Source organism: Halomonas sp. MES3-P3E (assembly GCF_002836035.1).
Lineage (GTDB): Bacteria > Pseudomonadota > Gammaproteobacteria > Pseudomonadales > Halomonadaceae > Vreelandella > Vreelandella arctica.
Window position 1 is genome coordinate 1 of the sequence record NZ_PJBT01000008.1, and the last position, 49215, is coordinate 49215.

Consider the following 49215-nt stretch of genomic DNA (forward strand, 5'->3'; position numbering starts at 1 on the left):
TATAAGTTCTCCTCGCCAGCTTAGTGTCCTTAGCCCAAAACGGCAGTAGGCCAAATATTCCAACCAGTGCCTCTAACGGGGGAGCTGCCTCGTCATGGGGGTCGCTCGATTGTGGCGGACGGAGAAACGGGCCGGAATACCCTGGCCAGAGTTCGCTTTGCATCTCTTGTTCTGGCGTAACTTTAAAGTCATGCAACAGCTGATCGGCGTCAGGCGCCTCATATCGACTACACATGTCTCCTCCCTCCGAGTCAATCGCATTGAGCTGTGTTGCTAGGGATAACTGGTGTATCCAGCGCAAGCAAGCGTCACCTCAAGTATGGCCGAATCGGAAGCTCGTCAACAGATCATTGAGCTGGTGGTGAACCATTTCCTCGCCTACATACGGCTCATTTAGCAAGTGTTAACCGAGTATTGGCTGGTCAAGGATGCGCTGGTGGACAAGGCTAATTCTGGTGGCACCCTACTCAAAGTCTTCGCGGACGCCTAGGCCAAGGCAAAATCAGCTACTCTCTGCTTGAGTTGGTGCTGATGTCATGAGCGCCAGCTGTTAGCAGGCTTGGGTATGAACGCAAGTTCATCTAGCTTGGCAGCTAGCAGATGAATCATATTGAAGTTGCTCAATTCGCCAACGAATTCTGCAATCGCGTCCAGGGGCCTTGGAAGCAGTTCCAGTGTCATTAATGCAGGATCATCTGAGAGAACCTGGTAGTAACGAGCAGTATTCAGCAACTGATCTGCACGCTGAAGAGCGACAACTGGCTGATATCCGAACTCCCTGAGGCAGCGCTCAATGGCTTGGATTGAGATCCAATAGCGGCTATGGATGTTCTCACGGGTATAGACGACGCCTAGCAAGGCCACGAGTTTCCACTCACGAGACGGCACCCCGAACATCCAGTCATATTCTGTGCGTGTTTCAACCGCGGTAGGAATGGCTTCCAGGTCCATTTTGTGAATATCTCGTTCGAGGTTGTGCCGGGCCATCGGTAAGCAGAACCGTGTTGATGCAGCCACCTTGCCAGACCTGGCATGAATACGCTGACAGGACGCGAAAAGTTCCATGGCGAGATGGCGCATCTCATGAAGATCGAGTTGCTGACGCTCTTGCTCCCAAGTTTTCTGTTGCCGATGCCGCTCGGCTTTAGCTTCGAGTTGACGTGCAACCTCGGCTTCGCGTCGTCGGATTTCGGCCTGCTCGGTCGCTTTTTCTTTCGCCCGGCGCTGCTCCTCCTCCCGTTGGCGTTTTAATTCAGCGTGTTTCTGTTCCTGAGCTTTAAAATAAGCTTCCATCCGGGCATGTTGTTCACGTTGACGCTGCTCCTCTTGTTCCCTTGCGATATTCGCCTGTGCTATTCGTTTGTTGGCCTTCTCGATCTGCTGCTGGAGTCTTGGGCGTAGCTTTTCCTGCTCCGCTTCGATCTTGGGATTTACGATCCAGTAGGCCCGTTGATAGTTAAATACATGCTCTTCGAGATCGGCTGGTGTTAGGTTCCGTGGTATGTCCCCCAGGTCGATTTCGATGCAGCGCTGGCCACGGGACTCAAGCCGCTGCTGCTTTTCCGCGTCGATGAAATGGGTTACGGCCACCTCGACTAGGATTTCTATCTGACCCAAGCTCACGATAAGGTCAGGGCGGATGTCCCCCAGGCTGAACTCAAGTTTTGTGTCATCCACCGGCTGCCGATCGTGGCCGGGGAAAATGACCTTAGATTCGGTGTGCTTGTAGCCAAGGCTATCCTTCGCCTCAAGTACCGCCTGAAGCAGAGGAATGGGTATTTCCTTTCGGTCTGCAATCAACTGCTTTGCGGCTAGATGTATTCCTGTTTCAGTGCCCCCAGCGCATGGACGGGTCCCTCTGGCATGTGCGAAATAGTGACGAACAATATCCCCCATTCTCGCTTCAAGCGGTGTTCTGCATTCAGGACAGACACAGCCGCAACGGCCGCCGCGTTCGGCCCTTGTGAGCTGGCTGATATGCACCAACCTGTTATTGCGTATGCCGTAAGGGATTTTTGCGCTGTTTTTCATGTAATTGCCACAAGAGAGGCCGTGCTGTGGGAGCGTGCTCGATAGCTCTACCCTGGTAAAGGGACTAGGCGGCGTGAATTACAGTCGGAAGCAAACCGCCCTGCTCGATAGTGGTGAGCTGCTAAGTTGTCAGTTTTAGCTCGCCATCAATCGATCTTAAGCTAGGCGTCCGCATCTAGTTCATCGAGAACGTCGAAGATTGAATAGCCGCGCACTTCGCTAGAATTGGGCTTTGGACTGCCAATGTCACTCACGAGGTCAGTTTCCGGTGTGATCATCACAATGTCATCGGTCACAGCTCGAGCGTTCCGCTTCAGAAGTCGATCATGGAAGGACGGGACCGTATCTATGAGGAAGAGATCGTAGCCGGCTGGATGAGCAACCTCGAAGATGGCCTTAATAGTGCGCTTGCCAAGCCGCTCCCAACGTAGGGCGAGCGGCATCATTATGTTACTAAGCTGAAGCTCTTCGGAGTCGTGCAAGAAGGTGACAGAGAGGACCAAGGTTCTGACAGGAGAATCGGCTTCTTGCTGACAACGGACCTGCAATCTCGCTCTGCCTGTAGGCGAATGGTACTCAAGTTCGAACTGATGCCAAGGCAGGGTCGCGAGCTTTGTCTCCAATAGCTCTTTAGCCGCTTGAAGTACGCTATTTTCAAACACTTGGTTATGATCGGTGGACGTGGGCATGCAACCTCTCCTGTTCTTTCGGTCTACTTTACCACTCTCTGTTGGGGCCTTGCTTACGCGATAAGCAATGTTGCGATACTCGCGGAAGGCAGCCCTTGGGCAAGCTGTAGCGCAGAGGCGCTATAGGTGCCCGCGCCTAGATTTGCCTGGAGTTGCAACCGCAGTGACAGTCTTTCGATCTTCTGATACACTGTTGTTATATCAAATGAGTGGAGGAGGGGCCATGGAAGCTGCCATCGAAGAGTATCGGCCGAAGCCTAAGCCCAAGAAAGACGACTTTTGGAAGGCCCTGGGTCTTCCAGCGCGTGGGGCACAACTGCATGAGGCTTTGGAAAAAGGCGTCCCGTACAAGGTCTACACGGAACTTGCTGTGGCGTCTGGCCTGGAAAGCAAGGAGCTGGCGCGTTATGTCGTTATCAAGCCAGCGACATTGCAGCGAAGAGCCACGGCTGGGCGCTTCAAGCAAGACGAAGGCGATCGGCTGTACCGCTTTGCCGAGGTCTACAAGAGCGCTGTTGATCTCTTTGAAGGAGATCAACAGCGGGCGAGGCGCTGGCTCCTCAATCCGGTGCGCGGTCTCGGTGGTCGGCGACCGGTGGAAATGGTGGCGACGACTGCTGGCGCTGAAGCTGTGCTGGATCTGATCGGACGGCTTGAGCACGGCGTTTTCGCGTGAGTACGGTTCGTGGTTACCGCCTCGTAAAGCGGAAGTGGCTCCAGACGGCCTTCGATGGGGAGGGAGCCCGCTTGTACGGCGGTCGATGGAATAGCAAGGGGAAGGCCTGTGTGTACCTCGCCAGTGCTGAATCACTGGCTATGCTTGAGGTGATGGTTCATCTTGATGACTATCGGTTGCTGACACACTATGCGCTGTTGGAGGTGACTATCCCGGAAAATGCTCTGATGCGCCTGCCTGCCGATAGTCTGCCGGAAGACTGGATGGAGGAGCCGGCGCCCGCCTCGACCGCGGAGATCGGCGACAGCTGGCTTGAGAGCCAATCGAGCCTCGCGCTAGTGGTCCCAAGTGTCGTGGTGCCTCGAGAAACGAACTACCTGATCAACCCCAGTCACTCCTATTTCCAGGCATTGGCTGACAGTGCCAGGGAAGTCTCGTTCACCCCGGATAAGCGCTTGTAGCGCCTTTCCCCGCCCTTGGACAGGGACGGTTTGAGACCCCCTCCTTCTGCCTAGCTTGCAGCAGACCTGCCGAATCTCTGAATTCTGGATTATATGGCTATGTTGGTATCTTTTGTTGGTTTGAGCCAATCGCTATACGTAGCCACATCTCCTCCGTTGGCTCTGCGGTTTCAAACAAACGTCGCCATGCCAAATAGTTGGGTAAGTACACCGTTCCCACTCCATGAAAGCGCCCCATCCATCCCTTTAAGCGGCTCATATAGCTGTTGACGTTCTGAATGTGATATTCCTTGCCGATCACGCGCTGATTATCGAGCGTGATCAAACGATGGTGAGCAATACCATGGTTAGCAGAGAAGATTTTATACCAGCTATGCCCAACCGAACATAAAATCGAGTCGCAATTGATGATCGGCCCCAGGAACTCATGAACAGTAGATTACTTGAATGAATTGATGGCGGGCGTACAACGCGTCGCTGGCATGCTAAGCGAGATCAGTCATGCCGCTGGCGAGCAGAGCGACGGCATCGGCCAGGTGAATATCGCCGTGGCGGAGCTGGATCGCATGACAAAGCAGAACGCATCTCTAGCCGAGCTGTCCACCATGTCGACCGATCAGCTCAGCGAGCACGCCGAACGATTGGCCTCAATGGTAGGGCGCTTCAAGTTGCGCGGTGACCTATTTCCGGCTCAGGTGATTGCATCAACTTGATAGTCAATGACCTAGTAGGCATTGCTCTGTTTCGCATGCGAAAAAATTAAACCTGCCTCCAACGAAATCGAGCAGCAAACCGTTAAGGTTGCTGCCCGATCGCGTACTTGCAGTCTTGCATGGGGTTAACTCGGTTTCGTGTCGTGGTCATCGAGCGTTTCAGAGGCCGCGGAGAGCGATGCTTCGGCAAAGGCTGCCGCGCTCTCGCCGACTTCCTCGGGGCTTAATTTACCCCCTCCCTCACCAAGCAGAATGGCGTGCATGGCGGTCATCGTAAAGGCTTCCAGTCTCGTCATGTCCAAAGCAGACTTATCGAACCGCGATGTATTGAGATTATCGTCAGCCATTTTGCCCTCCAAAAGCTGAGCGGCCACTAATAGAGTGGCCGCTGATCGAATCAGATTCGTTCCCAGTCGCCACCGGCATTCTGGCAAGTCGTGACATTCTGATCATTGTCCTCGGGGCCACCAGTGACAGTGATGTGGTAATCAATGCAAGTACGGCCTTCACCATCGACATAAGTATCGCTCTTGACGATGTTCTGTTTCATGTTGGCAACGTCCTCGAACCCGACTTCGGATTCGCCCTGCAATGCGGTGAAAGCGCTTCGCATCCCCTTGTCAGCCAGACCTAGCGCGCCAGCGCCAACAGCACCGTAGGCGGCACCGCTCATACCTGCTTTTCCGCCATTAACCAAACCCTGAACGCCCTGCATGTGACTGGCCGAGTCTGCTCCTGCTGCGCTGACGCTATTGTTGTTGCGACTTCCTAGCACATCAGTGATCGCGCTGACGGCTGAGTTCTGCAACATGCCAGACCCTTGCGGGGCAGCACAACCAGCAGCCAACAGCAGCATTGATGTGGCAGCCAGACCCATGAGAGTACGCTTGATAGTCATTTTGATCCCCTTTTAATCCGTTGTTTTGATGGTTTCAGGCAAAGCTACTTATAGATATATAATTTATACCATACGACGTTTTATATTTAAAACTCTGCGAAGCATTTCCAGACAAAGTATTCTCTACACAATCCCGAACCATCGCAAACGCAGCGCCGTAAATCAGTAATAATGGCAATTAGTAATGGCGGGGAATCCGTAAAAATTGTCTCATATTCATAGTTAAAAAATGTCGTCTAGTATAATTAAGGTTGGTATTATGGATTCAGGTGCTCTTATTGCGAACGCGCACGACGAGCTTTCCCTACTCTCACGACTTGTCGTAGATAGGGCGGCCCTGCGCGAAACCAACGAAACACTGACGCTGATCATTGATGAGGAGGGGGCGCGGTTACTGACGATGGACCGGGTGCGCCAAGAAATTGAGTGTGCTGTAAAGAAAGTGTGTGGGCTGGAGGTTGCCTATGAGCGGGCCGCGTAATTCCCGCCAGGCGAGACAGCTTGTTAGGCGTCTTGAACGCGACTGTGACCTGGATTGGCCAGGTGGCGCTGACAACGCAGCTCTTTTTCATGACCGCTCAGCCAGTCGGTGGGAACTCCACACACTCGAAGGCCCTTCGTTACCTGTCATCTCTGGCCCTACCCCTCTAACCCACCTGCTTCGAGATGGGTTCGTCCTGATCCGCTGGCCGGATGACAGCATCGAGCTTTTCCACGTTGAAACGGCAGAATCACAATTGAGCCACCGACTGAAAGAAGCGGAGGTGGCAGCAGCCGGGAGATGAAACCCATGATAAGCAAGACCACCTTCCGAGTCAGTCACCGCGCCCTGCTGGGACACTGGTTGCTCGTACCCTTGGGGGCAGCATTGCACTTTGCTCCTCATGCCCCCTTTACCCTCGCTGGGGCAAACGCTCCAGAGACTCTGACGAACATCCTTTCCTGGGCAGGGATGGGGTTGGCCGCCTGGGGGCTGCTGAACATCGCCTATCAGCGCCTTGCTCACGAGTACGTCATAGGCCCCGATCGCGTGATAGAGCGGCACGGCATTATTGCCAGGCGTGTTACACCCCTATTTATTCATCACATTCGTTCGACCGAAGTGAACCAGACGATCTTGGGTCGATTGCTAGGATATGGGACGGTGAAAATGTCTGCGGCAGGCACTGGCACAAGCGAAGCTCGATTTGATCGCGTGGCCAACCCGTTGAAGGTCATGGCTTCAATCAACAGTCACTTTCAAAGCCTTGCGGCTGGCACTGGGCAGGAGTAGTTAGATCATGGACTCACAAATTTCCGCACTTGCTGATGTGCTTATCCCAGGCCAGAGCATTGTGTCGACCGATTGCCATCAGTCGCAGGAGCTGCTGCCCCACCGCCAGTTACTCACGCAAGTATTTTTGAAAGCAATTGATGACCTAAAGAGCAACAACCTCAAGCACCAGTTCTCTGCGGCTGAGTTTCTGGCTGGCCCTGTCGCTGAGGGGTATGTCGGCCATCTCGGGCTTCCTGAGTGGACACCCAAGTTGGCGCTACTGATCCATGCTCAATGCGAGCTTCGTTCTTGCCTTGAGATACCCGAGCAGTTGGAGGCTACCCTTAGCCAGTATGCACCGCCCGAAGCAGGCGAGCGCCGCCCCTCTTTGTGATTTGCTTGGCCTCAATAGCCCCTTCATCCAGGATGTGACGCAGCGGGTTGGCTTGCCAGCCCGCTTCCCCTGTCAGTATCCCCTCCTTAGCCTTCTATGGTTCCCCGTCCTCAGAGGCGCTCTTGACACTCTAGCCATTCATCCAGCTCCAGCAGCTTGTCCTTGGGCAATCTCACCTCGACTATGAAGATCTTTAAAAAAGACTCGGCGCATTTTGGGATACATCCCGAAATCGCCTTTCGCCTTAGCCAAGTGCTGGCGCATTTGCACCCGACTGCAATTCCTTCCGAGTCCCGTACCCCTCCCAAGCGCAAGCCTAAAGAATTTGTGCTGATGGATCGCCTGCTCCAGTCTGCGATCATCAATCTACTCGGCTATCTACCCGCTGCCCCAACCCCCTCCTTTATCTCTAAATACGGGCACTGAAAACAGAGAACGCCCTTTCAAAAAAATGGTGTATGGTAGCTAAAACGGTTCCGGATAATTACCAGCTTCCAAGGCAGGTTTTCGTGAACGGTTACAAGTTTCACTGAATGAAATTTGTCAATTATCCTCTTCTACATCCCCTGTTATCGCTCTCATTACTCGAAAAAGTTGTTCTTGGGCATTTTCGCCAAACATTGAAACCACTTCTTCGTATTCAGCAATAAGATTTAATAACACCAAAAGTAGGTTATTCACTCGTCCACCGAAAATTATTGTTTCCATACGCTGAAAAAGTATTACTTCATTGTCATCCCAGAGGTAATCCATGTGAACAATGCGTTGATCAACCCACGATTTAATTACAGTTCTCAAGGACATGCCATCAAGTACTTTCTCATCAAATACTGCATCAACAGCTCTGGCGCGTTCATCCATGCGTCGGGCACGGTAAACATTCTGTAACGTCGCATTTCTCTTATGTCGATCTGATTCCAGAAATAGCGCCCGAGTATCTACCAGAATCGACGTTAGGAGAGCATTTGCCACTAATACATCGTCAATTTCGTGATCAGATAGACGCAAAATCTTCTCTTTCAAATCACTAAATCTAACGGCAAATGCTCTCTCAATGCGAGCTTCGATTGCTCCGAGCCCACCTGCTTTAATAAATTCCCGCGCATCATCAGCCGTTTTCAAGTCAGGCATGAACGGGTTATCGTATTTCCATCCCAACTCTTTCATGTTCGATTCCGAGGGTGTTTACGTTTGGCGCTACCTATTTCCCATCACCCTGTTTACTAGATGCGGTTAACGATAGCATTCCATGCGCCATAAAAATGCGGTTCAAGTCATGATAGGGATGTTTTTCGAACCGCTTCGTTTCCGCTGCGTACTGCTCATATTGATAGTTCAAATGTCTCTGCAGGCCCTGTTCTAACTAGATCTGCTAATCTCGCGAAACGCTTCACCAAGCTGAAGTGCTGCACTTCGCCTGTCGCCCATGTCGACCAGTATGTCGAGGATCCTCAGGAACTTCTGAGCCAGGTTCTGCGTCATTGGCGCATCACGATGTGCAAAGTGCTGCACCAGTTCTGCGATGCGCGCAGGGAGGAAAGTTCCATGCCAACCCTTTAGATGGTCAGGCCCGTTGCCGATAATCGCGAGAACTTGGTTCGCGAAGTCTTCGGCTGGGTAATTGACCCTAGCTCGTTCACAGAGCGTCAAGTAAGGGTCCATTACGGAAGCCGTCCATCCGCCAGCGCGAACGAAACGATCAATTAGAGGCAGGATACAGCTGATTTCGGACCAGTCGCCATTAACGTACCGGGCGGCCAAGTCCGCGTGTTCAATTGAGACAAACATCAATGTATTAACTAGCTTGGGTTGATCGAAGCCTGAAAATTCTCCACTTCGATAGGCGTCGCGATTGAAAGCAGAGTCCTGAAGAAGTCGTTCAAGACAGAGATCGAGTATGGCGATTGAATCAGCTGGAATAACCGGCGCATCGTATACGTAGGAGCAGATGTAGGTGCTCGCGAATGGAGAAAGGAGAGCCCAGCAATTGTCTCCCTCCAGCGCCAGAATCGGATCGAGGAAGAGCTTCTGAAAATCGCCAAGAGGGAGAAGCCCGGCTACCCGGCCAAGGCTCGACCCCAAGCTGTGGGTCCATTCAAAAATTCGAGTGGCTGAGCGATTTCGACGTCCGGGCCTTACCCAAGGCGGCGCATTCTTCTGATTGGTCCATTCGAGTAAGCCAGCTAGGAAGTCGAGTAGATCCCTTTTCGCCTTACTTCTCAGTATCTCCTCGAAGGGGATTAGCTCAAGTATTTTTGCAGCTTGTTCTGAATGCCAAATGACATCTGGCTCTCCCCACATCTCATTCGCATCAAATGCATCATCTGCATCATAATCTTCGTAGGCTTGATGCCAACGCTGCCCCTTATTGTGGTCAACTTTCACCCATGCTGGAGGTGGTAGCGGAAGGGAGGGCCATTCGCTTCCGTTCTCATAGAATGCTATCACCGTGTCGACCGCCGATTGCACTTCGTTTGATGAGTGGAAGGCTTCATTATGTTGAAGGTGATGATCGTATGATCGTGGTGAAACGTGGCAGCGCGATAATGCCAGTACCAGTGTGCTCCAAGTCAGCTTGGGGTCTTTGAAACAAAGCGTGCAGGCTTCTTCTAGGGCGGCCAACCAAACGACTTCCAGTGGATGCGTAATCAGCCAGATGAGGTCCCGTGCTGAGCCTTTTGTTACTGAAGCTTCGCGGATGTCCGCTGCGAGGCCGCGTGCCACATATATCGCATGGTGCCAGGGTATGATGGAGCTAGGTGACCGCATCCGATTATCTTCTGGTAACTGGATAGCACGCCTGAGGACCTCACGAGCCCACTCAAGATCTTCTTGAGTGCATTCTTCCCGAAAGTTGAGCGCGATAGCAGCGGTAGCGGCGACCGCACCGCGACGCATATTTAAAAGTTCTTCGTCGTTCTCGTTGTTTGAGTGCTCGTATAAGCCGTTAGCGTCTGCTTCCTTGGCTAGTGCAATGGCATCCTCAATATCGTAGGTATTGTTCAGTGCCTTCTCTTCGAAGGACTTGGACGCCCACGTCCAAAGGCCCGTTTGCTTTAGCCACCTAGAAGCTTCTTCGGCCCTAGCGACTTTTTCAGGCTTAGCGGCAGAAGGACTCACATGGACAATCGAAATCTGCTCTGAATTGTCTTTGGTACGGTAGGCCTGATAATTTTCCGGGTTCGCCAGCTCGGCAAATTCGAGGGCCTGCACTGTAAGATGCTCCCTTGCCCTCTGATTATTGCGGTGCTCCTCGTACTGAAATGGGAGATCGTTTTTGAAATTAAGGATTGCTTCACGGGACCGGTCGCGGATAGGGCCTGTCGAAAAGACAAATCTTGGCACCATCCATTTAAGCTCTGTCTTGCGAATCTGCCGGTTATTTGCTGCTCGAATCGCCTCAGCGTGAGGCTTGTCGGTACGAGACGTAAAACCGATTAGGCTAGCAAGCGGTGAAAGGTCTTGTGTCCATCTGTCATGGTCTGCCGCCAACAGGCGCTGAGAGGTGATGAGCGGCAACGTTGCTTCGGACACGGTTTCGGTGTGTAGCGCGATGATTACCGCAATGCCCAGGACGGCAATGCACTCGTTACCCTCGACGCATTGCTGTATCAGCTCGTCAACAGGTCGGCCGCGCGCAAGCTCGGCGAAGCACCATTCCTCAAGCGCAAAAAAACCACAACCGATGGCATTCGGCGCCCACGTCGAACGAAACCAAAGATACTCACGGTCGGTGCCCCAGAACCTTTGGGATCCCCAGGGAAAGGTGAGATCTAGCGGTATGGGGGTGCCATCACGGTCATGAGAATATCGATGCAGTTGTCGCCAAGCATTCATCGCATGATTGCAGAGTTCCCGGAGTAGCCGCAGTGCCTCATTAGGCGATGATTGGAAAAGTGAGTGAAAGGGCTCTCGAAGTGGCGAAGCGGGTGAAAAGCATCGGTAATCATCGTGGATCGATAGTCTGTTCCAGTCGTGGCGGTTGAAGTCACCGATGGTGTGTAGAAAAGGTGCCGTGGAAAGCGCCCGTTGTTCTTGAGGAGTGCGCTCGGCTGCCGGCTTAGCCGAGATTCTTTTTCGCCACACGGACACGGCTTGAAGTTTCTGTTCTTCTCTGACGACCTGGTCAGCTGGAAGCTCCTCCTGCAGAAAAGCGAGGGAAAGATCGACAAGCGACTGAGGCAGCGATTGGGCAAGGACGGGTGAGAAGGTGATGATGTCATGAAACGCATCATCACGAATGCGCTCTGAATCGGTGACCCGCTGCAAGTAGCCAGCCGCAAAGTTTGGCTCTACTCTCGACGATCTTAAGAGAAGCTGGCTCAGGGATTTGCTGAGAGCTCCCAAGCCAGGCACCTCTCCCCAGTAAGCAGAGTTCTCGTCCGGCCCATCGGCAGTACTGATTGCGTCGATGGCAGAGAGCCAGGTCGCGCATTGTTGTAGAATAGCGCGGGAAGTTGGGTTGCGAAGATCGGCTAAGGCGTTCTGCCAAACTTCGAAGATAGCCACGATCTCCGGATAGAGTCTCTGCGGTATGTCTGGAATACGCCGGAGGATAAAGTCGATGAGGCGACGCCACGCACTAAAATCGGACGGCCACCCAAGAAGATCAGCAAACCGTTGGCGTTTCTCCTGTGGGAGTTCACCAGCGAGAATATTCGCATTGGGGGAAGTCTTCTCTGCTTGAAACCAGACGAGAGCCTTCCTGAACAGGCGAAAGTCGTTGGCAAAGACAGCCGTAGCGAACTGGCTCTCATCAGATTCGAACTTCGAAGTTCCTAGTGGGCCGACCAGCCAAGCGCGCAGCCATTGCGATCTGAGTTCTGAACCTTCGGTTTGGGCGAGGTATGCCGTCCAGTCTTCTACCTGCGCGTACTCCCATTGAGAGAGAAGTTCGACGACCCTTGCCACCGCCGGCGGTTCTCCACATGCCCTAACCACTTCCATCCATTGAGCCCCACGATCGGCCAGGACATGGAAGAAGGCCCATTCAAAGAAGATATCGTGAGCAAAGCGAACTGAAATTCCTTCGCGAACATTTTGAAGTATACCGTCAGATCGTAGGTCATGGATGTGTGCGACCGAGGTTAGCTGACTAAGGCGAATCGGCTGACTAAGTTTGCGGGCACGAAGAGAAGCTAAATCGAGCAGCTCTCGCTGGCGTTCAACCGCATTTTGACCGGTCTCATTGTAGCCGCCCCGTCGCCACCAATTCTCGATCAGATCGACTTCAGATTGAGGGGCGAATGTCTGAGCACTGGGATCGGCCGAGTAACTCTGATCCAGCACTTTCGCAAAAAAGGGGCGCCGGACAATCTCCTGCACTTGGTGTGAACCAAAAAGAAGTGGCCTCAGGTGTGGTTTAGCTTTTTCAAGTGTCTCCGCCTCTTCATCGCTCAGTTGTCCAACGCCAAGCGTCTCGACCTTCAGGGCATCTAGAAAGTGGCCTAACCAATTGCGAAGCACTTCAATTCCTGTGTCGCGCAGCGAAACAATGACCCGCCAATTATCGAGTAGCGGCGACTCTACGATGGCGCGGATAACGTCGAGGATGATGGGCTGATGTTTCTTCTCAACGCGATCAATCGCATCGATGAAGAGCATGGGAGTGCCGGCGGCCCCGATCTCCACGAGGAGTTGCTCCAGGGGAGCGCCGGAGAGACCTTGAGACGATGCGTAGCTGATCCAACTGGTTCCTTCGAGCTGCTCGGCTTTGAGGAAGAGGGTCGGTCCACGTTCTAACGAACGTTGTACCGCTCGCCTCACTAAAACTGATTTGCCACTTCCTGGCAGGCCTCGGATCTGGACTACACGTGCTGTGGTGAGCTTGGCGTCCAGCTCTCCTAGGAGCGAGGTTCGGTCAAGTTTCGTTCCGCCAATATCGTCGGGGATGAAGTTAGCGTAGCTCTCTGCGAGCTCCGTCAACTTATCGAGGTCTAGGCTAAAGGAGACTCCACCTCGAAGGCGTGCAACAAGGGAGATCGAACGCAAAAGCCGCGCGCGATCAAATTGACCTGCTTTCCCTGCTGATGCGCGAGCTAGCTGAACGATCCGCGACCAGACAAGTGGGGCCTTGGATGAATCATCGGGGGCGAGGCACTCTCGAATGCGATTAATGGCATCAGGAGGATCAGTGGCGCCTTCGCGAAGGAGGTCGAACTGAATGAGCACGAAATGGGCTAGGAACCGATGTACTTCTTCACTCGTGCTTGGTATTCCCTTCGCCTCATTCAGCAGGCCTACGACGTCATTCTTGACCATTATGGTGTCGGCGCTGGCGTTGCCCTCTGCCTCGAATCGAGCGGCGAAATGGTTAGTCGTCAGGCTTTCACGGGCCCAATCGCAAAGAGTTTTGAGCGCTCGTTCCTTGGCGGTGGCCACGGTACCAACCGCTGCCCCGTAGCGGTCGATATTAATGCGGAAATCAGGCTTCGTAAGAGTAGCCCAACTGTCGCGAATGATGTCACGAAAGTCGGAGTTCGTTTCCGCCTTACTGATCGTGAGTGAACGCTTTATCTGGAGACTAAGGCGAGAAGGGTTCTTTGCGGCGTCTTCAAAATCGACGATCACATCATCGAGCGGTTCACCAAAATCGCGCTGCTGAACCGACACGCGGACAACGGTACGATCATCGATGCCGGGTGCATATCCCTCAGCTAGCAGCGCAGTTAGATAGTATGCAGCCGCGTCGCCCTCAAAGGTGAATCCCTCGCCGCCGGCGAGTTCTGGTGATTGTGTCATTTGTATTTGAAGCACTTGTCAGGTTGCGTGTTTGGAAGTTATTTACACTTAAGATAACCACTATCTCTTCATAGCTGCCGTAACATTTTCTTGAGAAAGATCGCTATGATTCGTTAACGCTAACTGCGTTTCCAATAATTTTGTCCAAACCCTAAGTCGACGACATTGTGTGCCTCATTATCCTTTTTATATCCAGCCTAGCACATCTATTAAATAGGCTTACCGCCATGTCTCATGAATTACACAAATCGCTGGGCAGCTATTAGCCCTCTCCTTATCGGCCTTGGTCGCCTGAGGATATGGCGTGGCTCGCTGGCGCTGATGATGCCTCTGGAGAGTATTTAAAAGCCGACAATGAGCAAAGCGGCGCCTCCCCCTCTCCTCGATCTAAAGAAACCCAGCTCTCCCTGTTCTAAGCCTCCCTCGATAGTCGTTTTCATCTCCCTCTAAGCCTTGGCATGCGACAGCAAAGCGACTCGCGCAAAAAAATCTCTACTTCCCCCGGTTAAGTGTCAGTGGCTGCCCTATCTACCTGCGAGGCCCATTAAGGGCACCTATGAGAGAGCACCGCTGGGAGGCGGAATTGAGATGATGGCGATGCGAGGCAGCACGCTTATTGGCGTGGCCATATTAGTTTGGGTCGCATGGATTGTCCTGGCGACCGATTCAGAAGCTCGAATTGAGCGAACCTGTCAGCCCGTTCTTTGGTTTGGCAATGTGGCAACTTCACTGACGCAGCTAACCTTTCCTAAGCAACAGGAATCGGTGCATGAGGCGTTTGAATCAGCTGACTATGCTTGTCGCTTTACCGTGTGGCGCTTGCTGCACGAAGACGCCTGGATCGAAAGCCACCAAGGTAACGAATCTAGTGATCAGTCGGGGGAGAGCGACCAATGATTTCCCCTACCCGCCTGCTACACCCCATCCGTAGAATTCTCGGTGTCACCGTGGCCACCTTGGGGCTCGCTGCTGGCGCTCATGCCGGAAATGATCAGCCTCTGGCGCTGGTTGAGTTTGCCAGCTTCGATTGCCCGCACTGCCAGGCCATGGACAAACACCACTCTTCTATTCAGGCAGCCGTCGAAGCGGCGGGCCTGGAGTACCGCTACGCTCCCCTGCCTTCCCATACCGGCCTTGAACGCGCATGGCGTGAACGCGCCTTTTACGCATCTCGCTCTATTCCAGGGGTTGCCAATGACGTTCGGAAAGCCTTTCTCACGGCTGGCGAAACCGGGGTTCCCCTCAAGGACTATGACGATGTGCTGGCGCACCTCCAATTGCATGTTCCCCAAGTTCGGTGGAACGAGTTTGCGGACGACCATATCAGCGATCCCAGCTCTGTCGAGGCGATTGAGCGAGCAGCGAGGCTTGCTGGTCGGGCAGGTCTTCGTGAGTACCCTGCCTTTGTCGCTGTGTCTCGTTCTGAAGTGAAGCTATTGAGCCTGTCGGGAGACGTTGCCGAGAGGGCCGAGGCGGTAATCAAGTACCTGGAGAACCTTTGATGACACTGCGAAACCCTGTGCTTGCTGTCTCGCTGACAGCTGTTCTTGCTGGCTGTGCAGCACATCCTCCGGCTCTGGAGCACGCACGCACGTCAACGCTACCTGATTCGTATAACACGATGACCAGTCGGCATGTGGTGATCCCTGCCTATACGCTTCAAGGGGTCAACGCGACCCGTACCACCAACTGGTACTACGGGGCTGGCCAGGGGCTTGATCGCTACGCTTACGGCGGCACCGTTTACGACGAGGCCTATTGGCAGCAGCGCCATGCCTCAATGCCGGATGACTACAAGGACGCCATGGAGTCTGTGCCTCTGGCGCGCTTCCATTTCGAGTTCGACTCAACAACGCTGACGCCTACCTCTCAGCGTGAAATGGCTTCCTTCCTGGAAGGAGAAGACCTGGCTGGCCGTGTGCTCATTGTTGGGTACACCGACCATATCGGCCGTCCTACAACATTTCACTCTCACAGCGCCGCGCTGATGCGATCGCGGGACAGCTCCATTTGGCTTGGCCAAAGGCCCGGTTCCTGACGGAAGGGCATGGCATCTATCCCAAGTTGGTTGACGGCACGACTGATGAAGCGCGGGCGGCAAACCGTCGCGCCGAGATTTTTTACCTGGAGGCAGACCAATGAACGTCTTTATCGCCCACGCCCAGATTCTACGAAAAGAGACGCCAAAGGAGCGCGGTCGTTCTGGCCTGATGGTGCTCAAGGTTGGTAAGAACAAGCGAAGCACAGAAGCCCTAATCCAATCTGTAAATCAGATCATTGTCCGAATTCCGAATCATCTATCTGATCGCGCAGCCAAGCTGGATGTTGATTCTTACATTGAAATTTTCGGCCATGTTGGCGGCATTGTGCGCCGTGCACACCACACGGGTGAGCAGCACCTGAGTGCCGAGTTGGTGGCCAACAACATCCAGCCGGCTGCCCCGATGATCGAGGGCAACATCGAAAAACATCTTTTCAATCGTTTCATTGCGATTGGCTTGCTGAGGGGGGTGAAAACTCCCGAGAAGGAGGGACCACCCTCCACAGCGTACCTGCAGATCGGCCCTGACCGACCGGACCTGGGGCGCTCCTTTCAGCATACCGGCGTGGTGTCCATGGCTGCTTTTGGGCGCGTTGTCGATCGACTTGTCGAGTACGAGGCCGGCACCGCCCTTCATGTTGAGGGACGAGTTACCGGCCTATTGCGAAAGATCCCCAAACCAGGAGCAGAAGGCGGCTTCGAGGAAAGTCTGGAGGTCGGGCTGGTGATGGATCGTGTCAGCCCCACTGCCATGGTCGCTGAGCGGATGATGACGCCGTTTGATGTGGCCAAGCCTGAAGCGCAGAACACCCCAGAAGAAACCAACGACGAAGCTGGCGCTGGGGAATCCGCGGCAGTGGCTGAAGAACAGCGCTAGGAGGTGGTCAATGATTGCCCTACCTGATTGTGTCCCTGAAATCGCTGATTACTACCAAGTACCCATCGAGATTGTCGCGGCAGTGCGTCTTCAAGAGAGCGGCAGCCGAGGGCAATTAGTGGGTCGCATAGGTCCGAACAAGAATGGCACTTACGACCTAGGCGCTATGCAAGTCAATACATGGTGGCTCGACCAGGAAACCAACCGGAATTACCTCCAGCAATGGGGAATTACCGAGCGTGAGTTGTTGGAAAATGAGTGTACGAATTTCGCTGTAGGGACGTGGATTCTCTACGACAACATCACGCGCTACGGCGAGTGGGAGGCGGCATTGGCCGCTTACAACGCTGGGTCGCCGAATAGTCCGGCAGGCCAGCAATACGCAAACGAAGTCCTCGCGACATTAGGAGATCAGTACCAATGACTACTTCCGTAGATACCCAGGCCACAACCAAGCAGGGCAAGCTCGCTCATCTAGTCGAATGCCTCCGCATGAACAAGAAGCGAGCAGCAGAGCGCTCACTGTTGGTTGCTACTACCGCTTTCCTGGCGATGCCAGCATGGGCACAGGAAGACTTTGAAGACTTCGCTGACAAGGTTGAAGAGCTGGCGCATGGGCCCTTCGGTATCGGCATTTCCATTCTGGCGCTGATCATCGGTTGCCTGGTGGGCCTTGGACGTCAATCTGCTGCCCCTGCGTTCCTGGGTCTAGGGATCGCCGGTGCCTTTGCGGTCGGCCCCTTCATGATCAAGGAAATCTTCAGCTGGTTCTCAGGCACCTGAGTTAGGAGTCGCGGGTCATGTCTAACGAGTCCTATCGGATACCGCAGGATGTTGATGCCCCTATCCCCATCTTCGCCTGGGAGATGACCGAGGTGGTTGTCGCCATCATGGTGATCGGCGTGGGCATCATCATGCGGTTTTTTATCCCAGGCCTATTTGCGGGGATCTTTCTCATGATGATGGCTAAGAAGATGCGTGCCGGCCAGAAGCGGGGACAAGTGCAGCATGTCTTGTGGCGGATGGGGCTCAAGTTAGACCCGCTGCTTGGCAAATACGCACCTAGGCCAATGCGATTGGAGTACATTCGCTGATGAAATACCTCAATGCATTGCGAAATCAGTGGGTCGCTGCCAGGGGCTGGATGTTCTGCACCCTGCTCCTGACTGGGTTGCTGATCTATGTCTTGCAGAGCTATGTCCAGCTCAGCGCCAATATGCCAACCCGGCTGGTTCCCTACAACCTGCACGTCGTGGATGGGCCGGTCGAGGTGGGCGCCAGCGCTGGTTATACCGATGCGAGCTACCTCACTGAGATAGCCATGGCGGATGCCCAGCTGCACAGCTCTTGGACCCCAAGGAACGTGAGAAGCCAATACGCTCGGTTCCAGAACCGGATGACGCCGGCCCTCTATGCCAAGGTCGGCAATGATCTACAAGCACGGATTCCAGACCTGGAGAAATCTGAGCGTACCCAGGCCTTGTTCATTGAAGGGACCCAAGTCCTAGACGGCACAGTGCGAGTTTATGGGCGCTTGCGGGCTTGGCATGGCACCGAACAGATCGAAGACGAACCGATTGCTTACCGTGTCCGCTATTCCTTCAGCGGTGGCGTTCCGTATGTCGCTGGTTTCTCTTTGGAGGACGAATGAAAAAGCCTAAGATGCAGGGGCTGGTCATGGTGGCGGCGCTTGCCGTCGCCACCTTTGTCAGCGCCAGCGATGATGTCCAGAAGGTGGTTGTGTCCACCGATGCTTATAACCGGCTGGTATTCCCAGAGCCGTACTCTACGATTGTTATCCCCCCCGAGGCCGAGTTGCGTGACAACCCTGTGCCGACTGATGGCAAACGTGGTCTCCTCATCCGTCCTGCAGACGAAGCCGACCCGTTCTCTATCTTCATCCAGCTGCGAAGCGGCGAGGCCTTCACGGTGAAGCTAGCGCCGGAAAGCGGCATCGATGCCCAGGTGTTCCGGTATCGAAACGCCCCTGACCTATCCGCAGAGCCCGAAAGGGAAAGCCGGCCCAAGGATCGTTGGATTGCTGACACTATCCTGTCCGCTTTCCAGGGGGCTCGCCCTAGCGGGTTTGAGCCGGCTGGCGCCCCGCCTAGTGCCCGACTTGAAATGCCTAATGGCGGCACGCTCAAGCTCACAGCGGAAACCCAGTACCGTGGTTCCGGCCATGTCGTGAATATTTACCGGCTGTCTTCTGATACCTCCCTTGAAGTCGAGCCTCGTGACTTCTACCGCGATGGCGTCGTTGCTGTTTCCTTGGAAGGGGACACGGTAAGTGAGCGCGATCAGCCCCGAATGATCGTCGTGGAGGTTGACCGTGGCTGAAGATCAGAACAACCAGCAGCCGAATGAATCGGGCCAGGACAAGCCTTCTAGGGTGGCCAAGGCCCGAGCTAAGTCCAAGGTAGTCTCTCAGAGCCTGTTGGAGCGAGCGCAGGGAAGAAAGTGGCTTCTATATGGTGGTGGGGCCTGCCTAGTCATCTGGCTTGTGGCAAGTAACGCTATTAGCGCACGAGACAACAGTAGCAATAAAGCGCCCCCTCCCCCGGAATTTATGGACACCACGCCGGATACACGGCATGGGGAGGAAGTCACTATTTCCCGACTTCAACAACAGTTAAGGGAGGCTCATGAAGAATTGGCAGACCAGCGCGAGAGTCAAGAGCAGAGGGATGCACGACTTCAGGCGCAGCTCGAAGAAATGCAGGCTGGCATGGAATCCGAACGCGAGCAAACGCGGGAAACCATGGAGTCGCTGCGCACACGACTAGCCGATATTTCTAGCGGAGATGATGGCACCAGTGAGGTTCGCATTGGCACATCTTCAAACAGAAGCACCGACGCCAACCGTGCCCCGTCTGACTATCTTCGCCCCCCCCGAGGCGACGACGCTAGCGCGGTACCTCCGCCCCCGGTAGCGCGTCGAGATGGTGACTCTGGCCGTGCCGGTTTACCCCCGAGGCAACAATCGTCGACACAGGGCGGCGTCATTCCTTCACAGTTTCCACAGCTCCAGAAGGAAGAAGGACCGGCTGACCCGATCGTACTCAATGGCTCAAGTGGTGAGTCCAGCGCTCGCATCTTACGTAATGAAGCGGCTCAGCAGGATGACGAAGAAGAGGATCTGGGGCCACCTAAAGCTGGGTTCCTCCCTATGGGGTCGTTCTCTGAGGTGGCAATGTTGACTGGCGCTGACTTTGGCGCTGCCGAGCGTACCCGCAACAACCCTCAGCCGGTGCTATTCCGCATTCAAAACGATGCATTCCTACCTGGCAGTGCGCGGTATCGCCTCGCTGACTGCTTTGGTATGGGCGGTGGCTACGGTGATTTGTCGAGCGAGCGAGCGCATATCAACGTCTCTCGTATTTCCTGTGTCGATACACGGACTGGAATGATGCTTGAGTCTCCAATCAATGGCTACATCGTGGACTCGGATGGCCGTCTGGGGCTTCGCGGCAAAGTTGAGCGACGTGCTGGCGCCCTGCTGGGTAAGGCCATGCTTGCTGGCTTCGCAGAAGGCGCCAGCAGCATTGCTGCAACAGCAGCTCAAGGTGCTGAATCGGCTGTCACAGGCAGCGGCGTTGTCACCACCATCGACCCGAACAGTGTCGCCGAGGTTGGCATGTACGGCGGTGCAGGCCGCGCGATGGAGATACTGGCAGAGCGTTACATCGAAGAGGCTGAATCCATGTTCCCGGTGATCGAGGTTCCATCAGGGCGCCGTGGCACTGTTGTAATCCAGGAAGGCCAGAAGCTCGAGTGGGAAGCCTACGAGCTGGCCGACAAGATGCCGAGCGAGGGCTAATACGATGAGCTTAAAGTTGATGATCCCCTTGACCGCCCTGCTGTTCCTCGGTGGGTGTGCCACTGTCCAGCATGATTGTGAGCTGGGAAGCGAGTGTGTCGGTACCGGCGATGTTTATGAAGCTGCGGTGGCAAATAGTGGTTCCTCTGAAACAGTGATGGAGGGCCGTAAGGATGGCTCAGAAGCTGAAGAAGAAAAGATCGAGCAATGGCGACCCTATAGCGGGGGAGGCCTAACCGATATGCCTGTCTACCAGCCAGGTAAACCGGTGCGTATCTGGGTGGCGCCATGGCGCGGTGATGACGGCATTCTACGATCGGGCGAATACCTGTATGTGACTCTGCCTGATGACTGGAGTTATGGCCAGCTGCGTGACGATGGCATTGGGGCAGGCATGATCGGACCTTCTCCGGGTGTTCAACACATCGCGCCGAGAGGGCAAGACGCCAGCGTGAATCCTTATCGCATTCAGCCGCAAATGCAGATCGTCCCGGAGAATTGATATGAAGATAACCGCGATGACTCGTATGCGGCACCAAGTGCGCCGCATGATCCAGCAGGGCGCTCCCGATTATGGCGATCGCGCCCTCCCCCTCCAGGCAGCCGAGGCGCTGACTGAGCGGGATGATCCCGCGAGCCTGCTCCCCTACATCGACTATGAAGATAACTACTGTGTCCGGGATGATGGTAAACATCCTCAGCTTGGCTTCGGCGTCCAGTTTGCGCCATTGATGGTGGCTGGCAAGGACATCGAGGAGCAAATCGAGTCGCTGATTACGCGAGCGCCAGCGGACACGGTTATCCAGTTCGTCGCCCATAGTTCGCCGGCCATTGAGGACCGGATAAATACCTGGCAGGCACGGCGGTTACGTTACTGCAAAGACCCTATGCTCCAAGAGCTGGTAGAGCGCCGTAGCAAGCACATGCTTGACGCCGCGGCCGGGAACAAAAGCCTCCTACCGAATGAGCGTCTATATCCCCGGGAGGTGCATTACTTCGCCTTTTTCACCATGACCTTTGGCGGTGACCCAGAGCATGCTGAAGAGATTCGTTCATGGCGGCACATGTGCGACGAATTTCGGCAGTCGGTGATGGGGACGTTCAGTTCGATGGGCCTTGCGCCAGCCCTTATGAACGAATTGGGTACGCGACGTGTCCTGCGCCGTATCGCCAACCCGCAAATGGTGCCGGGTGAGCTTCAGCGGGTTGAGGAGGAAGGTGGCCACTTCGCTGATTCCATCTTCGATAAGCGTACACGTATTCGCGTGAAGTCCTCGGGTGCGGTCCAGTTCAGCGACAATGAGCGGGAGGTGGATCTCGTACCCCTGACCATCGACACCTACCCGGACTACCTGCGCCTCTACATGACCGGCGATATGCTTGGGGAGTTGAAGTCGGCAACCGATCGCATCGCGCCGGCCTACTGGATGTACACAACCATCTACAAGCCGAACACTGAAAAGGCACGCGATGACATCACCATGCGTATGGGCATGATCTCAAAGCAATGCATGAGTGATTCCGAGTGGTACAAGGGGATGATGCCGCACCTCTTCACGCGGCGTAGAGATACCCAGCAGCTGCTCAACGATACTCGCTCAAACTACTGCCCGGTACGCATGTGGTCGGGGATCAATATCATCACCGAACCCGAGCGAGCAGCTTCGGACGCGGACTATGTTTCCTCGTTGTGGCGGAAAGCAGGCTTCAGAGCCTCGCGTGAACGCTATATCTCGCTGCCTATCTGGTTGTCGTCTTTGCCATGGGGCTACAACCCACGCATGGACAAGCCTACATCAGGCCTTCAGCGGGCACAGATGGTGTCCAGCCTAAACGGCGCTTGCGCCTCAATCTGCCAGGGCGATTGGGGCGGTAACGGGCCAGTAGTACGCAAAGACCCACAGGGGAACCCTTACCTCTACGCAAACGGACTGTTGCTGGTTTCTCGCCGCGGTCAAATGTCGTGTATCGACATTTTTGATTCGGCCACCTCATACAATTTTTCGGTGATCGCGACCTCGGGTGCGGGTAAGTCATTCCTTGCCAACGAATTCGTTACCGACATGCGCTGTCGTGATGGCGTGGTCCGTATCATTGACGTGGGCGGCTCTTATAAGGAGCTGTGTGAACTGCTGGGCGGTCAGGAACTGAGGTTTGATCCTAACCATCCGGTCTCACTTAACCCATTCTGGGGTATCAAAGGCAAGCAGCGTTACGACGATGATGAAGGTGGCAGCGAGATCGCAGAAATGATCCCGGTGCTGAAGGATGCCATATCTCAGATGGCGTTCCCCCTAGGTGAGCCCGACAACTACGAATACCAGTTGATCGAAAAAGGCATCCTTGAGGCGCACGATAAACATGGCGAGGTCATGGAAACCAAGCATGTCTATCAGTGGCTTGAGTCCCGGGCAGACAGTGATCCGGTGGCCAAGAGTATTGCGTTGCAGTTGGAGCCGTATGCCGTAGGTCGGCATGCCGCATGGTTCAACGGTGAGCCCCAGCTGGATCTTTCCAATGAGTTCACCATACTCGAGCTGGAAGAGCTAAACGTCGATCGTGAGCTTCGGAATGTGGTCATGACACTCCTGATGGCTCGGACGACGCGGGACATGTATCTGCGCCCACGCAACATCCCGAAAATGATGCTGATCGATGAGGCATGGGATCTACTCGCGGACCCGAAAAGCGGGAAGTTTATCGAAACCGCCTTCCGGCGCATCCGTAAGTATTACGGCAGTGCCGGTTTCATTACACAGGGCTTCAAGGATACCGACCTGTCGCCGGCCGCTCAGGCTGCCTTCGACAATGCACCTTGGACGTTTGTGCTCAAGCAGTCGGGTCCCTCGCTCGACTACGCACAGAAAAACGGAAAGCTGGGCGGCGAAGACGAATTCCTATTCGATATGCTGCGCGGTGTGAAGCCCGGTGCCGGCTATTCGGAGGTCTTCGTCAAGCACGAGAGCGGGGGTGGCCTTTTCCGCTTTGTGGTCGATCCTTACTCCTACTTCCTATATTCGACCAATCCCAAGGACCAGGCACGCCTGATGAAGCTCACTTCAGCGGGCTACAACACGCAGGAGGCCATCCGCATGCTGGCCGAGGGGCAAGGGTAGGATTGGCTTATGCTGGCGCTCCTGTCTGCCTTGTCGGCCTGTTTCGCTGGGGCGCTTGGTTATACTGTGATGGTGGTATTGCCGGTGGTGGTCTTCGTTGGCTTACCCCTGGAGTTCATACGTCCCCCTGGTGAGCTTATGACAGTCACTTGGCTGGCCAAGGCCACCTACCTCGCAGGTGGGTGGCTAACTGCCCTCGCCTGGCTAGGGCTTAGGCTGGCGCCAGCCAGTTACCGTATCGGCCGGCTATTCCCAAGGGCTCGTGAGATTGCAGATCGTGTCTGGGTTTACGAGACGCCTGCCCTTCAGGCCTATGCTATGCCGAGCCCTACGGGTGGCGTTGTAATCGTTTCCCGGGGCGCCCTCAATCTGCCTCCTGATGAGCTTGAGTGGCTGCTGGCGCACGAGAGGTCACACCTTCGCCGCGGCGATGCGTCTGCGAGCCTATACTGGTGGACGCAGCACAGCATTTTGCGGGTGGCGCTTTGGCTGGCGCGGTTGATCTATACAATTCTTCGTCCCATTCCCCTGATTGGCCTGTTGAGCGGCTTGTACTTTTCTGTGGCGAGCTTGGGGATTCGCTTGGCATTAGGGCTTTTCAAAGTCTTGGACCGCCACTTAGGGCATCTAATGGAATATCGTGCCGACCGTGACGCGGCGCGTGTTGCCTCTCCAATAGCAGGCTGCCGGCTTCTCAGTAGGCTCTCTACGGGTCTTGAATCGAGCTGGGGGCTTTTCTCGACACATCCGCCGACATATCGGCGTATCAAGCGCCTGGAGCGTATGACATGAGTTTGATGGGGTATCGCTCGACACTGCTAAGATCCGTTATTGCTCTAACTATCTTCTACAGTCTCGCCGCGGCTACTGCTTTTTACTTCATGGGGCCGGAAACGCTGCAGGAGTGGCTAGCTGGCGCTGGCTTTTGGGTAGAGGGTGACGAAGAGATAAACCCCGCGAACGCGGCATCAGCGGCCACTGAGGTCGTCCTGGCAAGGTTGCGTGTTGTCTGGCCATGGTTAGCCGGGGGAATGGCTGCTGGCTCTGTGATCGTTCTGCTCATAGTGGGAATGGGATTAATAACACGTCGACAGCGCGCTAAATCTCGCGGTGAGTTCCGGGGCATGGATCTCTCAATTACGTACATGCCTTATCCTGATCCGATTAACTTCAAGCCAGTGAAAGCGCAGCTGTCGGGTAACGTTCCGGCACATCACATGCCGCTAATTAACCAGTTGCTCGGTTACCTCCAGGCTCACCCTGATGCTTTTTGCGGTGACGGCCACAGTACGACACTGCTTGAGCACCATCTAGGCGTGATCGATGAGGCCTTCGAGTACGAAGGTGCCGATCCCCTCCTCCCTCTTGCCGCGGCAGCACATGATATTGGCAAGACTGTTTCGCATGCGAAACAGGACGGGCAGTGGGTCCGCCTGTCCTACCACGATAAACAGAGCGGGCGTCTGTTGGCAAAGTTCCCCGCGTGGTGGGAGTTGCCTGAGGATGAGCGAGCCATACTGTTGCTGGCAGTAAAATACGAGCATTCTCCCAACCTGATGCCAGTGGCTTTCCCTGGCCTCAGTAGCAAGGGGGTGCGCCGCGCAGTCACTCTCCTCCAGCAGCTGCGAGAGATAGACGGCCTCGCTACACGAGGCGAGAAACGCAAGGTGCTTGAGAATCTGAACGTCCAGGAGCTGGCGATCGAAACGTTCTTGCGAGTGGTTCCCCAAGTACCCTATCAGGTGAAAGGTTTAGCGAAGCGTGTCAAAGCGGCAGGCTTCCGCGTTGGTGAGCGGCTTTACCTCTCCGAACATCATGTTCGGGAGACAGCCCTTTCCAAGCTGGATGATGACGTTGCCGCGGCCTTTGGCGGTGACTTTCGAGCCCGAGGTAAATCAGGGGAGTTTACACAGGTACTTTTGGCAGCATTGGCCGATCGCGGCTGGCTCATCACTGAAATCGAGGGAGTGCCAGAGGGGAGCGAAGCGGCGAAGACCTGGACGTTGCCATCTGACCAAGCGTTGTGGCGGGTACGTTCCGGCATAATCGAGTTCAGGGGAATGATCGCGGTGGAGCTGCCAGTAGAACACCAAGGCCTATACCCGCGAGAAACCGCTTATGAGGTAACCGTCCTCGGCCCCCAGGGCAAGCACAGTAGCAACGCTGGCGTTGCGCCAACAAAAGACAGTGGTAAGCGGGAAGAGCGCATGACTAAGCCTAAAGGTATTCCAGCGTCAGACGTATGTGATGTCAGCCTGTTTGCTTCAGTGCCTACGGGTACGGGTGATGCAACGAAAACCAGTGGGAATGCTGCACAGAAGAGTTTAGGGGCAGCGAGCAAAACCTCTACATTCAGCCATGAATCACTCACGAATACCGACGTGGCTTCCGCCTGGCTGCTAGATGATTCCCAGGCGGCAGGTGGGAATACTGCACAGGAAGAGACGCGACAGCCCACCCCTTGCGGTGGGGATGCTGCACAGAAAGGCAATGGCACCCAGAACCAGCAGGCCTCCGCAATGGTTGAAACAGGCGAAGGAAAAGATATAGCCGGTGCCAAGCCGATGGATGATCTCCATGCGGCAGGTGGGGATACTGCACAGGAAGAGACGCGCCAGCCCATCCCTTGCGGTGGGGATGCTGCACAGAAAGGCAATGACACCCAGAACCAGCAGGCCTCCGCAATGGTTGAAACAGGCGAAGAAAAAGATATAGCCGGTGCCAAGCTGATGGATGATCTCCATGCGGCAGGTGGGAATACTGCACAGGAAGAGATGCGCCAGCCCACCCCTTGCGGTGGGGATGCTGCACAGAAAGGCAATGGCACCCAGAACCAGCAGGCTTCCGCAATGGCTGAAACAGGCGGAGAAAAAGTTATAGATGGTGCCTGGCTGCTGGACGATTCTCATACGGCAGGTGAGAACACTACACAGGAAGGCACGGGCCAGCCAATACCTTGCGGTGGGGATGCTGCACAGAAAGGCAATGATGCCCAGAATCAGCAGGCCTCAGCCAAAGCTGAAACAGGCGACGAAAAGGCTATAGTTGGCGCTTGGCTGCTAGAGGATGTCCCCGGTGTCGGTGGGGATATTGCACATTATGAGCAGGATGGGATGAGTAATTCCATTCATACTAAGACTCCAGCAGGATTTAAAAGAGAATCAGAGGGAGCTTGGTTACTAAATGAGATTGTTGAGGCGGCCGGTGGGAACGTTGCACAGATAGCGACCAATGACCAAATTTCGCCCACAACAAGCGGGGGGGATGTTGAACTGATCGCTGAGCAAGCCGAACCCACGAATGACTTTTCAGAGATTAGTCAGCTGACGCTAGGGGCTGACGCAGATAACCATAGTGATGTTTCGGCTGAGCTGGGTGACTGGAGCCCAGAGGCCGATAACGCACCGAATGATACCCATATTCAACTTGGCCTGGGGGAGGCAATGCTGGCCACAGCTGAGCATGAGTCCCCAGTGACACAGCCGAGCCATCAGCCAGTCCCTACTGTCATGGTTGATAAAACGACGCAAGGTGCTACAGAACAGCAGAAATCGGCTGTGTCTGGGCAGAAAGATGTACGGACATCCTCACCTATCCAGCGACGCCTGAAGAAGCGAGGTGGGACCTCGGCTGGTCGCCAAAAGGCTTTAAACAACGAAGCGCCAGCGGATAAAAGCGAACAGACAGGCCAAGTGAAAGCGAGCAGAGGGTCATCCAAGCCTGCCGGTGCCAAGGCGGAAGTAAAAGGAGTGCCTAAGCTGTTCAGTTGACCAAACATCACCTTGCGGAGATGGACTTCGAAGCGCTGAAGTTATATGATGCATTTATGTAGCAACATCGCTGCATTTTTGCAGGGAAAATAGGCTATGAGCGTTGAAGCAATCATCGAGCCGTCCGATTACGTTGCTCCCGACACTTTCAATCAATTCCTCGCTGACTTGAAAGCTCGGGCACGGCAAACCAAGAGCCCAATCATCAGCCCGAGGATGTTCTGCCTTGCCCTGGGCATGGATGTACAGACGCTGGCCTCGCGGGCGCATGTCCACCGCGTTACTGTAAACCGCGCCCAGGGGGCTGAGAAGCTGCAGACTTACTTACGGGATGCGGTGCGAGTCATGGGAGCAGCGGCTGACATAAATGGTAATTTTCAGGATGCCGCGTTCTGGTTTCGTAATGAACCGATCAGCGCATTCAATTTCAGGACACCAGAGCAGTTGGTCAGCGAGGGACGAGCTGAGGATCTATTGAACTATGTTCAATCACTTCACGCAGGCGCGGCTGGATGATCCTTACCAGACTGGCAGATCAACCAGCCTATCGTGTCCATGTCCCCCGCTGGGCCATCGCCCCCCACAAGTGGCGCAGGCGCCGCCCAGCATGGCGGTCGCCTCAATCGTATCGGGGTTCCCGCACTCTACCTTGCTCTGGAAGAGCTGACCGCGCTTGAGGAGTGCCGGCAGCTCTCGACCCTGATGCCACCCGGTCTTATTGTGAGCTACACGGTAGCGTTGGCCACAGTAGTGGACTTCAGCCATGGGTACACGGCTGACTGGGACTCTCTCTGGCAGGAAATGGGTTGTGACTGGCGTAGAATTTTGTTTAATGATCGCGTTGAACCGCCCAGCTGGTTGCTCGCTGACCTAGCCTTGGAGGCTGGTGCTAGCGGCATACTGTTCCCGTCGTTGGCCAATCCACGGGGTGTAAACCTCGTAGTCTACACCGACGCCTTCATTTCACGTCACACCGCCCCTACCTCTCTTCGAGACCTGTCATACGGGAATGAGAAGAGAAGGATGCAAAATCATGATGATGTGCTGATTGTCCGAGGCGATGCTGATCTACGTTGCTACTGGCTAGCGATGGAGGGGCAGCCCTTTGCAGATGTCGAGCCAGCGGAGTTCGGGATCGAGCGGCAGAAAGCGCAGGTAAGGTTCCTTACTTGGGACTGATCCTACTCTGCCACAGTAAGGCTATCAATTGATGGCAAACGGAGAACCTGCCCGTTAAGCATGGGTTATACGGGCTTGTAGTTCGCCCAGACTGTTGATTTCACGCTTCCCCAGGCTGTCTGCTGAGGGAGGCATTTTCAAAACCGCTTGATCCATCCGGTCAGTCATGCTTTTTGAAAGCTCGAATAATGAGAAAAGCTATGAACAGCGCTAAGTGGAATAAGTTGCTAGCTCGGTGGTGCCTTCTTAAAAATCAGTATCAATTGGGTTCAGGGGACTGCAGCCAGTCCAAGTTCTTACTGGCCTATCCTTAAATGCTCCAAGTTTAATACTATTATGCTTAAACATATCGGCTGATTTTCTGCCATCTTTGATCATAAAGTCGATATAAAGCATCACTATTAGGCTAGAAGTGTCCGGAGAACACAGAGCAGTCCAGTTTTCTTTACACATGAAGCTTGCCCCTCCAGGTGTTATTTTCAGAAGACGATCGCACTGCGTGTCTGAAGTCGGTTGCACTGTGGTCTGGGGCTTCGGACTGGCTGGCCTCCAAAGCGGCGTAAAGGGCCGTCTTGCTGACCTTGATGCGTGCGGCGGCCTCGCGGATGCTCAGCCCATTGGCGAGGTGCTCCCTTGCCCGCTTCAGCTTGTCGTCGGTGACAACGGGCTTGCATTCTCCTTTGCGCCCACGGGCGGCGGCAGCGGCCAGCCCCGCCTTGGTGCGATCACGGATCAGATCACGCTCGAACTGCCCCAAGGCGCCGAACACGTGGAAGATCAGCCGCCCACCCGGCGTGGTGGTATCGATGCTTTCGGTCAGCGACCGGAATCCGACGCCACGCGCGTCCAGAGTGCTGACCACTTCGATCAGATGCGGCAGTGAGCGTCCCAGTCGATCCAGTCGCCACACAACCAGCACATCCCCGTCGCGCAGGAACCCCAGCGCGGCTGTTAGGCCGGGTCGTTCTTCCTTGGCCCCGGAGACGGTGTCATCAAAGATTCGCTCGCACTCCGCCTTGCGAAGCGCATCGGTCTACAAGGCGGTGTTCTGCTCTGCCGTCGGGACCCGCGCATAGCCAATCAGCGCCATTGACTGCCCCTTTTGTCCGCTAATCCGTCCGTTTATCTTATTGTCCCAAAATACATCAAACAAGCTGTTGTCGGACAATGTCCGGATTGGCCGCCTAATGATCGTTTCTCGGACAGGCTGCATTGTGCGCCGCCATGCTGAACCAATTCGAGGATCGTTTGACACGGCTCGTTCACAAGTCCGCTGCACACCGGGCGAACCGCCCAATGTATGGGTACAACCACCTTCTGACAACGACAGGCAATCAATGGGCTCAACACACGCGTTCGACGCGCTGATGAATATGGCGGGTTCATCGTTCCGTCACCATCGCTCGCTGCCCTGACTGCCGGCAGCCGCGGTGCCTCCAGCAGTGCTTCTCTATCCAGCGTTAAAGGGAGTGGTGGCCGATTACGGGTGAATAAAATACGCTTTCAGTGTAACTTCCTTACAGATAAGTTATGAGCTATATCACAGTCTGTTCGCACAAGCGCGACAAGCGACGGGCGACGAAGGCTCTTTGGCGAAAGAGCACGCGGATACTCTTCTTAAGGCTTCGACATGGACAACGTGTAAGTGCACGCCGGACAAGAACGCGGGGATAGCGCCCCTCAGGACGAATTGGCCTCCATCGAGTCCAGTGAACGGCTTATGAGAGCCCTGGGGCGCGGTCTCTTAATCAGCCTGGTCACGATCTTGATCGCCGTGGCCGGGGTCTTCGGGGTGGGGATCCTGTCGTCGCAGTCGCTCGATCGCTATGCCGAAGCGAAGTCGCGGGAGCAGGTGCAGCGACTGCTCGATCTCGAGCTCGAAGAACTGGCCAACCGCAGCCGAGATTATAACTGGTGGAACGAGGCCGTCGAGCTGGTAATCTACCAGCGAGACACCGACTGGGCCATGGAAAACGTCAGCGGTTATCTGCAGAACCAGTACGGTACCGACTGGGTAGTGAGTCTGGATCGCGAGGCGACACTGATCCACGGCGTACACAAGGGTACGGAACTGGAGGCGCTGCCCGAGGGCCTGCTGACCGCCGAGTTCAAGCAGCTCATGGCCGAGGCCATCGACACCGATTTCGCCGACCCCGAGCCCGCATCTGACATCCTGGATATCCAGGGAGCGCCTGCCCTGGTCGCCGTGTCGCCGTATGTGGCCTACGACCCGACCCCGTATGCCACCAATCAGGCGCATGGCTATCTGATCCTGGTCAACTACATCGACGAGGCCATTCTGGGCGCTTGGCGTCGTGATTTTCAGATCGAGGCCCTGCGTCTGCTGCCTGCAGCGGCAGCTCCCCCTCGGGAGACAGGCCAACTGGCGTCCCTCCCCCTGGCAACACCGAGCGGCGAGCCGCTGGGCACCCTTCAATGGCGTCCGGAGCATCCTGGCCAGAGCCTCCTCACACAGCTCCTACCCTGGGTGATTGGAGGCGTGCTACTGATCCTCGCGGGCAGCCTCTTCTTCTATCGACGGCTGCGAGCCTATGGCAGGCTGGCCCATGGTCACCTCATGGAATTGAGCACCAGTCGGGAACTGCTTTTTCGTCAGGCGAACTACGATTTTCTCACCGGATTGGCGAACCGGTCGCTGTTTATAGAGCACCTGAACCACGAGTTGGCGCGCTGCATCCGCCATAAGCTGAAGGCCGGAGTCCTCTACGTTGACCTGGACGGTTTCAAGGCCGTCAACGACACCCTGGGCCATACCGCCGGCGATGAGCTGCTGTGCTGGGTGGCCAAATCCATGGCGAAGCTCGTGCGCACCGAGGACGATGTGGCACGCTTCGGTGGTGATGAATTCTGTCTGTTGCTGACCGACGTCGCCTCTGAGGAAGATGTGTCACGGGTCGTCGACAAGATTCATGCCCTGCTGGCGGGCCCCGTTGAGGTGGGCGGCAAGCACATGCTGGTCGGGGCGAGTATCGGGATCGCGATGATTCCCGACGACACTCAGGATCTCTCCGATGTGTTCCGCTATGCCGATATCGCCATGTACCAAGCCAAGTCGAGGGGCACAAACCTGTTCTGCTTCTATGATGCAACGATGGAGGAGCGCTCGCAGTAACATGCAAGGCTGAAGGGTCTGTTGGCTCATTGCCTGACCCATGAAGAGCTGTACCTGCGCTATCAGCCTATCTATTCTCTGGTGAGCCGTGAGATCACCGGCATGGAAGCACTGCTCCGGTGGCGCCACAAGGAACTGGGGGAGGTGTTGCCGGCCGAATTCATTCCCGTGGCGGAAGAAACGGGCCGGAATATCACGGTCTCGATCAATATCTCGGCCAAGCAGCTGCGCGACCTGACGTTTCCGTTCAAACTGAAACAGCTGCTGGAAAAACACGGCGTGGAGTCTTCCAGCATCAAGCTCGAGATCACCGAGAGCCTGTTGATCTTGGAAAGTGACAACTAGCACCGTGTACTGCTCGACCTGGCGAAGCGAGGATACCGCCTGGTGCTGGATGACTTCGGCACGGGGTATTACGGCCTTGGCGACCTGGGCCGCTATCCCCTGGAAACGGTCAAGATCGACAAGTCGTTCGTGTCCGGCCCGAAAGCCTCCTCGCTGAACGCCTCGCTGGTCAAGACCATCGTCTTCATGGCCAACCACTGTGGCATGAAGACCATCGCCGAGGGGATCGACACCCCCGAGCAGGAAGCGTTCGTGCGCGGTACCGGCTGCACCCACGGCCAGGGCTTCCTCTTCAGCCGTCCGACCTCGGTGGCCGACATCATTGCCCTGATGGCCCCGCCCTCGCCTTCCCCAACGGCGTCCTGGAACGAGAGCGTCTCGGTCTCGGGGCATGCCCCATCAGGCGCCAGGGAGTCATCCCTGTGTCCGGCCATGCACTATCGTGGTGCATGGTCGAGCATTGTAGTTGCCCGTTGCCCGTTGCCCGTTGCCCGTTGCCCGTTGCCCGTTGCCCCGCCCAAGGCCCACTGGCGTGTCGGGCTGGCTGGCCTTCAAAACGGCGTAGAGGGCCGTCTTGCTGACCTTGATGCGTGCGGCGGCCTCATGCCCCAATTCAAGTGTCACCAAGGCTCCGATGATGGACGTTCGGAACTGGGCCTGTGCTCAGGTCGGACAGGATGGTCACGCCTTGCTCTGCAATTGGTGATGTATCTGATGCCATGCCTCGACCCGCCCATGGTGCTTAGGAGGACTGAGCTTAGTCGAGGTTGGTGAAGGCGATTGCTGAAACAATTCTTTCAGAAGACCACTGCACACCGGGCGGTCCGCTCGATGCGCTGGTGCAGCCGTCTTCTGAAAATGACACCAGGACTTCCTGGAGGGGCAATTTTGCGTAAATAAATTACGTTAAATTTTCTACGTAAAGAAAACGTACCTATTATTCGGATTTATAGAGCCATGGTCACTACTACGCGTCCGCGAATGCGGCCGGCGAGCAGATCATCGACCGCCTCGATGGCGTCGTCGAGGGCGATGGAGCTGGTGATAGCATCGAGCTGCTCGGGAACCAGCAGCTGCCCCAGACGCCGCCAGGACTCGACGCGATCCGCGTAGGCGCGCATCACGCTGTCGATCCCCGCCAGGGGCACGCCGCGCAGGATAAAGGGCGCGACGCTGGCGGACAGGTCCATGCCCTGGGCCAGACCGCTGACGCCGTGACCACTAGTACAGCCGCTGCCGACTTTTGTCCCGACGCCGACCAATAGACCTGCCAGCAGCATCAGCCCGATATCTCCCGCCGGCTGACCGATGACCTCATCCGGTGCGCCGGAGACATTACCTAGCCCACCTCCCAGTAAAATAAGGATGAGTGGGCCGCTGAACAGACCCAGTAGGAAGGCCAGGCGCCAAGCCGAATCTCCTGCGGGTTGCTCCAGCAATAGTCCGGAGAGGATTCCGCTGACGCCGGAAATACGACCCAGCGTTGCCATCAGCCATACAGCTGCCAGGCCGATCAGCACACCGCCGATCAAACCGGAAAGACTTGCCGCTATGTCCACGTTGTGTCTCCTCTATGTCAGGTATTTGAAATATGCCGGACAAGCCGTGTCGAAGCATCGTCATTGTCGGGATCGCTCAGCTCTGCAGAAGAATGAACGTGCAAGGCATGTCAAGCATCGAACGTGTTCAGGAAGACATTACCGCTGAAATTGCGTAGGAATGCTGTCTTCAGCAGGCGGTTCATCTCTGGCCCCTTGACCTCGCAAAGGTGCAGTTGTAACCCCGCATCACTCAAACGCAGGTTGATCGACTGCAAACTATCCAGTGCCGAGGCATCGATCAAGTTGACGGCCTGGCAGCCACTGAGCGATGGGGAAATAGCGGCGCAAACTGGCCATGCCGGTCAGCGCTATTAGTTGTCATTGGCCTGGTTTTCGAGGCTCTCGCGAAGCGGCTCTAGGTCATAGCCGGCCGACTTGGCAGCACCGACGAGTTCCGAAATCGGACGATGCGAGACCTGTGAATAGGCCCAGAGATGAGCGACCCGTGTGCCGGTCCGGCAGAAACCGATCACGGGAGTCGGCGATAACTCCAGGGCATCGGCAAAGGCGGCAATGTCCTGCTGGGAATACTTGCCGGGCTTGACGGGAACTTCATGCCAGACCATACCCAGTGATTCTGCCTTAGCCTTGAGAGCATCGGGATCCGGCTGGTCATCACTTTCCCCACGCGGGCGATTGGAGATAATGGTGCGGAACCCTTGCTCGGCGAGCTGTTCAAGTTCGTCGAGGCGAGGTTGTGCTGTCACAAAAAGGCGATCATCAAGCGGTTTGATTTCCATGGGTTATCTCCTTGGTCACTTTAGGAGCGCGCCTCATCCCAGGCGGCCCCTGGTAGAGCATCGAGGGGAATCTTCAGGTAACGACGACCATTATCCTCTGGCGCTGGCAGGTCGCCGCCCAGGATGTTGACTTGCAAAGCGTGCAAGATCAGTTTCGGCATGGGCAGCTTAGCGTCGCGCTCGTTACGCAAGGCGATGAAGCTTTCCGCTGTCGAGCTGTCTTGGAGATGAATATTGGTTTCGCGCTGGACACTCACCGTGCTTTCCCACTCTGGCTCGCGATCGCCGGGCATGTAGTCGTGACCGGTAAAGAGCCGAGTGTCATCCGGCAGTGCCAGGATGGCCTGAATGGAATCCCACAGCTTGTGAGCATTGCCCCCGGGGAAATCGGCACGGGCCGTACCACCATCCGGCTGAAACAGCGTGTCGTGCACGAATGCCGCATCGCCGATGACGTAGGTGATCGACGCCTTGGTATGGCCGGGCGAGAACATAATCCGGCCTTCTATCTCGCCTACGTGGAAAGTATCGCCCTCTACAAAGAGGTAATCCCACTGGCGGCCGTCATCCGGAAAGTCGGGCCAGTTGTATATATCCTTCCATAGTGCTTGCACTTGCGTAACGTAAGCTCCTATGGCCTTTGGTGCCCCTGTCTTTTCCTTTAGATACTGTGCTGCCGAAAAATGGTCCGCGTGCGGATGGGTATCCAGAATCCATTCGACCTTCAGCCCTTGGCTGGCAACGTAGTCCAGCAATTCATTCGCATGGTGCGTTGCGATAGCGCCGGACTTTTCATCGAAATCTAGGACTGGGTCGATGATTGCGCAGCGCCGAGTCACAGGATCGCTAACAACGTACTGCACGCTAGAGGTCCGCATGTCGTAGAAGCCGACAACATCTGGCTTGCCTGGCGAGTGTCGAAACGTTTGCATGGCATCCTCGGTTGTTGGTAAAAACGTTACTAGGTTAGAACAAAAAAACATAATGTCTAGCATCAGCAACCAAACCGCACAAATCATTTATCGCGGCAGCCTTCAAGGAGAAACACCTACTCTGTTTCGCTGGATTGACCCATTTCAGGGCTTCGTGGACTATAATGATGCGATAGAAATCCTGATGAGGATGAAGTTTGCCGACCTGTGCTAGATCATGCAGGGCCAAGCTGACGATACTTGCAATGGCAAAAATCCCCATTGGTAAGGAGGCTTGTTATAGCTGATCATGGCCGTGTACGGCGGGCTTTGGGTGCGTGCGTAGCTACAAGGGCATGCTCGACAAATACTTTGCCATCCATGGCTTCACGGATCGCAGCCAACACGGCTGACACAATCAACCGCCAGTCTGGGTATGCGGCTCGACTAAACATGACTGATTTCCTAAGCATTCCTACGCAGGTTTCCGTCGGCCCAACGAACTGGACCGGGAGGAGATATCGAGCATGCACTGAAGCAAACGTCGCAAAGCTTAGATTGGCTGGGGTCTTCCTAGGAGAAACAGTGCTGACTTCTGCCAACTGTGACCATTAGATATCTAGCGTGATTTTTGTCCATTTACCCTTCTGCAGCGTGGAATTCGGGCTCAACGAGCTCGAGGAGTATGCGCTATAGGTGCTGTACAGGGACTGAAGTACTGACTTTGTAACAATCAGCCCACGAGGAAAGGGTAAGAAGATAGCTCGTGCAAATCGACAAAAAGCGAATCCAAGTCAGGATGAAATTCAAGGCGTGGCGTTATCGGCAGGAAAAGCTAAGCGAGGTGTGCTTAACGTAACCATTACTGTAAATGAGATAGAAAGGGAGAGAAACAATGATGGATGGAATGATGAACGGTGATGCAATGATGTGGGGGATGGGGCTGATAGGGCTTCTTGTCCTAATACTGCTTGTGCTCGGTATTGGGGCTCTCGTTAAGTATCTATTTAAAAAATAAGCGAGACCTTAAAAGCGGTGAGGATACTGAGGGCTCTCAGTGAGTACAACCATTTGCTTCCCAAGTTCACACAAGGGCAGATAGCCGGCATATACGAGTGCCATGTTATTCCAACTGAGGCGCGGGACATCCGCAGCCACTCATTGCCTGTTGCTAAAGAACAAGTACTATACGAGTGCGGCAACCCCAAGCACGAGGAGCAGGATTACAAGCAGACAGAGCAGGTCCATCCCACCACATCATCAATCCGCCGCAAGCCACCATTTCGCCCATCGTCAGTTCTTCTCCCTGTAGTGTCGGTTTCTCCTGCATTTCAATCTGCACCGGATGTCCGGCGGCTTTCCACTGCGGATAGCCCTCGGTCAGGCTTATCGCCTTAGAAAAGATTGGTATTCTGACAGCGATATACCCCGCCGTCTGGAGCATCGGTAAGCTCTTTACCGGTGCCTGGTCAGACCGGGTGGGGCGTCAGGGGCTCATCGTCTGCCAGCAGTGGTCATTGTGGTGTTTGCTGTCTCCGTAGGGTTTTCGGGATTTGCGACGGGCGCGTTCCTATTGGGATAGGTAAAGCGATGGTTTATCCTACCCTGTTCGTCGTCATCGGTGATGTCGTGCATCCAGCGTGGTGATCCTCGGTTGGCATCTATCGCCTCTGGCGTGATCTTGGCTATTTCTTAGGCGCTATTATCGCAGGGGTGGTAGCGGATACACTGGGACTGGCTGCGGCGTTGTGAGTGGTGGTGGCTTTGACGTTCGCCTCGGGCCTATTCTCGACGCTGCGCATGAAGGAGGTACTCCAGATCACCGCACGGTCTCAGCGCAGCTGGATCCCTAACCAAGCTGGGAAGTGATTTACCGACCATCTCCTTGCCCATAGGCCCGGTCACGCCCGCGCCAAAAAGGAGAAAGACATGACGAGCATCACTCCTTCTTCTTGCCCGATGGGTCTTGGGCGCAATAGTCGTAGCAGTAGACATTGCCGGAAAGTTCAACACCTAGGACGGGAAAGAGCGCGTTGTAGTGCCCCAGAGATGGAGGGCAACAAAGGGCACAAGCTGGCTTAGCGGGGGTGCTATAGGCTTACAACACAATGATATGAGTTTTATCCCTATCGAATGTGGAGGAAGTGCCATGGGTTTTTATAGCCGCCACATACTGCCGCATCTGATCAACCTGACGATGGGAGCGGGGATGCTTAAGAAATATCGTCAACGTACCGTGGCCAAAGCTCGGGGGAGTGTCTTAGAACTTGGATTTGGATCTGGAGTTAACCTACCTTATTACAACCCTGAGCTTATAGAGAAGTACTATGCAGTGGAGCCGGATGGTGGCCTTTTAAAGCTTGCGCAAAAGCGTATTAACAAAGCCCCTTTCAAGGTGGAAGTGCTGCAAATGGGCGCAGAGCAGATAATACTACCTGATGACAGCATAGACACGGTCCTGAGTACTTGGACACTCTGCACGATTCCGGACATAGAAGCGGCTCTAGCCCAGGCGCGAAGGGTGCTCAAGCCCGGGGGACAATTGATTTTTGTCGAGCATGGACTCGCGCCAGAAACCCGCGTTGCCAGCTGGCAGCAACGGCTGACTCCGTATTGGAAGCGTTGCGCCGGTGGCTGCCATCTGGATCGGCAGACAGATGTGTTGCTTCTCAATGCCGGCTTTGTACTCCAGGATCTGGCTACAGGCTATCTCGGTCGTCCCAAGACCATGACGTTCATGTATGAAGGCGCGGCCAAGCCTCCCGCTGTCGGGTGAGTGAACTGGGTTCGCTGGCGGTAGATGGCGAACTCCGGGGCGCGAGATGTGAAAAAAATCAATTACATGCTACATAGCTGCTGGTGTAGCCCAGCATGCATGGCGGAGCCAGCGGCCCAGTAACGTGATCGCCAGCATGTTATGTCTCTCCACCCCTGTCTCGGTACGGTCACCCTCGGCTCTATCTCGGAGTGACATTCTGGTTTTTATCTTGAGCCCAGGTAATGAGGTCTCGGGTTCAACAGTGGTTTACGAGGCTCAACAGGCCCAGTACCCGGCAAACTATCGGCATTATGGTGCTTTTCTTAATTGGCATTGCCCTAATCGCCAGTGTGGTCTTTCGCTAGGCCACTGCTTTTGCATCTGCCGTTCTGCATGTTAAGGACGGTAGGTCTATGCTATCGCTGGATCGGCGATGTGTGCGGCCTCGGCCTGCTGTGGGGGGGTGAAACTGGTCATGGGCCCCGTAGTGCGAACGCCTTTCCCCGCCGCCTCTAATCTCTTCGCCAAGGTAACGGTGGTGGCCAAGGAGAAGGGTCTGTTGATCTACCTTCGGCGCACTCTGAACGGCCTGCTCGATGAACTGCTGACGCAGACCAGTCTCACCTGACGCTGGTCAAGAACGACGCAACGAGCCGGACATTGGCATCGGCAGGCGGAACCGCGCTAGTCGAGTCGCCCGCGTGATAGCTATCGTTCACGGAAAATTCGCTGTGCACCCTATTTACGAACCTGAGTGTCACCCTGCCCCCCTATCTCCTCTTGAGACCTGTAATCCAGCAGGAATGAGAGGAGTAGGATCATGAGCGTAAAGTTTCAACAATGGGTCGCCACGGTACGACGAAGGATGCAGGATGGCCAGCCTCTGCTGGGGCCGGACAGCCTGCAGGCACTGACAGACGATGTACGAAAACTCGGTCTTGGCGCTATGGGTGCCGGAGTTCTGGGTTTCTTCGCTCCTAGCGAGAAAATCACTCTTGGTGCATCAGTTGCCATGTTTTTCGTAGGTGCTATCATTTGGGTAACAGGTATTGCGTTTCTTGTAAGAATTGAGCGCAACAGTGCAGAAAAGGATTGAATTTATGAGCCCTTTTGGATGGTTAGTTACAGCTTTTGCAGTCTTTATGGCGGCCGTGTGTTTATTCACGTTCGTTCAAATTGAACGCAGCAAGCATCATCACCATCAGGACGGCAGCAGCAGTTAGCTGAATTCTGGCGATTGTCATTCTCGTCAGAACAAGAGACATTGATCTCACATTCAACAAGCTCTTCCTTCGCGAAGAGCTTTTTTATTTCCGGTTACCAGAGGCTGGCGGATGGTTCAGCTAACCACTTCCTTGGCGAGGGAAAAGGCCACAGCCACCAGTGCAAGGCAGCCCAACGCCAGAGGATTGGTAAGAAAACGACACACTGCATAGCGGTATGGATGGGCTTCAATGCGGTCTTTCGTGGTCTGCAGGCTTGCAGCCTTTCGCTTGAGCTTCGCTATCTGCCCTTCCTGTTCTTCCAGCTTTCGCTGCTGATCAACTAGCCAGTCACTCGCATTCACCTTTTGGATATTCAATCGCCAGGCACGCTCGGCATCGTCAGTCGTCAGGTTTTCAGCAAGCATGTATTTTGATCGAGCGGTTATCTGCGATTCGGTTTCACTAGGGATGAATTCAATACCGAACTGCTCATAGAACCGATCACGCCTAACCTTGTTATTTCCATCGTGTGCGCCTGGCTTTTCATCTTGCCACGACAGCTCGATCTTCATTACCTCTGCCAACGGCCACTGCCTGGCCCAAGTGACGATCTCTGCCATCAGGTAGGTGCCGATACGAAACCCGCGTAAACCGTTAAGAATCATTTGAATATCTGCGGGACCTCTGCATTCACCGTGAGTGAGTCTGACCCGCTCCCTATCTGTTGAGCTTGAAGGCGAATATGCAGCTGACCATTCGAGTTCATTTCCCTCAGGAGGCCGCTGGGTATCGATCCGTTTGACTCTAAGCGTGAGTCGAGCGCCCTGGCCAACAATTTGTTCTATCCGCTGGATCATCAAAATCGCGTCTGGGGTCTCGCTGTTGGGTGTCTCTCGGTGGCGAACCTGGATAACACGCAGATTCTCTCTGGGCGCTCCCTCAGTAGTGCTGTCCTGGGCTGTTGCTTTACCGACCATAGGCATCTCCTGAATTGATTGTTTCGCATGCGAAACAGGTAGGGGGCTACCAATACCATACTTTTCAACGTCAGCAAGGCCCCTATCTCTTCTTGAGACCTGCTTTGCAGGAATGTGAGAGAGAGAAGAGAGAGAATCCCAATGGAAACATTTGGCGAGCGTTTGGAAACGATCATCTACAGCCGTCGCGGCGGTAACTTCGGTGAATACTTAGGCGTTGAAGGTCTGAGCCGGAGGGTGCGAATAAGCGAGCAGGTGTTCAAAGTCCGCTCATGTGTGGATGTGGATTCTGACTGGATGTGGGAGGTTACGCACGAACCAAGCGGCTTGTCTGAGCGTTCTAATGAACGCTGGGGGCTATGCTTTGCTGCTGATCGACTGGCTCGCGTTGTTAGACGTGAGGGCGCCTGGAAGTTGCCGACTGGGCCTGAGGTTACACCCATCCCAATGGCTGCTTTTTTGGCGTCACGCCAACAGGGGGCTACTGCTCATGTTTGATGAAATTGACATGATCCATAGCTATTCCCGTGCAGATGCCATCGAAGATGGCAATTTGGTAGATGTCAGCGAACGTGCTGAGCACGCCGCCGGCTACATGATGGGTTTCAAGGTGCCTGTTGCCATGACTGCTGCAGCCTGGGAGTCATTGGTGGCGTGGCATGACGGTACAAACCCTCATGAGATGCAGCAGCAAGAGGAAAAGCGGTTAGGCGATGTATTGCTTGTCGCCCTTGAGGCTGCTGCGAGAGAGCGCAACGAGAGATATATCAACTTCATCGTTGATGTGATTGAGCAATCCGAAACCGGCTCTGTCGTTGTGCCAAAACATGTCGTTATGACTATCGGCCCTGGGGATACCCCTAAGCCGGTGATAACGATCATGCTACCCGAGGAGGACTGACGCGATCGCGCAGTTATCACTCCTCTTTCAAAGCCCCTAGTCAGCCTTGTGCTGCCTGGGGGTTTTCTATTTTAGACGCCCGGGAAGCATGGGCCATGCTTTTGCGGCTGGCTCTGCAAAAGGCGCCAGCCGCTTTGTTTCGCATGCGTAACATTTTCTGTCAGCTCCTCCCCTACCCCTTGTTGAGACCTGCAATTCCGCAGGAATGAGAGAGGAGCAAGATCATGGGTACATTGTGCATACCAAAGCCGTCTGACCGTAAAGCCTACCTGGACGAGGAATACACCAACCAGGATGGTTCTATCGAAGTGCTGAAGTCGAGCTTCGTGGGCTCTACCTACTACGCTGCGATCAAGATCCAGCGGGCAGCAGAGGCCCCGGAGCAAGCGCCAATTGAGTACACGATAGCGGCGGTCGTGAAGACTAGCTGTTCGCAGGGTGAGTTTTGCTACAAGTCGATGGATGAAACGATGGGGCCAGTCTTGTCACAGTGCCCTGCGTCCATTCTCAAGCTGCTATCCCCTCTTGGGGAGCTTGAGCGGCTAGGGGTAGTTGCAGGGCTCAGCCTGGAGTATGCCAGCGAATGGCGCGAGAGATGCCTAAAGCATGCTGAGTCGAAGAAGCAGCGTGTGCGCCTGAAAGATGGCGATCGCATAAAACTCCCGTACACAGTACGGTTCGTTGGAGGCCTGGAGTGCGACACGTTCACCAAGGTAGATTTGCCTCGTAAACGTAATGTTTTCAGGCCTGAGGGCTCGTCCGGTTTGGTAAGGCTTCAGGCCCGCCACCTGGATGATGCCGTAGTGCTCGCATAGTTATTCAAGCCCCCTCTGCTGTTCTCAGCATGGGGCTTTTTCATGCTGGCGCGAGCCGTTCTATACCACCTGACACGAAACCCCCTATCACATCCTGAGGCCTTTACCGCGTCCGCGCTCTCTTCATGAAGGCCCACTGCATCACTCGATACTGCATCACACCAGTGCCACATGGAGGCCGTTATGTCTGCCCTAACACATGAAGACCGCTTATTTCTTCGAGAGCTACAGAAATGTATCGCTGCCAGTTGCGCCAGCTATTTTGATAAAACGTTCGGCACCAATGTGCTGCCCGCGACTGGCGCCTCGATCACCATTGAGGGTGAAGTGAAGATGGACATGTACGATCACGCGCCAGGACTCGCCTTCTATGAGACGGATTCCTCACGATCTGTGGTTGTGCCTCCATACACTGAGTATTACAAACTTCGTGAGCTGGCTGAGTCAGGTTTTGCTGCGTGTTATCAGGTATGGCGTGAAGCCGAAGACGTATATGAGGGGTTGTTCAGACCTTTAAACATGCGTATCTGCAATAGTGATGGGGTAGTCATTGACCTGTACGAACGGGGGGGCTGGCTCGAAGACACTATTCCCCCTGGCCAATGGACCGAAACGGCAGCTCGTATTGAGGAGCTGAATCGTGAGGGTAGCTTCCAGTCGGGATGGGACAACTTTTCTACAGCCAAGCGGATGCATCGGCAGGCCTCTCGGTTACAGCAGTTGCTCACTCTTTCACGTCACAGGGCGAATAGCGCTGCGTGAAGCTGCCAATGTGGCGATGCATGCGTCCTCTTTGTTTCGCGTGCGAAACACTTAGCTGGTCAGTAACTCCCCTACCTCCTCTTGAGACCTGCAATTACGCAGGAATGAGAGAGGAGCAAGGATCATGACGACACAGACAGATAAGACCACCTGCTGGATACCGAAGTGCCACCTTCCCGCGCTGCGCGAGAAGGTAGAACGGCTCGACCGCAAGGCCAAAAAGCTTGGCATGGCACCCTTTGAGATCAGCGTCCTCGAGGAGGCTGTAAAGCCTTGGACTCGTGAGACGGTGGATCTTGAGGATCGACTGTCGCACTTTAGGGTGGAGAAGATCGCTGCCGTCAAAGTCTCAATCAGTGGCGAACCCCCGAAGTTGGACGGGTATCGCTTGCTGGCGCGAATCGACATGGCAGCTGACAAGGCGGCACGGGTCACCCCCTTGGAGTGGGCATATAGCCGATTGCCCGAACCTTACAGATCAGGCGATGCCACGGGAGACTGCAGCCATTGCAACAAACGGCGTGAGCGGCGCTATCTCTTTCTGATGGAAGAGATGGCAACTGGTGCGGTCCTAGAAGTCGGAAAGACATGCCTCAAGGACTATGTTGGTCACCAGGGTGCCGAGTCGATGATGGCCCGCGCTCAACTATTGGTCTCTATGATCAATATGATGGAAGAGATCGATGAGGTGGGCTTGAGCGGTGGTCGCCCGCCAGAGGCTGTTATTGAGCTGAGATGGTTGGTGGCAGCGGCGGTACGGCAGATCAGACAACGAGGCTTTGTGTCTCGTTCTCGCGCTGAGGAAACCGGCGACTTGGCGACAGCAGAGATCGTTGGTGAGATGGCCCGTTCAGCTCCGATGATCAGCAAGGGGATGAGGGCATTTGAAAGTGAAGACGTGGCTCGGGCTGATGCGGTTATAGCTTGGGCGCGGCAAGTGCTCCCTCTGCAGGCTGAGCATAGTGAGTTCGAGACGATGATTATTCATCATGCTCGGTTCGATATGGTCGGGCTAAAGCGCGGCGTCGGTGTTATGACGGCGGCTGTCACAGCCTACGATCGACATGAGGAGTCAGCTATTAACAGCGAGTCAATGATGGCACTCGGCTATGCTGGCGATCCAGGCGATCAATTAGAGATGGAAGTAGTGCGCAAGCAGTCCTTTTCGTCAGATACGCGATGGGGGCTGATGTGGAAGCACATCTTCTGTGACCTCGAAGGCCGATACATTGTCTGGAAGACAGGCAAAGCCCTTGAGGAGAAAAGGGTTGTATTGAAGGGGCGCGTTAAAAAGCACGACGAGTACCGGGGGATTCCTCAGACCGTCGTGACGCGCTGCTCAATTAGACCTGCATGATTCACAGCCCCTGCACCTTTCGGTCAGGGGCTTTTCTATGCTGGCGCACTCCCTCTCTTGCCTTTTTAGCTGATGAAATGTTCCGCATGCGAAACGCCGCGCAGGCCGACCTGAGCTGACCGCTTGTGGCAGTCCCCGCCCTATCTCCTCTTGAGGCCTGCATGGCAGGAATGAGAGGAGAGAGTGACATGAATATTGAGCTAATTGTAAATCAAGAAGATGCCGTAGCCTTTGGGCGTGAGTTCGGCGGCCTGAAACTTGATGACCTCAATGATGATCAGGTGGCGTTTGCTATCGACTCAGCGCAAGGCTCACGTTTCATACTGCCCCGGCAGGCCGGTCGACGCTGGCGCCAGCCAACGCCTCGACAAATGGCAGACTTGGGAACGGATGTGAATGTGGCATTCGAGGTCTTCTCGCTTGGAGAGCTGGAGGGTTTTGCATTCTCTGTCGAGGATGGAACTGTCATCCAGGTACGTCGCCCTGATCGCGAGTTGCATCGGGAAAGCACTCTAAAAGCCATTGAGAGCGTCGACGATGCATTCGTGGTGAGCTTTACCAAGAGAGCTTTCAGTAAGTTTCTTCTTAACTTGGCGCATTGGAGTTATCTCCAGCCCAAGGCAAGAATCATTCGTCATCGTCCGCGGTGACCCCTTCAAAGCCTCCTCGACTCTTCTGAGTCAGGGGGCTTTTTCATGTTTTTATAAAAAAATCGTCCTGGCTGGCTCCTTAGTGTCAGTAGCGCCCCTATCACCCAACGAGACCCATTACGTTGGGAATGTGAGAGAGAGGAGATTTGAACATGTGGGGACAGACTCTACAGATTGGCCACATTGGCGAACCTGAAGCACGGACCAACGGCAGTGGCAAAACTTACGTTCGGTTCGGTATTAACATGGCCAAGAAATCGGGCGATGAACCGATGTGGCTTAACTGCATCCTTGGTGGCCGCTTTGCCGAGGTTATGAAAGATCGCCTGAAGCGCGGTCAATTGGTCTTTGTTGAGGGCGAGTTGTCCTTTCGCAAGGCTGACAACGGCACTGTGTACACAAACCTCATGGTGGACACTTGCCGAATCCTCCGAGATCCGCGTAGCGTTGGTGCTGCCGATGATGGAGACGATAAAGTGGAATTTCCATTTTGATGTTCTATTCACAGCCCCTGGTTTATTCCTGGGGCTTTTTCATGCGTAGACGATAGGCAGGCACATGAGTGAGACAGACCAGAAAACCAGATACCGATCTCAGCATCCCTTGGCCAGGGTCTTGCCCTTAGCCGGTGGCGTGCTGGGTGCGATGGCGTTCGCTATAGCGGTCATTCCCATAAACCTCCCATGGGCCTCGTCTAGCACTGGAATGCCAGCCGTAGTGACGTTCGATACCGCCAAATACGTTAATGCCCGGCGTGCAGCAGCCAGTGAGCTGCTAGGGGACGGCGAGGTGCGAGATTCCGCCGTTTCCACATTGGCTCGTGTAGACAAGGGTGTTCGGCCAGCGATCGTAGAGGCCGCAAATGGCGCCTTGGTCATAGTCCGACAAGCAGCCGTCTTGGACGGCACCATCCCTGACATCACAGACACCGTGTTGGCTGGATTAGGCCTGCCAACAGATGCTCCTACGATCGAGACAAATCTTGATCGTCATGGAGACACCACTTATAGCGCCTCGAACCTCTATGAGGAGGCACGAGAGCTGGTCAGCCGTGCAAACCAGCAGGCGCGTGAGCGAGCCGCTTCGCAGAGCGAAGCGGGAATTGAAGAGCTGCTGCCCTGAGCAGTAGATGACTAGAACCTGATGTGGCCATGCCTCGCATGGCGAAGACTTCGCCAGTACCGCTGGCGCTTAACTTTGCTCAAGGAGCTTATAGATGAAACACCTTACTTTGATCGCCTCCGCTGTTGCAGTCGCCTCCGCTCTTATCGCTGGGACAGCCATTGCCAATGACGACGATACCGGCGCTAGCATAGAGCTTCCGAAGGCCGTGGCTGACCTGGGCATTCCAGGCTCCAAAGTCGACAAGACGTTCGATACCGGGCTGGACGGTATCAATGGTTGGGTCATTAGTGTCGAGAACGACACTAATGTGATCTATACCACTGAGGACGGTAAGCATGCGTTTATCGGTATGATCCTAGGTGAGGGTGGTGAAAACCTGACGCAGGCTCACATGGAGCAGCACATGGAGAATAGCCCGCTGGCCAGCATGCCGAATCGAGCAGGTGCTCAGGACAACGGGTTTGAGAAAGAGGAAGAGGCCGCAGCACTCGCTCAAATTGAGGAAAGTGCCGCCTACGTTGAAGAAGGAACAGGCGACAAGGTTCTCTATGTTGTCTTCGATACGCAATGCGGTTACTGCCAGCAGATGTATCAAACGTCCAGAGCACTCTTGGATGAAGTGACATTCCGCTGGATTCCAGTGGGCTTCATGGGAGAGGGCTCACTCCACCAGGCCGCACAAATTATTGACGCGGAGAACCCCGCTGAAGTGCTGGCCACTATAGAAAGAGGCGGCAGTGTTTCCGAATCCCCCAGTACCGAAGCTATGAACATCGTGAGCGAGAACAGCAACCTGATCCAGCAGTTGGGAATCCGCTCCACACCGAATACGATCTACAAGGATGAAAACGGTGAAGCCCGCATCGTCCGCGGCGCCCTTCGTGCAGCTGAAATCCGCAACCTGTAACCTCCCGCACCTTGAAGAAATGCGCCCTGTCTACCCTAGAGGGAGCCGGGGCGCCCAGCTAGAGGGCACCCCATGTCTCTACAAGATCAACTCACTGCCAACATTGCGCGGCGAGCGCTTGAAGGAATGTTTCCACAGTTCGCCGTGAACCGCCTATTCCCACGTCAACCGCTCAAGGTAGGCCGCGGCACACGGGAGAAAACTGTTTACCCCTTTCGCTGGCTACACCGCCCCCTGACGCTTGAACAGACACGCTGGATCGCTAACCGGTCAGTTGACTACTGGATGCGGTGGTTCATCGCTTTTGGCGTGTCCCTTTTCCTCTCTGTCAAACTAGGCCCTCCCTACGGGGCTTTTCTTCATTTTGGTTTTACGCTACTTGCTGCCTGGACCTTAATAGGTGTGGCCGTAGCTGTTGGAAGGAATAGGAAGACTCCGAGGATAGATGCATGACGCAAAGCAACGAACATTGGTTAGCCTCGTTGGGGCGGGTACTGACCGGGCGACGTAAGCAGTCGGTGGAGGCTAACCGAATTGATCCAAGTGATCCAGCCATCACGAAGATGACGATTTCTCTGGCCCTGGATCTTCTTAATGAGGATCGATCGCATGAACGTTTCTCGCCGAGAGATCGCGTCTCATGGAAGTGGGGCATGAAGAACAAGAGTGTGCCACTAGCCAGGCAAACCGCTGTTGTTCTAAAGGTCCGACAAGATCCCATCACCGATAGTACCCAGTCACCATCATCAACTTATTACGAAGAGCCCTTGGATGTGCTTGTAGGTATGTATACCCACGAGGGCATATTCAGAGAGCTATGGATAGATGGGCGTCGTCTTTGCTTGCTGACCGATCAACGCTTAAACAGCCCTAATGATGGCTCTTATGGGGCGCAGGGTGAAGAATGATTGATGCTAAGGGCGCCGCAGAAGGCCCGAAAATGTTCGATGAAATACTGACCATTGTGGCTAAGGAGCAGCTTGGCTTGGATGGGAGCTACACAGTCTATGCGGTCGAAACGGAACAGATTGATGAGATCAACCTCGAGAAAGTGAAAGGCCTGGAAGACATCCATCTTCATTGCTTCACCGTAAAACTCCCCCCTGGCTTGGCTAGGGTTAGCCTTGCCCCTCGCGACGGTAATCAATGGCGTATGGATGAGGCAGTTCATGGGGTAGTGGATTATGGCCATGCAGCTCGAGAAACCCTGAGCGCCAGCCATGGTGGCAACGATCGCCGAATATACATCCCCTCCGTCAGTGGAAAACACTGAATGCATGGGCTTGCCTAAAGAGATATAATTCATCGTCTGGTATAGATACAATATGAATAGATATGACAGCCGACTGGACCAGCTGAATGAGCTTCCCCTCACCAAAGAAGATAAACACTTCATACTTCACTGCCTTCGTGAAGGAGGTGTGGTTGATTATCCACCCGTACTCGCGGCATACCAGGCGTGCTGGCACAATGCGGCCGAATCAGCCACTGTTCCGCAAAGAGATAACGTGGGGAGGAGGGCAGCTAACACCTTTCTGCGAGAGGCTTTGGGTGTTGAAGCACTTGGCCATCCCAGGTAACTGGCCATCAGTCCGCCAGCGGTATCTAGGGTAGGGGAGGAGGAGTTATACCGTTATCTTTTGCTTACCTTCTATTAGGTGGCATCTTTCCCCCTACCTAAAGGCATGAAACCACAGGGGCCTCATCATGTTCGACAATGCATTGTTATACCGCGCTCATAGCTCATTTCCTGAGTCAGAAGAAATGACCAACCTCATTCAAAAGCACCTTTTCCGAGGTTGTGCTCCCACTGAGGCCAGAAGGGTAGGGTGGGCGGCGGTTTGTGGTGAAGTATTAACATACTCCCTCCAGTCTCAATATCTCATTCTTCGCTTTCGCCGGCAGGAGCGTTTGCTCCCGGCTGCTGCGGTAAAAGAACTGGTGGAGGAGAGGGCGGCTGAAATGGAGAAGGCCTCAGGTAGCCCACTGCGTCAAGCGGAGAAAAAGCTACTCAAAGAGCAAGTCTACGAAGAGCTACTACCCACCGCACTGAAGCGCACCGGGCATTTCCTTGTGGCTATCGACATCAAGCGGAACTGGATTCTCGTTGACGCAGCAAGCCGAAAGAAAGCCGAAGAGGCTCTTGACCTGCTGCGTCTCACGCTGGGGTCGCTCAAGGTCACGCCACTAGCTACTCGCGATCGGCCCACAGCTTTGATGACCCGCTGGCTGGCTACCCCATCTGAGCGTGCTCAAGGCTGGATGCTTGGCGAGTCTTGCCAGCTCGAATCCCCTTCTGGTGACGATGGTGTAATTAAGGTTTCAGAGGTCGATCTCGATAGCGACGAGATACAGCAGCACCTTGAT

At 54.9% G+C, this 49215-nt stretch carries 55 protein-coding genes and 4 pseudogenes; 43 read left to right on the forward strand and 16 right to left on the reverse strand.

Annotation, left to right across the window (positions count from 1 at the left end):
• The 3 genes and pseudogenes from CXF87_RS21870 to CXF87_RS02595 form a co-directional block, all read right to left on the reverse strand.
• Positions 1-235, reverse strand: a pseudogene (locus CXF87_RS21870) (SOS response-associated peptidase); the annotation flags it as partial.
• 299 nt (positions 236-534) lie between these two features.
• Positions 535-2031: a hypothetical protein gene (locus CXF87_RS02590; RefSeq protein WP_157826457.1), complete on the reverse strand. Its 1497-nt coding sequence runs from the start codon at positions 2029-2031 to the stop codon at positions 535-537.
• Positions 2032-2192: 161 nt separating this feature from the next.
• Positions 2193-2720 (reverse strand): hypothetical protein, encoded by a 528-nt coding sequence (locus tag CXF87_RS02595; RefSeq protein ID WP_101145376.1) that lies wholly within the window; start codon positions 2718-2720, stop codon positions 2193-2195.
• Between the two features lie 223 nt (positions 2721-2943).
• Between CXF87_RS02595 and parS the strand changes: the two genes are divergently transcribed.
• Both parS and CXF87_RS02605 read left to right on the forward strand, forming a co-directional pair.
• Positions 2944-3396, forward strand: coding sequence for a type II RES/Xre toxin-antitoxin system antitoxin (gene parS / locus CXF87_RS02600; protein ID WP_101145377.1), 453 nt, complete (start codon positions 2944-2946; stop codon positions 3394-3396).
• The gene (locus CXF87_RS02605; RefSeq protein ID WP_101145378.1) at positions 3393-3857 is read left to right on the forward strand and encodes an RES family NAD+ phosphorylase; all 465 of its coding nucleotides are present in this window, start codon (positions 3393-3395) and stop codon (positions 3855-3857) included. Before parS ends, CXF87_RS02605 begins: the two co-directional genes overlap by 4 nt.
• A gap of 97 nt (positions 3858-3954) precedes the next feature.
• Here CXF87_RS02605 and CXF87_RS02610 read toward each other — a convergent pair.
• Positions 3955-4296, reverse strand: a pseudogene (locus tag CXF87_RS02610) (IS1595 family transposase); the annotation flags it as partial.
• A 4-nt stretch (positions 4297-4300) separates the two neighbouring features.
• On the opposite strand from CXF87_RS02610, the gene CXF87_RS02615 reads away from it, so the two are divergent.
• Entirely contained in the window at positions 4301-4570 is a 270-nt protein-coding gene (locus tag CXF87_RS02615) for a hypothetical protein (protein ID WP_157826458.1), read from the forward strand.
• A 125-nt stretch (positions 4571-4695) separates the two neighbouring features.
• Here CXF87_RS02615 and CXF87_RS02620 read toward each other — a convergent pair whose 3' ends face one another.
• Positions 4696-4917, reverse strand: coding sequence for a hypothetical protein (locus CXF87_RS02620; protein WP_101145380.1), 222 nt, complete (start codon positions 4915-4917; stop codon positions 4696-4698).
• Positions 4918-4967: 50 nt separating this feature from the next.
• Entirely contained in the window at positions 4968-5468 is a 501-nt protein-coding gene (locus CXF87_RS02625; RefSeq protein WP_052703860.1) for a hypothetical protein, read from the reverse strand.
• Between the two features lie 259 nt (positions 5469-5727).
• On the opposite strand from CXF87_RS02625, the gene CXF87_RS02630 reads away from it, so the two are divergent.
• The 5 genes from CXF87_RS02630 to CXF87_RS21520 all read left to right on the forward strand — a co-directional run bounded on the left by CXF87_RS02630 (position 5728) and on the right by CXF87_RS21520 (position 7543).
• Complete coding sequence (locus tag CXF87_RS02630) at positions 5728-5949, forward strand: hypothetical protein (RefSeq protein ID WP_035557803.1); 222 nt, start codon at positions 5728-5730, stop codon at positions 5947-5949.
• Positions 5933-6253: a hypothetical protein gene (locus CXF87_RS02635; protein WP_035557806.1), complete on the forward strand. Its 321-nt coding sequence runs from the start codon at positions 5933-5935 to the stop codon at positions 6251-6253. Before CXF87_RS02630 ends, CXF87_RS02635 begins: the two co-directional genes overlap by 17 nt.
• A gap of 5 nt (positions 6254-6258) precedes the next feature.
• The gene (locus CXF87_RS02640) at positions 6259-6741 is read left to right on the forward strand and encodes a PH domain-containing protein (protein ID WP_052703859.1); all 483 of its coding nucleotides are present in this window, start codon (positions 6259-6261) and stop codon (positions 6739-6741) included.
• 7 nt (positions 6742-6748) lie between these two features.
• The gene (locus CXF87_RS02645) at positions 6749-7117 is read left to right on the forward strand and encodes a hypothetical protein (protein WP_101145381.1); all 369 of its coding nucleotides are present in this window, start codon (positions 6749-6751) and stop codon (positions 7115-7117) included.
• Positions 7118-7279: 162 nt separating this feature from the next.
• A complete protein-coding gene (locus CXF87_RS21520; protein ID WP_157826459.1) occupies positions 7280-7543 on the forward strand; it encodes a hypothetical protein in 264 nt (87 codons plus the stop codon).
• Positions 7544-7660: 117 nt separating this feature from the next.
• Here the strand turns inward: CXF87_RS21520 and CXF87_RS02650 are convergent, their stop codons facing one another.
• Both CXF87_RS02650 and CXF87_RS02655 read right to left on the reverse strand, forming a co-directional pair.
• Positions 7661-8284, reverse strand: coding sequence for a hypothetical protein (locus CXF87_RS02650; protein WP_101145382.1), 624 nt, complete (start codon positions 8282-8284; stop codon positions 7661-7663).
• Between the two features lie 192 nt (positions 8285-8476).
• Positions 8477-13858: an ATP-binding protein gene (locus CXF87_RS02655; protein ID WP_101145383.1), complete on the reverse strand. Its 5382-nt coding sequence runs from the start codon at positions 13856-13858 to the stop codon at positions 8477-8479.
• Positions 13859-14446: 588 nt separating this feature from the next.
• On the opposite strand from CXF87_RS02655, the gene CXF87_RS02660 reads away from it, so the two are divergent.
• The 16 genes from CXF87_RS02660 (at position 14447) to CXF87_RS21875 (ending at position 28661) form a co-directional block, all read left to right on the forward strand.
• Positions 14447-14755 (forward strand): hypothetical protein, encoded by a 309-nt coding sequence (locus tag CXF87_RS02660; protein WP_035557818.1) that lies wholly within the window; start codon positions 14447-14449, stop codon positions 14753-14755.
• Positions 14752-15360 carry a thioredoxin domain-containing protein gene (locus CXF87_RS02665; protein WP_035557821.1) on the forward strand — a complete coding sequence of 203 codons (609 nt, stop codon included), beginning with the start codon at positions 14752-14754 and terminating at the stop codon, positions 15358-15360. Before CXF87_RS02660 ends, CXF87_RS02665 begins: the two co-directional genes overlap by 4 nt.
• The gene (locus CXF87_RS02670; RefSeq protein ID WP_101145384.1) at positions 15360-15896 is read left to right on the forward strand and encodes a hypothetical protein; all 537 of its coding nucleotides are present in this window, start codon (positions 15360-15362) and stop codon (positions 15894-15896) included. The genes CXF87_RS02665 and CXF87_RS02670 overlap by 1 nt, the downstream gene beginning before the upstream one ends.
• A 100-nt stretch (positions 15897-15996) precedes the next feature.
• Positions 15997-16776, forward strand: coding sequence for a hypothetical protein (locus CXF87_RS02675; RefSeq protein WP_035557823.1), 780 nt, complete (start codon positions 15997-15999; stop codon positions 16774-16776).
• Positions 16777-16786: 10 nt separating this feature from the next.
• Positions 16787-17200: a lytic transglycosylase domain-containing protein gene (locus CXF87_RS02680; RefSeq protein WP_045812323.1), complete on the forward strand. Its 414-nt coding sequence runs from the start codon at positions 16787-16789 to the stop codon at positions 17198-17200.
• Entirely contained in the window at positions 17197-17559 is a 363-nt protein-coding gene (locus CXF87_RS02685) for a TrbC/VirB2 family protein (protein ID WP_035557825.1), read from the forward strand. The genes CXF87_RS02680 and CXF87_RS02685 overlap by 4 nt, the downstream gene beginning before the upstream one ends.
• Positions 17560-17576: 17 nt before the next feature.
• On the forward strand, positions 17577-17870 hold the full coding sequence (gene traL / locus CXF87_RS02690; RefSeq protein WP_008958346.1) for a type IV conjugative transfer system protein TraL: 294 nt from the start codon (positions 17577-17579) through the stop codon (positions 17868-17870).
• Positions 17870-18427 carry a TraE/TraK family type IV conjugative transfer system protein gene (locus tag CXF87_RS02695; protein WP_035557829.1) on the forward strand — a complete coding sequence of 186 codons (558 nt, stop codon included), beginning with the start codon at positions 17870-17872 and terminating at the stop codon, positions 18425-18427. The genes traL and CXF87_RS02695 overlap by 1 nt, the downstream gene beginning before the upstream one ends.
• Complete coding sequence (locus CXF87_RS02700) at positions 18424-19116, forward strand: TraK domain-containing protein (RefSeq protein WP_035557832.1); 693 nt, start codon at positions 18424-18426, stop codon at positions 19114-19116. Before CXF87_RS02695 ends, CXF87_RS02700 begins: the two co-directional genes overlap by 4 nt.
• Positions 19109-20596 carry a TrbI/VirB10 family protein gene (locus CXF87_RS02705; RefSeq protein ID WP_101145385.1) on the forward strand — a complete coding sequence of 496 codons (1488 nt, stop codon included), beginning with the start codon at positions 19109-19111 and terminating at the stop codon, positions 20594-20596. The genes CXF87_RS02700 and CXF87_RS02705 overlap by 8 nt, the downstream gene beginning before the upstream one ends.
• Positions 20597-20600: 4 nt before the next feature.
• The gene (locus tag CXF87_RS02710; protein WP_035557838.1) at positions 20601-21098 is read left to right on the forward strand and encodes a TraV family lipoprotein; all 498 of its coding nucleotides are present in this window, start codon (positions 20601-20603) and stop codon (positions 21096-21098) included.
• A 1-nt stretch (position 21099) separates the two neighbouring features.
• Positions 21100-23712, forward strand: coding sequence for a TraG/VirB4 family ATPase (locus CXF87_RS02715; RefSeq protein ID WP_101145386.1), 2613 nt, complete (start codon positions 21100-21102; stop codon positions 23710-23712).
• 9 nt (positions 23713-23721) lie between these two features.
• Positions 23722-24504, forward strand: coding sequence for a M48 family metallopeptidase (locus tag CXF87_RS02720; RefSeq protein ID WP_035557843.1), 783 nt, complete (start codon positions 23722-23724; stop codon positions 24502-24504).
• Positions 24501-27482 carry a hypothetical protein gene (locus CXF87_RS02725; protein ID WP_101145387.1) on the forward strand — a complete coding sequence of 994 codons (2982 nt, stop codon included), beginning with the start codon at positions 24501-24503 and terminating at the stop codon, positions 27480-27482. Before CXF87_RS02720 ends, CXF87_RS02725 begins: the two co-directional genes overlap by 4 nt.
• A gap of 96 nt (positions 27483-27578) precedes the next feature.
• Complete coding sequence (locus CXF87_RS02730) at positions 27579-27998, forward strand: hypothetical protein (protein ID WP_035557849.1); 420 nt, start codon at positions 27579-27581, stop codon at positions 27996-27998.
• Positions 27999-28037: 39 nt separating this feature from the next.
• Complete coding sequence (locus CXF87_RS21875) at positions 28038-28661, forward strand: RES family NAD+ phosphorylase (protein WP_232774555.1); 624 nt, start codon at positions 28038-28040, stop codon at positions 28659-28661.
• 445 nt (positions 28662-29106) lie between these two features.
• Here the strand turns inward: CXF87_RS21875 and CXF87_RS02745 are convergent.
• Positions 29107-29679: pseudogene (locus tag CXF87_RS02745) on the reverse strand (recombinase family protein); the annotation flags it as partial.
• Positions 29680-30381: 702 nt separating this feature from the next.
• Here CXF87_RS02745 and CXF87_RS02750 point away from each other — a divergent pair.
• The 3 genes from CXF87_RS02750 to CXF87_RS02760 are packed head-to-tail and all read left to right on the forward strand — an operon-like array spanning position 30382 to position 32913.
• Positions 30382-31794: a sensor domain-containing diguanylate cyclase gene (locus tag CXF87_RS02750; protein WP_101145388.1), complete on the forward strand. Its 1413-nt coding sequence runs from the start codon at positions 30382-30384 to the stop codon at positions 31792-31794.
• Positions 31795-31815: 21 nt separating this feature from the next.
• Positions 31816-32139, forward strand: a complete 324-nt coding sequence (locus CXF87_RS02755; RefSeq protein WP_101145389.1) for an EAL domain-containing protein — start codon at positions 31816-31818, stop codon at positions 32137-32139.
• 18 nt (positions 32140-32157) lie between these two features.
• A complete protein-coding gene (locus CXF87_RS02760; RefSeq protein WP_269801088.1) occupies positions 32158-32913 on the forward strand; it encodes an EAL domain-containing protein in 756 nt (251 codons plus the stop codon).
• A gap of 419 nt (positions 32914-33332) precedes the next feature.
• On the opposite strand, the pseudogene CXF87_RS02765 reads toward CXF87_RS02760, so the two are convergent.
• The 5 genes and pseudogenes from CXF87_RS02765 to CXF87_RS21525 form a co-directional block, all read right to left on the reverse strand.
• A pseudogene (locus tag CXF87_RS02765) lies at positions 33333-33698 on the reverse strand (YeeE/YedE family protein); the annotation flags it as partial.
• Between the two features lie 110 nt (positions 33699-33808).
• Complete coding sequence (locus CXF87_RS02770; RefSeq protein ID WP_198555988.1) at positions 33809-33982, reverse strand: hypothetical protein; 174 nt, start codon at positions 33980-33982, stop codon at positions 33809-33811.
• Between the two features lie 69 nt (positions 33983-34051).
• Positions 34052-34480, reverse strand: coding sequence for a TIGR01244 family sulfur transferase (locus CXF87_RS02775; RefSeq protein WP_101145392.1), 429 nt, complete (start codon positions 34478-34480; stop codon positions 34052-34054).
• A 20-nt stretch (positions 34481-34500) separates the two neighbouring features.
• Positions 34501-35412 (reverse strand): MBL fold metallo-hydrolase, encoded by a 912-nt coding sequence (locus CXF87_RS02780; RefSeq protein WP_101145400.1) that lies wholly within the window; start codon positions 35410-35412, stop codon positions 34501-34503.
• A gap of 287 nt (positions 35413-35699) precedes the next feature.
• A complete protein-coding gene (locus tag CXF87_RS21525; RefSeq protein ID WP_157826461.1) occupies positions 35700-35846 on the reverse strand; it encodes a hypothetical protein in 147 nt (48 codons plus the stop codon).
• Positions 35847-36286: 440 nt separating this feature from the next.
• On the opposite strand from CXF87_RS21525, the gene CXF87_RS22215 reads away from it, so the two are divergent.
• Complete coding sequence (locus CXF87_RS22215; protein ID WP_268762340.1) at positions 36287-36409, forward strand: hypothetical protein; 123 nt, start codon at positions 36287-36289, stop codon at positions 36407-36409.
• A 153-nt stretch (positions 36410-36562) separates the two neighbouring features.
• Here the strand turns inward: CXF87_RS22215 and CXF87_RS02785 are convergent, their stop codons facing one another.
• Positions 36563-36835, reverse strand: a complete 273-nt coding sequence (locus tag CXF87_RS02785; RefSeq protein WP_035557864.1) for a hypothetical protein — start codon at positions 36833-36835, stop codon at positions 36563-36565.
• A gap of 705 nt (positions 36836-37540) precedes the next feature.
• On the opposite strand from CXF87_RS02785, the gene CXF87_RS02790 reads away from it, so the two are divergent.
• The 3 genes from CXF87_RS02790 (at position 37541) to CXF87_RS02800 (ending at position 39245) form a co-directional block, all read left to right on the forward strand.
• A complete protein-coding gene (locus CXF87_RS02790) occupies positions 37541-38167 on the forward strand; it encodes a class I SAM-dependent methyltransferase (RefSeq protein ID WP_035557867.1) in 627 nt (208 codons plus the stop codon).
• Between the two features lie 457 nt (positions 38168-38624).
• Positions 38625-38777, forward strand: coding sequence for a hypothetical protein (locus tag CXF87_RS02795; protein WP_157826462.1), 153 nt, complete (start codon positions 38625-38627; stop codon positions 38775-38777).
• A gap of 192 nt (positions 38778-38969) precedes the next feature.
• Positions 38970-39245 (forward strand): hypothetical protein, encoded by a 276-nt coding sequence (locus CXF87_RS02800; RefSeq protein WP_035557873.1) that lies wholly within the window; start codon positions 38970-38972, stop codon positions 39243-39245.
• A 243-nt stretch (positions 39246-39488) separates the two neighbouring features.
• Here CXF87_RS02800 and CXF87_RS02805 read toward each other — a convergent pair whose 3' ends face one another.
• Positions 39489-40331, reverse strand: coding sequence for a hypothetical protein (locus CXF87_RS02805; protein ID WP_083024693.1), 843 nt, complete (start codon positions 40329-40331; stop codon positions 39489-39491).
• A gap of 141 nt (positions 40332-40472) precedes the next feature.
• Here CXF87_RS02805 and CXF87_RS02810 point away from each other — a divergent pair, with 141 nt between their 5' ends.
• The 12 genes from CXF87_RS02810 to CXF87_RS02875 all read left to right on the forward strand — a co-directional run.
• Complete coding sequence (locus CXF87_RS02810; RefSeq protein WP_101145393.1) at positions 40473-40829, forward strand: hypothetical protein; 357 nt, start codon at positions 40473-40475, stop codon at positions 40827-40829.
• Positions 40822-41232, forward strand: a complete 411-nt coding sequence (locus CXF87_RS02815) for a DUF6573 family protein (protein WP_008958316.1) — start codon at positions 40822-40824, stop codon at positions 41230-41232. The genes CXF87_RS02810 and CXF87_RS02815 overlap by 8 nt, the downstream gene beginning before the upstream one ends.
• Before the next feature lie 224 nt (positions 41233-41456).
• The gene (locus CXF87_RS02820) at positions 41457-42047 is read left to right on the forward strand and encodes a DUF6927 domain-containing protein (RefSeq protein ID WP_008958315.1); all 591 of its coding nucleotides are present in this window, start codon (positions 41457-41459) and stop codon (positions 42045-42047) included.
• A gap of 183 nt (positions 42048-42230) precedes the next feature.
• Complete coding sequence (locus CXF87_RS02825; RefSeq protein WP_101145394.1) at positions 42231-42809, forward strand: hypothetical protein; 579 nt, start codon at positions 42231-42233, stop codon at positions 42807-42809.
• Between the two features lie 124 nt (positions 42810-42933).
• A complete protein-coding gene (locus tag CXF87_RS02830) occupies positions 42934-44166 on the forward strand; it encodes a hypothetical protein (RefSeq protein ID WP_008958313.1) in 1233 nt (410 codons plus the stop codon).
• Between the two features lie 188 nt (positions 44167-44354).
• Complete coding sequence (locus CXF87_RS02835; protein WP_008958312.1) at positions 44355-44816, forward strand: hypothetical protein; 462 nt, start codon at positions 44355-44357, stop codon at positions 44814-44816.
• A gap of 152 nt (positions 44817-44968) precedes the next feature.
• Positions 44969-45310 carry a single-stranded DNA-binding protein gene (locus CXF87_RS02840; RefSeq protein WP_101145395.1) on the forward strand — a complete coding sequence of 114 codons (342 nt, stop codon included), beginning with the start codon at positions 44969-44971 and terminating at the stop codon, positions 45308-45310.
• Positions 45311-45374: 64 nt separating this feature from the next.
• Entirely contained in the window at positions 45375-45938 is a 564-nt protein-coding gene (locus tag CXF87_RS02845) for a hypothetical protein (protein ID WP_101145396.1), read from the forward strand.
• Positions 45939-46032: 94 nt separating this feature from the next.
• A complete protein-coding gene (locus CXF87_RS02850; RefSeq protein WP_008958309.1) occupies positions 46033-46848 on the forward strand; it encodes a DsbC family protein in 816 nt (271 codons plus the stop codon).
• Between the two features lie 449 nt (positions 46849-47297).
• Complete coding sequence (locus CXF87_RS02860; protein WP_101145398.1) at positions 47298-47756, forward strand: hypothetical protein; 459 nt, start codon at positions 47298-47300, stop codon at positions 47754-47756.
• Positions 47753-48121 carry a hypothetical protein gene (locus CXF87_RS02865; RefSeq protein ID WP_008958306.1) on the forward strand — a complete coding sequence of 123 codons (369 nt, stop codon included), beginning with the start codon at positions 47753-47755 and terminating at the stop codon, positions 48119-48121. Before CXF87_RS02860 ends, CXF87_RS02865 begins: the two co-directional genes overlap by 4 nt.
• A gap of 434 nt (positions 48122-48555) precedes the next feature.
• Positions 48556-49215, forward strand: a 660-nt coding sequence (locus CXF87_RS02875; RefSeq protein WP_101145399.1) for a recombination-associated protein RdgC, incomplete at its 3' end; no start/stop codon positions are given.

Bases quoted from the DNA above. Each gene is read 5' to 3' on its own strand.
- CXF87_RS02820 (WP_008958315.1), top strand. From the start codon at position 41,457: ATGGGTACATTGTGCATACCAAAGCCGTCTGACCGTAAAGCCTACCTG.
- CXF87_RS02815 (WP_008958316.1), top strand. From the start codon at position 40,822: ATGTTTGATGAAATTGACATGATCCATAGCTATTCCCGTGCAGATGCC.
- CXF87_RS02660 (WP_035557818.1), top strand. From the start codon at position 14,447: ATGATGGCGATGCGAGGCAGCACGCTTATTGGCGTGGCCATATTAGTT.
- CXF87_RS02835 (WP_008958312.1), top strand. From the start codon at position 44,355: ATGAATATTGAGCTAATTGTAAATCAAGAAGATGCCGTAGCCTTTGGG.
- CXF87_RS02805 (WP_083024693.1), bottom strand. From the start codon at position 40,331: ATGGTCGGTAAAGCAACAGCCCAGGACAGCACTACTGAGGGAGCGCCC.
- CXF87_RS02860 (WP_101145398.1), top strand. From the start codon at position 47,298: ATGACGCAAAGCAACGAACATTGGTTAGCCTCGTTGGGGCGGGTACTG.
- CXF87_RS02700 (WP_035557832.1), top strand. From the start codon at position 18,424: ATGAAAAAGCCTAAGATGCAGGGGCTGGTCATGGTGGCGGCGCTTGCC.
- CXF87_RS02730 (WP_035557849.1), top strand. From the start codon at position 27,579: ATGAGCGTTGAAGCAATCATCGAGCCGTCCGATTACGTTGCTCCCGAC.
- CXF87_RS02645 (WP_101145381.1), top strand. From the start codon at position 6,749: ATGGACTCACAAATTTCCGCACTTGCTGATGTGCTTATCCCAGGCCAG.
- CXF87_RS02750 (WP_101145388.1), top strand. From the start codon at position 30,382: ATGAGAGCCCTGGGGCGCGGTCTCTTAATCAGCCTGGTCACGATCTTG.
- traL (WP_008958346.1), top strand. From the start codon at position 17,577: ATGTCTAACGAGTCCTATCGGATACCGCAGGATGTTGATGCCCCTATC.
- parS (WP_101145377.1), top strand. From the start codon at position 2,944: ATGGAAGCTGCCATCGAAGAGTATCGGCCGAAGCCTAAGCCCAAGAAA.
- CXF87_RS02795 (WP_157826462.1), top strand. From the start codon at position 38,625: ATGGGCCCCGTAGTGCGAACGCCTTTCCCCGCCGCCTCTAATCTCTTC.
- CXF87_RS02790 (WP_035557867.1), top strand. From the start codon at position 37,541: ATGGGTTTTTATAGCCGCCACATACTGCCGCATCTGATCAACCTGACG.
- CXF87_RS02785 (WP_035557864.1), bottom strand. From the start codon at position 36,835: ATGCTCCAGACGGCGGGGTATATCGCTGTCAGAATACCAATCTTTTCT.
- CXF87_RS21525 (WP_157826461.1), bottom strand. From the start codon at position 35,846: ATGTTTAGTCGAGCCGCATACCCAGACTGGCGGTTGATTGTGTCAGCC.
- CXF87_RS02830 (WP_008958313.1), top strand. From the start codon at position 42,934: ATGACGACACAGACAGATAAGACCACCTGCTGGATACCGAAGTGCCAC.
- CXF87_RS02620 (WP_101145380.1), bottom strand. From the start codon at position 4,917: ATGGCTGACGATAATCTCAATACATCGCGGTTCGATAAGTCTGCTTTG.
- CXF87_RS02825 (WP_101145394.1), top strand. From the start codon at position 42,231: ATGTCTGCCCTAACACATGAAGACCGCTTATTTCTTCGAGAGCTACAG.
- CXF87_RS02845 (WP_101145396.1), top strand. From the start codon at position 45,375: ATGAGTGAGACAGACCAGAAAACCAGATACCGATCTCAGCATCCCTTG.
- CXF87_RS02680 (WP_045812323.1), top strand. From the start codon at position 16,787: ATGATTGCCCTACCTGATTGTGTCCCTGAAATCGCTGATTACTACCAA.
- CXF87_RS02850 (WP_008958309.1), top strand. From the start codon at position 46,033: ATGAAACACCTTACTTTGATCGCCTCCGCTGTTGCAGTCGCCTCCGCT.
- CXF87_RS02650 (WP_101145382.1), bottom strand. From the start codon at position 8,284: ATGAAAGAGTTGGGATGGAAATACGATAACCCGTTCATGCCTGACTTG.
- CXF87_RS02655 (WP_101145383.1), bottom strand. From the start codon at position 13,858: ATGACACAATCACCAGAACTCGCCGGCGGCGAGGGATTCACCTTTGAG.
- CXF87_RS02775 (WP_101145392.1), bottom strand. From the start codon at position 34,480: ATGGAAATCAAACCGCTTGATGATCGCCTTTTTGTGACAGCACAACCT.
- CXF87_RS02725 (WP_101145387.1), top strand. From the start codon at position 24,501: ATGAGTTTGATGGGGTATCGCTCGACACTGCTAAGATCCGTTATTGCT.
- CXF87_RS02640 (WP_052703859.1), top strand. From the start codon at position 6,259: ATGATAAGCAAGACCACCTTCCGAGTCAGTCACCGCGCCCTGCTGGGA.
- CXF87_RS02800 (WP_035557873.1), top strand. From the start codon at position 38,970: ATGAGCGTAAAGTTTCAACAATGGGTCGCCACGGTACGACGAAGGATG.
- CXF87_RS02715 (WP_101145386.1), top strand. From the start codon at position 21,100: ATGAAGATAACCGCGATGACTCGTATGCGGCACCAAGTGCGCCGCATG.
- CXF87_RS02595 (WP_101145376.1), bottom strand. From the start codon at position 2,720: ATGCCCACGTCCACCGATCATAACCAAGTGTTTGAAAATAGCGTACTT.
- CXF87_RS02685 (WP_035557825.1), top strand. From the start codon at position 17,197: ATGACTACTTCCGTAGATACCCAGGCCACAACCAAGCAGGGCAAGCTC.
- CXF87_RS02625 (WP_052703860.1), bottom strand. From the start codon at position 5,468: ATGACTATCAAGCGTACTCTCATGGGTCTGGCTGCCACATCAATGCTG.
- CXF87_RS02630 (WP_035557803.1), top strand. From the start codon at position 5,728: ATGGATTCAGGTGCTCTTATTGCGAACGCGCACGACGAGCTTTCCCTA.
- CXF87_RS02710 (WP_035557838.1), top strand. From the start codon at position 20,601: ATGAGCTTAAAGTTGATGATCCCCTTGACCGCCCTGCTGTTCCTCGGT.
- CXF87_RS02840 (WP_101145395.1), top strand. From the start codon at position 44,969: ATGTGGGGACAGACTCTACAGATTGGCCACATTGGCGAACCTGAAGCA.
- CXF87_RS02865 (WP_008958306.1), top strand. From the start codon at position 47,753: ATGATTGATGCTAAGGGCGCCGCAGAAGGCCCGAAAATGTTCGATGAA.
- CXF87_RS02665 (WP_035557821.1), top strand. From the start codon at position 14,752: ATGATTTCCCCTACCCGCCTGCTACACCCCATCCGTAGAATTCTCGGT.
- CXF87_RS02720 (WP_035557843.1), top strand. From the start codon at position 23,722: ATGCTGGCGCTCCTGTCTGCCTTGTCGGCCTGTTTCGCTGGGGCGCTT.
- CXF87_RS02695 (WP_035557829.1), top strand. From the start codon at position 17,870: ATGAAATACCTCAATGCATTGCGAAATCAGTGGGTCGCTGCCAGGGGC.
- CXF87_RS21875 (WP_232774555.1), top strand. From the start codon at position 28,038: ATGTCCCCCGCTGGGCCATCGCCCCCCACAAGTGGCGCAGGCGCCGCC.
- CXF87_RS02635 (WP_035557806.1), top strand. From the start codon at position 5,933: ATGAGCGGGCCGCGTAATTCCCGCCAGGCGAGACAGCTTGTTAGGCGT.
- CXF87_RS02675 (WP_035557823.1), top strand. From the start codon at position 15,997: ATGAACGTCTTTATCGCCCACGCCCAGATTCTACGAAAAGAGACGCCA.
- CXF87_RS02670 (WP_101145384.1), top strand. From the start codon at position 15,360: ATGACACTGCGAAACCCTGTGCTTGCTGTCTCGCTGACAGCTGTTCTT.
- CXF87_RS22215 (WP_268762340.1), top strand. From the start codon at position 36,287: ATGATGGATGGAATGATGAACGGTGATGCAATGATGTGGGGGATGGGG.
- CXF87_RS02590 (WP_157826457.1), bottom strand. From the start codon at position 2,031: ATGAAAAACAGCGCAAAAATCCCTTACGGCATACGCAATAACAGGTTG.
- CXF87_RS02780 (WP_101145400.1), bottom strand. From the start codon at position 35,412: ATGCAAACGTTTCGACACTCGCCAGGCAAGCCAGATGTTGTCGGCTTC.
- CXF87_RS02810 (WP_101145393.1), top strand. From the start codon at position 40,473: ATGGAAACATTTGGCGAGCGTTTGGAAACGATCATCTACAGCCGTCGC.